This window comes from Paenibacillus maysiensis (assembly GCF_000520815.1).
GTDB classification, from domain to species: Bacteria; Bacillota; Bacilli; order Paenibacillales; family Paenibacillaceae; genus Paenibacillus; species Paenibacillus maysiensis.
Genome location: NZ_ASRY01000186.1, coordinates 1 through 57,671, shown reverse-complemented (window position 1 = coordinate 57,671; position 57,671 = coordinate 1). Strand labels below are relative to the sequence as shown.

The window sequence follows — 57,671 nt, the reverse complement described above, 5'->3', positions numbered from 1 at the left end:
ACATTCAGCTCTCCGCTATAACGCACAATCACTTCCGCCGCCTCACGCGGCAGCTCTAGAAGCATGAAGCGAAACACGCCGTCCGCCGATTCCAAACGGCAATTCAAAGTCTGCTTGCGGCTGTCAGCAAAGCTGCGACCCGTGACGGCATGCTTGATCAGCCATGTTTCCTGCTGCGCCATTGCGCCCACCTCCTTTTAGGGTAAATCAATCAGCATATAAAAGACAGGCTCCTGTGCCTCCAGCGACAGCTTCGGCTCCTGCTCAATGCGGGCCGAATCGCGCCCGTTCAGCATATGTTCACCGTTCACACGCAGCGAGCCTTCGATAACAAACAGGAACACGCGTCGCCCTTCGGACTGTGTGAATTCCACACGCTCTCCGGGCTGAAGCTTGCTTAAATAAATCGTCAAATCCTGATTAATCGCAGCTATTTCACCATCCGTACCCGGAACACGCTTCCCGGCAACAACAGGCAGAAGCTGACCATGCAAACGATCCGGGTTGAACGCAGTAGCTTCATACGACGGTTCCAGCCCTCTCGTAAGCGGGCCAAACCACAATTGAAGTAAACTGACATCGTTCGTTTTCGAAGCGTTGTGCTCCGTATGGATGATCCCGTGGCCCGCGGACATCCGCTGGATACCTCCAAAATTCGTTACCGCCACATGCCCACGGTTGTCCTCATGACGCAGCTCGCCGTACAGCACGATGGAGACAATCTCCATATCACTGTGCGGGTGCGCCCCAAAGCCTCTTCCCGGTGCGATCACGTCGTCATTAAAGACACGCATGGGACCAAACGCTGTATTGTTCTCATCCTGATATTCCGCGAATGAAAAGCTGTGACTGCCCCGCAGCCATCCCTTATCGAAGCTGAATCGGGAAGCAGCCGGATATATTGTGAACATAGTAGCCCTCCTTCAGGAAGAAAAATGAGATCAAATCTTTTTTTCATTGTACCCGAGCGCCAACGATAAAGCTATGCCTCTGTCTGAGCGATAATTTCATCCATAAAAGACTGCAAGGTACTGGTCACATAGGCTTCCTTACGACGGATAAATACCGTTGTCACTTCGTTGTACGGCTCAGGCATTGCATGACAATGCACCAGACCCTGGGCAGCCAGCCCGCTGATCGAGGATTCAGGAAAAACCGTCATTCCAATGCCAGCCGCCACACTGCCGATAATCGTCTCGAATGTTCCAAACTCCATAATCTGCTTGGGAATAATGCCCTCCATCTTGAGCCAAGTTTCCAGCCGCCCACGGTAGCCGCAGCCCTTTTTATATAAAAGGAGCGGACGGGTCGTTACATCCTCAACGGAAAAGTCATCTCCTTGGGAAACAAGGACCAGCTTTTCCTGAAACACATCCAACTGTTCAATGAGGGGGTGCTTCACCGGTCCGGTCACAAAGGCTCCATCCAGCCTCATCTCCGCAACCTCCTGTACCAGGTGCTCCGTAACCCCTGCCTTGAGGGACAACTCGACATCTGGGTACTTGCTATAGTAAGCATGTAAAATCGCCGGGAGAGCGATCACCGTCTCCACGATCCCTATCTCCAGCACCCCCGAAGGCGCTGAGGTACTCTGAAATGCATGTTTCATTTCCTCGAATTGCGACAAAATGCTTTTCGTATATTGCAGCAGACGCTTGCCCTCTGCGTTGAGGATCATGCCCCGCTTATGTCTATAAAATAAAGGCGTTTGCAGCTCCTTTTCCAGTAGCTTGATTCTGGCCGTTACATTGGACTGGACATAGCTAAGCTCGGCTGCCGCCTTGCTGACACTGCCATGAGCAGCCACTGTCTGGAAAATGTTTAAGTCGTTCAGATCCACTACCGCTCCCCCTTATCGTGAAGGGCAAGGCTATCAAAATTGACGTGCCTTGTCACTTATTATCATTTTAAATGATGATAACGTTTATTTTCAATCATTTTACCAACAGATCCCTATCCATTATGATTTGTCTATAAGATATGTCCGCTGAGGCCGGCAAGGAGGAGCTTTTTTTCACCATGAACAGACAAATCATGACCGGATCTTTATTATGCCTGATCGCCAGTATGTCCTGGGGAGCCATGTTTCCGGTTTCGCACATTGCATTGCAACAAGTTAATCCGCTGTACTTTTCATTTTTACGTTATTTCTCGGTTACGCTCATATTAATTGTCCTGCTGTGGCTCAAGGAGGGACGGGCTGCATTTCGCTTTGAGGGCAAGGGCAAGACGTTGCTGTTCTTCGGTACGATGGGATTTACCATCTACAACATGGCCGTTTTCCAGGGACAGCACGCGATGGGTGCAGCAGGTACCCTTGTAGCTTCTATTATGGAAGTGCTGATGCCGATGATTTCGATTGCGATGATATGGGTCATGACCCGTAAAATGCCGCCAAAATACACACTGATCAGTATGATGATTGCACTGGCTGGAGCTGTACTCGTGATTACGAACGGAAAATGGACCTTCTTCACACTCGCCGGACAGCATTTGCTGCCGCTGCTGCTCATTTTCGCAGGGGTGATTGGATGGGTCGTGTATTCCATGGGAGGCAGCCATTTTGCAGGATGGTCTACCCTTCGCTACTCTACCTTAACCTGCCTGCTCGGAACTCTGGTTTCCTTCGTAGTCGTTGCAACCGCCTCCGCCTTCAACTGGGTTGCGGTACCGGACTGGCAGCATGTATGGTCGGTCAAATACGAAATGAGCTTTATGATCCTGCTTCCCGGACTGGCAGCCTTGCTGAGCTGGAATGCCGGAATCCGAATGCTGTCACCACTAAACGGAATTTTATTTATTAACTTTGTACCGATTACCACGCTGGTGCTTATGTATTTCCAAGGCTATACCATCAGCCACTTTGAGCTGTACGGGACATTACTGGTTATTTTCGCGCTGCTGCTCAACAATATGTATCAGAGAAGTTCTCTACGCACTTCCGACAGCCCGCGCCGCATGCGTTTTCGGCTGGATCGTCGCAAGTCATTCCAAAGATAATTTTTATACCTTCAATAAGAAGTTGTGGCAAAAAGCATGCAAAAAAAGCGCCTGGACATGAGATAGACTCATGTATCCGGGCGCTTTTTTGGTTTTATTGATCTTTTCCTTCCACTTGGAAACGTCCGACCAGCTCGCGCAGTTCCTCTGCCATTTGGCTCAGGTCCGCTGAGGAAGAAGCAATTTCCTCAATAGAAGCGAGCTGCTGCTCAGCGGCGGCTGAGATCGACTCGGTGTTGCCCGCTGCCTCGTTCGAAATATGGGAAATGTCGCTCATAATGCCTACGACACCCGCTGCTCCCCGAGCCATCTCCTGTGTCACTCCGGTAATATCATTGATATGCTCCATTGCTCGTTCCACGGCACGGCTAATTTCTGCAAAGGATTGCTCCGACGTGCATACCGAATCAATTCCTTCCGTAACCCGTGTCCGTGCTTGATGCATAGCCGTCAAAGCATGGTTCATATCCACCTGCATCGCATCAATCCGCCGCGAAATCAAGGTAGCCGATTTGGCCGATTCCTCGGCCAGCTTACGTACCTCTGTCGCAACCACAGCAAACCCTTTCCCATGATCCCCGGCGCGTGCCGCCTCAATGGACGCGTTCAGTGCCAGCAGATTCGTCTGTTTGGCAATACCGGATATAACACTGATAATATTCACTATTTCACCGGAGCGCTCGCTAAGAGAATCCATCGCTTGTCCGAGATCATTAACCGTCTCGTCAATGTCATGCATCTTCTGTACAGCTTGCGTAGCTGCCTTGCTACCCTCTTGAGCTGACTTAGCATTTCGCTTCACATTCTCAGATACGCCCATCATACGCTCGGATACGTTCTCAGCCTGCCGGGCAAATTCTTCCATACGCCCGGAGCCATATTCTACACTCTGGACCTGGCGTTCGCTGCCTACGGCTACATCCTGAATAGCAATGGTGACATGCTCGATAGCTTTGGTCGTCTGATCTGCACCCGCAGCCAGCTCCTCCGCCGAGGAACTTACCCGATCTGTTGTTTCGTGTACGCTTCGAATCATCGTGCGTAAACTGTCCACCATCGTTTGAAAATGGGAAGATAACTCGCCAACCTCATCTGTTTTTCCGGTTTCCAGATCTCCGGTCAAATCCCCTTCACTGATCCGCTCTGCCGATTTTTGCAATCTGCGGATCGGTACCAGAACCGAACGGGTGATCAGGAAAATAGCAATAAGTGCAATCACCAACGAGGCTGCCAGCACGAAAATGGTTACATAACGCATGGCAGCGGTGGCATCGCTAATCTCGGATTGATAGAAGGTACCTGCAATTTTCCAGCCGGTATGCTCATTCGTTACATAGGTCAAATATTTTTCACGATCTTGATACATATAGTTAAAGTTCCCGCTCGGTGCAGTATACATTGTATTGATAAAACTTTCCTGAGAAGATGAACCCGGTTTAGCCGTAGGGTGGACTACAAATTTCTTCGTATGATCTAAAATGGTAATATACCCATGCTGACCCACTTTGATAGAGGCCAGTTTACGTACACTTTCCAGATTTAGAGAGATCCCGATAACCCCGGACTGGTCGGAAAGCGTCTGAGATACCACCACAACAGGAATACCCGATGAATTGATAATAACAGGGGTGATCGCTACCTTACCGGGTTGCTTCATCGCTTCGATGTACCATGGTCGTTTGCGAGGATCAAATGTCCCTTCGTCCTCCTTGGGCACCCCCCGGATCATCAGCCCCTGCGGTGTTCCAACAAAAATATCATTCGCATCTTCGTGCAAGCCTTTGTATTGGATCAGCTTGGGCTGAATCAAAGGGCTGTTTCGATCATCAATCATCGAGCCGTCCAGACGCTCCGCCAAATAACTCACATCTTTAATTTTACTGACGATTGCATATTCAATAATCGAGTTAGCCGTGGCTACCCCCTGATTTGCACTGCTGTGGAGCTGTTTTTCCATAGCATTATATGATGATTTATAGGCCGCAATGGAAATACTTAAGCTCGGAATTAGCAAAACAAGCAAAAAACCTAAACTTAGCTTGTTCCTGAGTGTCCATATAGTCTTTCTCTTTCGCGTTGTTTCCATGTGTTTTTCCCCTTTGCTCAAAAAGCGATATATTTGAATTACACTCAATGGAAACTATATCGGTTAAAGTAAGCAAATGATTTACAGGAAATTTTCACAAACAAGCAAAATAAAAACCGCACCCTATGCGACTAAGGGTGCGGTTGTATGATTATTTAGACCTGTACGCTACTACTTTCAGGCTTTTTACGGCTAAACAACTGATCTAGCGAAAGAAAACGTGCGCCGCCCAACGCTTGCTGAAGACTGGCGAACAGAACCAAAAGATCAAATTCAATAGAACCAAAAGGTTGTCCTTTTTTAGCAGTTAACAGAACACCAATCATGACGATCGTCAATGCTGCTCCGGCGATTCTTGTTCCGATACCCAGAACCAGTGCAATACCTCCAACCAGCTCAACTGTAGCGACCACAGGGGCCAACCAGCCGGGAAGCCCGATACTTTGGAAGAAACCCGAGGTTCCGTCTAATCCCTGAAATTTTTGTGACCCGTGAACAATGAAAATGACCCCTGTAAAAATGCGTACCAGCAACAATCCAACATTCGTAAGTGTTTGATTCATAAACTCATCTCCCTCTAAGGTTGTAGTATGATTATGCAATAAACTACACGCTGTAGTGTATTACATATGAAGAAACGGTAGCGCAGAGCGCGCCACCCGCCAGGACATATCTTGCCAGAACTAGACTATAGCCAGTCCAAACATAAGCGTCAGCATCACAAGTACATAACCGGAAAACATAATCGAACGCCAGGGCAGTTGGATTACCAGCTCTTGCTGAGGGTCCAGAATACGTGAGATCCGATAATTAATGGACGTTTCTGCAAAAGAGGAACAAGCGGCGGAATTCACCAGATGGGCATTGGCGGGGGTCATACTAAGAAGTTTGAGCAATGCACTTCCAATTCCCATCGGTGAACCTGTGCGGTTAATTGCTTCATTGTCAGCCAAAATTTCGCGAGCTGTCTTGTAAAGCTTTGTAATATGACGCAGCACAGGCAAGTAAAACAGCAATGTAGCACACATTTGCAGCAGCCAGGTCTTCAACGGATCATAATGCTTCATATGATACGCCTCATGATATACAACTGCCTCCTCCTCATTCCTGTCCAGTACAGACAGCAATGCGGAGGACAGCACAATGCGCGGCTTCCATAAGCCCATGGTGAATGCGGCAGGCTTCGCGTAACTAATGACCCAAATCCGGTCAGCTCCAAGATCACGATATCGTGCAACCAGAGCCTCCGTAAGCATGGAATCACGCATCCGGCGCAGTCTGCGGAAAGCCGCCCTTGTGGCCATACACTGTCGTATCGCTTCTACCCCGGCAATCCCGAACGTGAGAAAGACGAGTCCACTGAGCGCATCCACCATGTAGCCAATTCCGTAGTTCTGCAACAGACTTCTACAAATCTGAAACACGTTAAAATCCAATTTCCAGCCGAAAATATGCTGCCCGGCGTACATACCCATCTGTATAAGGGCGAAACCCGAAATAAAGGCGCCTGCTGTAAACAGTAATTTAGAACGTGTTTTCCACATCGTCTATATATCCTTTTTCCATTGTTTAATTTTTTGTTCCAGACGTTCGATCAGCATCGGATCGGCCACCTCCAGAGCATCAATCATATGATTTACAGCGAGTGGACCGAATTCATCCACCAGTTCGTGGCTTAACTCCTTGGACTGTTCATCCCTGAATTCTTCCCTGCTCAAAACCGGTCGATACAAAGACGTTCTCCCGCGTATACTCTTGCTCAGTATTCCCTTTTCCACCAGACGGTTCATCACGGTCATTACCGTATTGAAATTAAAGTCCCGATCCCCCTCCAACGCGGTCTGCACTTCTTTGATGCTCCGATCCGAAGTGGACCATAAAATATCCATAATTTTGGCTTCCAGAGGTCCGAAAAAACGGTTGAGTCCGGTTTCGCCAGTTTTAAAATTCAGTCGTTTCATAAGAAGCACCTCGCACTACCGATTGTAGTGTATATATCCTGATAAAGTCAACCGTCACACCTAATGTCAGTTTCTTCAAAGGGACTTATATACATCCGCCGAATGTCTCCATCCGGCGGCAATTCATAGCCTGATCAGCTTCCGTTCAATCCGCTAATCTGTAGCCTACACCTCTTACCGTTGCTATATATTCAGGCTCCGCAGGCCGGTCGCCCAGCTTCTTGCGCAAGCTTTTGACATGCACATCTACGACATTGCTGCCGCCTACAAAATCCGTCTCCCAGATATCATGCATCATCTGCTCACGAGAGATGACTTTGCCTTGAGCATCAAGCAGCTTCAACAGCAAATCATATTCCGTTTTGGTCAGATTCAATTGATTCTCTTCTTTATATACTAACATTTTATCACGGTCAATCCAGATGTCCTTGAACACCGTGCGACGGCTTCCTTGCGCTGCCTGACGGGAAGCTGCCGGATGTCGTACAATCATCCGTTCAATATCATGCACCATATGATTGGAAGCCAGCGGCCATACTAGAACTTCTTCCGAAGGAAGCAGCTCATGCGCACGTACAGCCATCCGATCCTGAATCACATATATGACGGGTATGTCTTTCATCTGTTCTGCCTCAAGACGATTGCGGATATCCAGTAATTCACTCCGTGTATCGGTAGCGGTCAAATCGTAAATCAGCAGATCGCTTCCCAGATGACGTTGTACTTCAGGCTCCCAGCGGTGGAACACCATCACATCAAAGCACGCGTCTGACAGCGTACGCACCAAGCCGTGAACTACACCTGGAACCGAGCTGATCAGAACGATGCGACGCGTCGTTGGACAGTACAACGGCTCATTGGAAGGAACCGCCTGGAACGCAGGGACAGAAGGAGCTGACAGCATGGAGGTCCAGATGCCCTTCACCCGTCTCGGCATATCTGCCGCTTTGAGCTGATTCGTTACCTGATTCGCTTGCTTTGGCATGCCTTACACACTCCTCCGAATACGACATGGGCATGGGCAATAGTGTACCCCGTTTCATGCGCAACCGTCTCAATCCAATCATGTGGAACCTCGCTCATCACTTCATCTACCTGTCCACACACCTGACAGATAATATGCTGGTGGTCGTCCATCCGTCCATCATAACGGCTGGCGGCCTCCCCCAGCTTTAATTCACGGATTAATTCCTTATCCGTCAAATAACGCAGTGAATTATAGACCGTTCCATAGGCAAGATTATATCCGCGCTCCATCAACCGGTTCATAACGTCAGCCGCAGTGGGATGATCGTGGGCCTCACGGACCACATCGTACACTGCTTGGCGCTGCGAAGTTAAATTCAAAGTTCTCATACCGCATCTCCCTTAACGAACGCAGATTATATTTATTCTCAACTTATAATCACAACAAAAATTAATTTAGAATAAGTATAAATCCTAATTCATTTCAAGTCAATGGAATCGGATAAATTGAGCCACTTTGCAACACAATGTATACAAGATATACGTTCAACTCATACACACGAGGGGGATATTTGATGAAAATACTCTGGATATTCACACTCTTTATGGTACTCATTCTCGGAACCAATCTGCTAGTGAATTGGCTATTCGGTATTCATAATCCATGGGAGCCTATGTTATTGGCTTTTCGCACCACACGACCATCCGAATATATCGTCTTGGCAGGAATGCTACTGCTGCTCTTGGTTACCGTAGGTAAAAAGCAAATTGGATACACATTTCGCTTTCTTTTCTCTCGATGGTCACGATTTCTGAGTGTTCCGGCCTCCACCTCTGCTTCCATACAAAAGAGCAACAAGGCCAAAGAGGTAACAACAAATAACGGGGCAAATAAATGATACTGACGTGTCGTTCAACATTAAAATAGTGTCTTATGAAGCATTCCCTTTTCCTTTACTGCTACCTTTTTTTCGGAATCCTGACACGATAAGCAGCAAAAGAGGAAATATCACTGAAAATGTCGGAAACATCCACTCAAGCACAAACTGACCTATGGCAATATGCTCTTGATAGCTTTGGGCCATTAGCAAGGAGGAGGTAAGCATAATCAGTCCAAATGGCAACAACAATCTGTCGGGAGGAATACGCAGTACATCGCTTCCTGCTTTAACCGCCGCATAAAAGAAAATAAAAATTTTAAAAAAGTCGACAATGATAACGGTCATAACGCCCATCACATCCAGCCTGTCGATAAAATCCGTTATTTCCACCTTGCCGATCATCGTGAGCAGCGGGTATGTTGCTCGCTGGAACAAATCTTCTCCTAGAACCAGCACATTTATCAACGCAATCAAGGAAAAGGCTATGCCTCCCAGCAGCACAGAAGTAATACCCACAACATTGGCACGATAATCTTTTTTTAACGAAGGAAGAATCATCGTAAACGTAACCATCTCGCCGAACGGGAGCATAATGCCTTCGGTATAAACCGCCTTCCATATTCCCCCCCAGCCATGCTGAGCTATGGGCATCATATTCTTCCAGTTTATAGAGTCGGATAACGAGAGCAAGATAGTTGTAGTCAAGCCCAGCAATAGTAGAAAGGACAACAGCCAAATCGCTGTCCGTCCAGCGGCCTCAATTCCCAAATACATTACGTACATCACTACCCCTATGATCAGGGCGCTTATTACAGCCAACGGTGTACGAAAAAGAGTCGTATCAGAAATCAGAATACCGGCATCTCTCAAATCACGCGTCCCGCCGTACAGAAAGAACAAAATATACAGGAAAGCAAGTACACTTCCTACTTTTCTACCCGTAATCACCTTGATGTACTGGGTCAGCAGCATGTCAGGGAAACGCCGATGAAGAGTGCCGTAGCAAAAGAAAAGAAGAGCACCGAAGCCCGTAGACAATAAGATAGCTAGCCATGCATCCTTACCCGCATCCCTCCCAGGAATAGAAATCACCGTGGTTCCTAATTCAAACAGTAACATTAAGGAGATCATCTCCATTGCATCTATCACTTGCTCCTTCTTCACAGTGTCCTCACCTTCCTTAATTCACTAATCCGTATCGCTCCTCGAATGGCGTTCTATCAGCGTCTGCGATTGCTTTATTACCGAAGTTACATGAACACGAACAGCACTCTCTGCAAAATGTCGGCTCCACTGAGAAGAAAGCTTCTCCCATTGTGTAGGGTGACTCATTTCCAGTTCATGCCCAAATCCGAGAACATCGCTGTGTATTCGCTGAACGTCCCTGATAACCGATTCCATAATCTTCCTGGTTTCCCTCGACCATTGATATTGCAAATATTTCATCACCTGTGGATTTTTCATGTCAATTGCACTCTCGACCTCGTCTATGGAACCCGTCTGTTCTAGATCAACTATAAATACAGGCTTACCTCGTTCCATCAGACTGTGTATTCGCGTCCGCGAAAATACAGTGGTGATACCGATAACTCCACTTTCCTTGCCGTAATCCAGCACCATTTCGGATCCTGTTATCTTGTTATTCACCATGGACAAACCAACGGCTTTAGCATCGTCCAACCAATAGATGAGACGATCCTTTCGAAACACTCCCATCCCCTTAATGTGAACCATAGCTTCTGGAATAATGGTCTCCAATTTAGACTTGCGGGCTTGTTCCAAATCACCATCTACTTCTACACCGGTAATGACAGGCCCTCCGCCCTTATTGGACATGCCGCGAATAACATCATCCAGATTCACTGAGTAATGACCTGCGTACATACGTTGGGATCTTTCTAATTTTCCTGAGATATCTCTAGCCGGAATGCGGCCCATCGCGGTCATGGATGCCAATACATCCTTTCCAGTTTTACCGCGGGCCACCATCATTTTCATCGTTGATCGGGTTTCTACATACCTCTCCATAAAATCAAGGGTACGCCCGATTCCATGGCGGGCCAGCTTCTCTCCAAGAACAACAAGCCTCACATGGGAGAGGGAAATATCCCGCGGGATCTTCTGCGACGCCCTGCGGATTGCTTGATATATGCTTTTTCCCTTCTGCTGGTATAACACGACAGGGCTATCTCCCCTTCCTTTATTTCCTAAGATTTCACTCGCCACGATAACCTGTAGAGAAACTTCATAACCGGATTCTCCATCCATATCAATGGCTATAGCCGCTACTATCGCTCTCTGATTTAGCTCCACTGAATCCCAGCAACCGGATATAAATGGAATCCATAACAGTCCTACCAAACTCAGAACCCGCATTCTCCACTTGAAGGTTGCTATGCTTCGTTCATTCCCCTTCCCCTGATGCACCCTGAGCGCCCCCCTCCTGCGGTGTAGTTTCATTGGAAGGGGAACTCGCACTTCCATCCTTCATTCGTTTCTGATTCGTAGATATAATACTTTTAGGACGTTCCTGCATCATCCAGAATGGGAGCCGCAATACAGCATCCTTTTGGTTCTCCAGTATAAAGGGACTGAAGGGAGCCATATAGGGCACACCGAAGGAGCGCAGGCTGTTCATGTGAGCAATCAGCGCAATCAGCCCCAATGTTATACCGAACAAGCCCATAAACGCAGCCAGCAACATAAAGGCAAACCGGAACAGTCTTCCGGCAGTCGCCATGTTATATGCCGGAATGGCGTAGCTGGCAATCCCCGTCAGCGCTACTACAATTGTGAGCAGCGGGGTGACGAGTCCAGCCTCCACAGCCGCTTGTCCCAATACAAGCGCACCGATAACGGATACGGTCTGCCCGCCCACACGCGGCATTCGAATACCAGCTTCACGCAAGATCTCAAAGGTGACCTCCAAAATAAACGCCTCCACAAATGCCGGAAAAGGAACAAACTCCCGCTGCGCCATTATGCTGATGAGCAGTGGAGTCGGTATCATTTCATAATGATACGTCGTTAAGGCAATGTAGAGAGATGGTCCCAGGATCAGAATAATAAAGCTGATATACCGGATGAGCCGCACGACGATTACCATGCTGAAACGTTCCGAATAATCTGCAGAGCTCTGAAAAAATTGAGCAAATACCGTAGGCATAACTAGCACAAACGGGGTTCCATCCACAATGAGCGCTACTCGCCCCTCCATAATGTTGCTGCTAATCGTATCGGGTCTTTCCGAGTTATAAATGGTCGGTAAAGGAGTTAGATAATGATCTTGTATCATCTCTTCTATCATGCCGGATTCAAATATCGCATCAATATTGATGGATTTTACCCGTCTGCGAACCTCATCTATGACACTTTGATCTGCAATAGTCTTCATATACAGCATGGCCACATTCGTGAAGGACGTATTTCCCACTTTGAACATCTCTATCGCAAGATCGGAGCTTTTAATCCGTCGGCGTATAAGAGAGATGTTTGTAAACAGTGATTCTACAAATCCTTCTTTCGGTCCGCTGACGACAGTATGTGTGGTGGGCTCAGCGACCGCCCGCGCCTCTCCTCCACGTGTACCGCATGCGATGGCTTTTTCACAGCCTTCCAGTAAAATAATCGTATATCCCGTCAATATTTGCTCCATCATGGAGTTCCAATCATCACATTCCTTCACTTCACCCAGTTCGAGCGCATGACTCTGTATCCGACTGAAAAGCTCTTCTGCACTTTTTGCCTCGGCAGCCACCTCGGCAGATGGACGGCTAAACAATGATTTCATGACGAGTTCATTCACCATATCCGTCTTGACCATACTACTCAAAAATACAATGGCCGCAGGGACGTCTGCCTTCAACCCCAGACTAAAGCGGCGAATCAGGAAGTCCGGGCTGTTGGACGTCAATTCCTTAAATTGCTGCAAGTTGGTTTCCAAATGAGCTTCGATCTTTAAATAACGCGAAGAATTTTTATTATTTTTGTCCGCCCGACTTTTTGTTATGTTTGCGATAGGGATAGCGAATCATGAGCAGACCTCATTTCCAGAGTGGTAGTCATATATTCCACCTATTTTTTCCTGATTATTTCACATTTGGAGTATGCTCAATCCATTCCCATTTATGCATTAAACGCAGGAACGAAACGTTATAAGCCCCGTCAGCGTAATAAATTTCAATAAAGTTCTTCATTTTCAAGCTTAATGACATTTTTTTTGATAAAATGAAGTAATATGCCTCTCGGGAGGGTTAGCATCTTGTTTAGTACGTTTTTTGTAAATACCTGCATCCTTGTCACCTTTCTGTACATAACCGGTCTCATATCGCAAAGATATAAAATATGTCTCCAAAATTCATCATGCAAGGCTCATTGGATCGGTGGCGCTCTATTTGGTGGCTACGGCATTGTAATCATGTACTACTCGATTCCAGTCGGATTTAATACCATTGCCGATCTTCGCCATCTGGCCATTGTAGCTACCGCAACATACATTGGCGGTCCGGCAGCGCTCATAGCTACCCTTTGTTTGTGTGTGGGCAGATTATTGCTGTTTGGTGTAACCAAGCAAGCCATCGTCAGCGCGATTTTCATGATACTTATCGGTCTGGGATGCGCTCTGCTGTCACGTCTGTCCTGGTCACGTTTATTGAAGCTTATAACCATGAATGTTTTTGCCTTGGGGATAATCTTCTGCTCTCTCCTGATCAATTTGGACGATATCTATGATGTTCTGCGCGTTTATCCGCTACAGTTCTTCATTTCCATGGTCGGCGGATGTCTCCTGTATCTCATTGCCGAGTCCATCAACACGTCCAATGAGCTGTTACTTCGTCTGGAGCATACCTCCTTTACAGACCATCTCACGAATCTAAGCAACAGGAGACAGCTTGAATTGTCGTTGGAAGAGAAGCTTCCCCAAGCTCGTCAGCGTCATGAGCATCTATCTGTACTTGTATTGGATATTGATCATTTTAAGGAAGTGAACGATACCTACGGTCATGCGGCCGGGGATGCGGTGCTGCGTCAGCTAGGTCAGATTTTGATGGACAAATGTCGCTCCTCTGATGTGGTAACCCGCAGCGGCGGGGAGGAATTCACCGTACTTCTGCCGAATTGTGCTTTCCAGCAAGCGTTACGCATAGCGAATCAGATCCTTGGCGCGGTAGATCAGTACGAGTTCGTTTTGTCGGACGGGCTTGTACTCAAAATCACGGTCTCTATCGGCGTAACGACCTTTCCCGATACCGGGGGGGATATGTCCGGGGCGGCTCTGCTGGAACAGGCGGATAAAGCACTATACGAAGCTAAAAATACAGGGCGTAATCGGGTCTGCTCCTATCAGGTATAACTCTACAGAAATAGCCGATACAACCCTCTCTCGGAAGAGTCGTATCGGCTATTATCCGTTTTGAAAAAAATGTGTTAATCCCCTTTGGAAGAAGCCTTGGCATCCTTGCCTTCACGATGGCAGCCGCCTACCACCAGCGTGGTACGCTTGGCAAGCGAAGCCAGGGTATGGGATTCCCATACTTCCAGCATCCGGCGTTCGCTTTCGGCTACAATTTCCGATACGGCTGTCGCCAAATCCTCGCAAAAAGGGCTGCTCTGCGGCTCATGCATCATGCCAGGAAAAATGGGATCGCATATTTCAATGGCGTGGTATATATCGGCGAGTGTAATATGATCTGCCGAGCGGGTAAGCACATAGCCCCCCTCGCGGCCTTCGCGTGCCGCAATTAAATCTGCCTGTACAAGTCGCGTCAGCACCCTGCGCACCAAGGTTACTTCGCAGTCAATGGAGCGGGCAATGGAACCGCTGGCACAGAGCTCTCCATGCTTTTCCAAATAGACAAGCGCCTTGACCGCGACTCCAAGCCATTTGGGCGTTGCGGTGCGTAGTCTTTTCTCACTATTCAAATGAAATGACACCCCTAAGCTGTAGAAACTTCGTTGAATGCATTGTACGTGAAGTCAGAAGCAAGTTCAAGCTTGAGGCCGGAATCCGCTGTAATAAAAGCGCCTGCCAGCAATGTATATTCGCCTGATTCAACACAATAGCGATCCCGCGTGACATCCCAAATTGCCCAGTCCTTTACCCGAACCGTAAATGTAATCGTTCGCGTCTCGCCCGGCTCCAGACAAATACGCTGAAATCCGCAAAGCGTCTTCAACGGTCGCTTGACCCGCGAGGCCCCGGACCGTACATATAATTGTACGACCTCTTCTCCGGCAAACCTGCTCTGATTCGTAATGTCCACCCACACATTCAGAGTATCCGTGGCATCAAGTGTAGCAAGAGAGTTGACAGTACCTCCAGTGACAGAGCTATCGTTCGTATCGGGCGCTATCCTTTACGATTCCCATCACATCACCGGCATCACTGACCACAAAGCCGTCCATTCCCCATTCGTCCCTGACAATATCGTTAACACCGTGATACAACGTAGCAGGTGTCCCATTAATCAGGTTGTAAGAGGTCATCATAGACTGGGCTTTGCCTTCTGTAAAAGGCTTTTCGGATGAATCTTCGGATTTTGAAAAAGATATTCTAAATCCATTGTTTCATGACTCATATCCGTCATCTCCTTATCCCAATCAAAATATGATGAAAAGGTGCATGAAAGCGTTTTAATATATCATAACGAAAAAAAGGAGTACCCCGACAATACGAGTGAAGGTATATGATAAATGCATAAAAAAATTGTATATTTTCTTCAATAAATAAAGCAAAAAATAATATTTTTTGGTATAATCAGGATATATATAATTGAAGGAGGAAGAACTTATGAAAAATACCGGAATGACACGGCCTCTGGATCAATTGGGGCGAATCGTGCTTCCCAAGGAAATGCGCACCACGATGGATATCAATATTGGTGATTCGCTCGAATTTTTCGTGAATGAAGAAGGCTTTGTATTAAGGAAATATACAGGTGTAGCCTGCAAATTTTGCGGCGCAGTTGATCATTTGACTTATTTTCGTGATAGCTTTATTTGCGCCGATTGCATTCAGGTATTAAAGACAGAGGAAAATGTACATCCCACCAGCACCGAAGCCATCCAGGCTCAAGAACATAGCAAGCCGGTTCATAACCATACAACCTGGCAGCCCAAACAATCCAGAGTGCAGCAAGGAGAAATGGTAAAAAAGCTCCGAAAGCTGATTCAGGAACATCCCAACCTGCCGCAAAAGATATATGCCGAAATGCTCAATATCTCACAAGGCCGGGTGTCCCAGTTGAAAAAGCTGCTTTAAATGATCCAGTAATTTATTACAACACATACTCAGATCCAATGGATCTGTCCTCATATTGTTTTCCGTCAAATATTCGATCGTCAGGTGTAGAGTAAGGAGCGTATTCGTTAATGTGTTCCTGACTTTCCACCTGGCTTTTTTGTGCTTTCTCCTCCCTATCGACGTGACAATAATCACATACGCTCTATTCATCCGCATATACAATATATAGACTGAAACAATTGGTTTGTACACGATATTGTCAATATATTGTTTTTGGGAGAAAAATATATATTTTACTATATGGAGGGTTTTGCGATGAAGGTGTTGGAGGAACATCAATTATACGACATCGGCGAGCGGGTCATTGGGGCACAAGATTTGGACACGCTACGGGAGAATGCAAATTTGAATGGAGAATCGTTCAGCGGCAAAATGAGCAAGCTCGGCTCCGAGTACGCTAAGTGGTATTCGCGACTGCGTGTGCTTCCGCCTGAACTGACAGACGCTATCGACCACGGATATGTGTATGTTCACGATTTGGACCAATATGCGCTCGGGACTACGAACTGTATCTTTATTCCTTTTGGTCGCTTGTTGCGAGATGGTTTTAATACAGGCAACGGCTCTGTGCGCACACCACAAACTATTATGTCTGCTATGGCACTGGTGGCTATCATATTTCAGTCTCAGCAAAACAGCCAATTTGGAGGCGTTTCTGCCAATAAAATAGACTGGGACCTTGCTCCTTTCGTGGCCCGGTCCTTCCGCAAGCATCTGCGCAAGGGACTCCGTCTGTTCGGAGAAGGAATAGAGCCTGCCCTGCCTGATGACGAATTACATATAGCCAACAGCCTATTACATGAGATCTGCCCTCGTTCATACGCATTCGCACGCGAAGAAACGGAGACGGAAACCCGGCAGGCCGCCGAATCACTTATTCACAACCTGAACACCATGAGCAGTCGGGCAGGCGGACAAATTCCGTTCACATCACTGAATTACGGCATGTGTACTTCTGCTGAGGGGCGGCTTGTTACGCAATCGTTGCTGGAGGCCACTATTCGTGGCTTGGGCAGCGGGGAAACCCCTGTTTTTCCACAGCATATTTTCCAATGCAAAAAAGGGATCAATCAGGCCGAAGGCGATATTAACTATGACTTGTTCCTGCGGGCAGTAGAATGCTCCAGCAAACGTATGTATCCCAATTTTGTCAATGTGGATGCTACCTTCAACCTGCCCTATTACCGCGCAGATGATCCGGATACCATTATTGCGACGATGGGCTGCCGTACCCGCACCATTGCTGACCGTTTTGGCAGAAACCGTCAGAGCGGAAAGGGTAACCTCTCATTCAATACAATTAATCTGGTGCGTCTTGGCATTGAGTACGGCATTTGCACAGGCAAGCGCAAGGCACCTGACCGGGACGGCTTTGATACCAGACTGGAAGAGGTTATGCGCATTGCCGTGGACGGACTGATCCATCGCTATCATATACAGACCAGCCAGCCGGCAAAAGCCTCAGACTTTATGATGCGCGAAGGAGTATGGGAAGGCGGAGAAGAGCTGGAGCCGGATGAAGAGGTGGGAAGCATACTAAAGCACGGTACGCTTTCCATCGGATTCATCGGGTTAGCTGAGTGCATGAAGGCACTGTACGGCAAACACCACGGGGAGGATGACGCTGTATACCGCGAGGCACAACGAGTCATAGCTTCCATGCGTGTCTACTGCGACCGGATGAGTGAATTGCATAACCTTAATATTACGCTGTTCGCTACGCCTGCCGAGGGTCTATCCGGCAAATTCACGTTGCTGGATCAGCGTGATTTCGGAGTCATTCCCGGTGTGAATGATCGTGAATATTACACGAATTCTTTTCACATTCCTGTGTATTACACGCTTCCGGCTGCCCGTAAAATCAGCCTCGAAGCCCCATTTCATAACCTGTGCAACGCTGGCGCGATTTCGTACATTGAGCTGGATGGCAATGCGCGGAATAACCCGGAGGCGTTTCTTAAAATTGTACAATATGCGCTTCATCAAAACATTGGGTACTTCTCCATTAATCATCCCGTAGATCGCTGTCCGGAATGCGGCTATGAGGGCATTATCGGGACAAGCTGTCCCCATTGCGGTGCTGATGAAGAACATACGCATTTTCAGCGCTTGCGCCGGGTAACCGGATATCTGACAGGTGATTATACCGTCCGCTTCAACGCTGCGAAACAGGCTGAGGTACGTGACCGGGTGAAGCATCGGTGAATTTATGCGGCTACATTCCGGAATCTCTGAACGAAGGACACGGCCTGCGCACCGTTGTGTTCATTAGCGGTTGCCGCCATGCCTGCCCCGGCTGCTTCAATCCGGCATCCTGGAGCTTCCGTACAGGCGAACCGTTCACACCGGAGCGGCAGCAGGAGGTTATCCGTGACATCGCCGATAATCCATTGCTGGACGGGTTAACCCTTTGCGGCGGAGACCCCTTTTTCTCGGCAGCGGAATGCTCGCAGTTTGTACGCGACTTCCGCGCAGCCTGCCCTGACCGAACCGTGTGGGCCTATACGGGCTTCGTCTACGAAGAACTGCTTACGGATCAGGCCCGGCGGGAGTTGGCACTGCTGTGCGATGTGATTGTGGACGGTCCTTTTGTAGAACAGCAAAAGGATCTGACCCTTCCCTTCCGAGGCAGCCGCAATCAGCGACTGGTTGATGTGCAGGCCAGCATTCTGGCAGGATCTACCGTTACATTAGCCTGAGGCGATGTTATACTCGCATGAGTTGTTATGCCCTAAGACGAGTCCTTTCCCTATGGGAGGGCTTGTCTTTTTTTGCATCCGTGATGTTCGGTCTGGTGCCGGAACGGTTCAACTATCGTCCTGATCGGTCCTTATTCGTTCGTTGCCCTGTCCAAAGGCTATGATCGTAAGGATTTGGACATTATTCAGGAGGCTTATGAAGCCTTGTCCAAGGCTGCTCCATCCTTAAATATCGTGCTGCAAACCTACTTTGGCAGTCTGGATCATTATGAGCACCTGTCCACGCTCCCGGTACAGGGATTAGGTTTGGATTTTGTACATGATGATGGCGAAAACCTTCAACATGTGCTCCGGCATGGCTTCCCTGCAGGCAAAACGCTGGCCGCTCAAGCTGCCAGAGATTCGTTGACTGTATCCAGCTAATTTCTATACCTATCCCCTTCCTGGACCCTTTTATCCCTGCAAGCCGGAAGGGGATTCTATTCCAAATCATATAATGTATAAGCTCCTTGAATATGCTCGGGTTGTCCCTGCTTCAGATGCACACCCAAGCCATGCTCTCTATCCCATGAACAGCTAAAATTCAAGTACAGCTCATCCTCTTCTATTGAGTCAGGAACCAGTATAGACACGAGCTGTAGCCATTCCAGTAATTGTGCCGAATCCTTCACGTAGGGCGCATATTCATCCGGATTTTCTCCCCACGTGATATAAGCATTCCGGTACTTTTCCACTATACCTGAATAGTAATGATGTATCGCTTCCAGCACATGAGGATGAATGTCGGACCCATGTGCCATATATTGCTCCCATGTCTTTTTTTGATCCTGCTTAGGTTCTCTTATGGCCTGAGCTTCTTCCTCGGAATCGGCGGACACCATAAACTCTATCTCCACCTCTGAGTCCTGTCCGCAAAAATGGAGCTGCATCGCGCCCCGAAGCACGATTTCCTCCGATACATCCCAAGTCTCATCATCCTGATCCAGCTCCATATACCAGCGTTCCCAATTCATTCTTCGCCCCATCCTTTTCATAAGAAATGATCTTCAACTCTATGGAACCTTTTATTTTACAATTTAACATCCTAATGAATGAAATTAAAGCGGGCCCCTTTCCGCAAATTCCCCAGGATTCGGCGTATTTCTAAATAAAAATACTTTTTTCAACAGCATTCCCTATCTTATGACTCTAAAAGCAAAAGAAAACTCCTAAAATGAGCCCGTAGATCTATTTTTAAATTTTTAGTACCTTGCATTAATCAGTACATGATGTTAAATTATACCTGACTACTGATTTATGATTAGTACCTGAACTAATTTATGCTCAAGCACACATTTCTCCCCCATACTCCAAACGACACCTATGAAGCAATGATAACATCCAGGAAGGGAGCACCGCTCATCATGAATGTGAACATCCAATTCAAAAAAGGGGTGCTGGAACTGTGCGTTCTTGTTTTAATTGGGCGCAGGGACCGTTACGGCTACGAACTGGCTCAGGCTGTCTCCCGTCATATCGAAGTAGCCGAAGGAGCTTTATATCCGCTGCTTCGCCGTCTGGTATCAGAGGGATACTGTACAACTTATTTACAGGAATCGACCGAGGGACCCCCGCGTAAATATTATCGGCTGACTGATGCAGGCAGCAATTACACAAGAATACTTACACGGGAATGGAATGAGTTTGTCCATCATGTCGCAAGCCTACTGGAGGAAGGAAATCCCGATGAATAGAAAACAGTTTCTTACAGAGGTGGAGCAACGTCTCTCCCCTCTCCCCGCAGAGGAACGTAATGAGCTGCTTGGTGATTTAAGTCAGCATTTTGACTATGGATTGGTGAATGGAAAAAGCGAAGTCGAAATTGCCAGCGAACTGGGCAACCCCGAGGATATCGCTCGCGAAGCGCTGGATGATCCTAACGCACTCTGGAATACCTCTCCTCCTCCGCTTCGCCAGGGAAGCTTCGCACGCAATCTATTTACTTTCTTGGGGCTGCTATTTCTTAATTTGTTAATTTCCATTCCTGTCTTAGCCTCTTTATGGGCAGTATGGGTTTCATTGGCCGTAGCAGCGGTCAGCTTCATAACGGCCCCCCTTCTAGCTGTCGCAGATTATGCGCTGAACGGCAACTTTTATCCCGCTAAATTCTTTTTTGCCATCACGTTGACCGGGATTGGCTTATTCCTGTTGCCTGGAGTACGCTACCTTCTGAATCTTCTGGTCAGAGGTACAGTTCGATACTCGAAATGGAATCAGACTACCCTGAGGGGAGCTAACGAGTAACATGAATAAAAAATGGTTTATTGCAGCGAGTCTATGTATCATCATCGGTGTGGTCGGGATGATAGCCTACGGTGCTCCATGGAATCAACAAGCGATGCGGGAAATAACAGCTATTGATAAAACATGGACGTTCACACGTGGACAGCTACAGGATCTTAAAGTGAATAGCTCCGATGATGTCTCTATTGTGTTTACTCCCGGTTCCGGCGAGCAGGGCACGATACGCATGAGTGGAGAAGTGCAGACGAAAGTAGCCGACCAGATTCATAATGCCCGAATTGAGAACAGTAAGCTTTTCATTCAATCTGAGCCACCCCTTTCCCTGGCATTCTTCTCTATCTCTCCTGAGCTGAAACAAATGATCACAGTAAAGATGCCCGCTGGTGAAACCCTGAAGGGGCTACAGGCAGATGTACATTCGGGGAACGTAAAACTACAGGATGCTTCCATTCAAAATACAAGCATCACGGCCACTTCAGGCAATGCCGAGATTTCAAATCTCCAAAGTACCCGCTTGGTCGCCAAGTTAACATCCGGCAATTTTACGGCTAGTCAGGTTACAGCAGATATGGAATTACACCTCACTTCAGGGGATGCCAAAATTTACGATTATAGCGGCAATGGTCAAGTTTCCCTGACCTCCGGTAGTACGAATATCGCACAACGTACCGCAGCCAACTTGAAAGTCGATTCACACTCCGGTGATGTGAGGATTAAGCAGGCTCCTGATTTTAAAGGTATTTATAATGTTCGCTCCGATTTCGGAAGCATAGATGCTCCCGAATCCGTTCCCGGTAGTGTCAACGTTATGAAGGTCGAAACGACTTCAGGCAATATTGCTATTTCCAAATAAGCCAACATGACCATGGCAAGAAGTTTTCCACTTCAGATCGCAGCAAAGCAACTTACGTGACCTGGTTGGAGTTGAAATTTGGTTCAGGGAAATTAAATTAGTATAATATAACCATGTGCCTAAGTGCACAACTATGATATGTAGCCATAAGGAGGAGACTGGATGGAACTTAAGAATAAAACAGCCATTATTACAGGCGCTACCAAAGGCATTGGTAAAGCCATTGCTGAGGCCTTGGCCAAGGAAGGCGTCAACCTGGGATTAATCTCACGCACACTACCTGACCTGCAAAAGCTGCAAGATTCGCTGGGGAGTACATACGGCGTGAAGGTGGTTAGCGCTATCGCGGATATATCCGATCGCGCACAAGCCGCTGCGGCTGTAGCCTCGCTGGAGCATGAGCTGGGCGCTGTCGATATTTTGATCAACAATGCAGGAATTGCTACATTCGGCACAGTCGCAGACATGGACCCCGAAGAGTGGGAACGCATGATCCGCGTGAATCTGCTGGGAACCTATTATGTCACACACGCAGTTCTTCCGAGCATGCTTGCTCAGCAGAGCGGCAACATTATTAATGTATCCTCCACAGCAGGGGAACGGGGCTTTGCGACAGGCTCGGCGTATTGCGCCTCGAAGTTTGCTTTGATGGGCTTCACGGAGGCACTGATGCAGGAGGTTCGCAAATCCAACATTCGCGTCACCGCGCTGACTCCAAGCACAGTCAATACGGAACTAGCGGCAAATGCAGGTTTGCCGATTGGCGACGAGGACCGCATGCTTCAGCCACAAGATATGGCCGATCTGACATTGGCGGCATTAAAGCTGCCTTCGCGGGTTCAATTAAAAGTAGCCGGTATTTGGACAACCAACCCACAATAGTTTAACTCGACATCTTAGATTCATTGGGCTGTACCACGCTCCGGCAGACGTCATTGTTCGTCATGCTGGAGCTTCTTTTTTGTTCATAGCTAATACAATTCAAACTGCAGTATACGCGCTTTGTACTTTACAACATACATAACCTACGATTTTTGCACCGATAAGCGCATTTATGAAAGGGGAAATGAATAATGAAAAATACAGGAATGACACGACCATTAGACCATCTGGGGCGCATCGTGCTACCCAAGGAGCTGCGCAATTCTATGAATATCAATATTGGAGATGCCCTTGATTTTTTTATTACACCCGAGGGCCTGATGATCCGTAAATATACAGGGGTATCTTGTTATTTTTGCGGTGCCGTAGATAACCTGAGCTACTTCAGAGATCATCTGATATGCAACGATTGCATTGAGAAACTAAAGAGCGATAATCCCTCCAGTCATTTAGGCGAAAAACGTTCTGCTCAGCCCAAGAAAAGAAGGAATTACAGAAATCAGACTGAACTCCTGCATAAACTAAAACAGCTCATGGAAGAACACCCTAATGTTTCACAAAAAGAATTGGCCGAGATGCTCGAATTGTCTCAGGGACGCGTGTCACAGCTTAAAAAACTTCTGCTTTGAATCGTTCCAATTACCCGCGTTTGATCTCGCCACACAAAAAACGAGCCTATCGGCTCTCGGATCATCATCCTTATGCAATGCCAGACTGCTTCATAACCGGGACCCGATAGGCCAACAAGGACTCGTCAATAACGGCGGAAATAAACGTTTCCTCAATCTCCGGCACCAATCTGAGCGCATAGTTCCATGCGTTTTCTTCAATTTGCAGCGCAAGCCGTTGTCGAGTCCCTAACCCGCTCTCCTGCTCCAAAGCATCGGAAAGATCAAGCAGCTCAGAATCAGCAGCGTGCCCAATCTCATGCGCTAGCACAACCGTAAAGTACTCCTCGACTCGTTCGGCGCTACCGAACATCTGTATACATTGTGTTTCAATCGTGTCCGTATACATCGTAATGGCGTGAGCATTTATGGCATATTTGCCCCCAATCAGCCGCCCGCCGGGAAACCGTTTCTCCAGCTTGACCGTCATACCATCTATATCAGCCCGTTGCAAAAGCTCAGCGACGATGCGCTCTGCCTGATTTCTTTCCAACTCCGTTTCGCTCCTCAAACTTATGATATGAAAAAGCTGAATATACTCTGATCATATAAAATAATGAATGTGTTTATGTATTGCAGAGTAAGATATTATACCTTTTAAAAAAGGAGGGCAACATGCAAGAACAATATTACGTAGGCTGGGGAACCCTTGCCCTGATTAACGCCGGTCTGGCACAGGCCAAAAACCGGAGCGGGCTAAACTGGTTTTTGCTCTCATTATTGATTGGGCCACTGGCTACCCTGTTTATCGTTGCATGGGATAAGCTGGAACCCGATTCCGATGCTTAAAGCTTTCCATGATCAAGAATGAAAAGGGCAGCCTTGGGGCTTCATCGGCATATACGGCTTCTCTTGTACTCCAAAATTGGGCTTTACAAGCCGATTATCGTAGGAACTGTGAAAAATATGCGTGGTCGCCGGAGATAACGGTGGGATCAGCCATGTCCAATCGCCTGTGAGCGCACGCCCCACCTGGGCTTCCCGTTCCTCAAACAGCCGGAATTGTGCAGCTGCCGTATGGTGATCGACAATGCTGACTCCCGCTTTTTTAAAAGAATAGAGCGCCGCACTGTTCAGCTCCACCAGCGCCCGATCACGCCATAATGTCGTTTCGCTGGTAGTATCCAGCCCCATCAGCTCAGCTACCTGCGGTAGCATATTATAACGGAAGGTATCGGCAAAATTACGCGCACCAATCTCTGTCCCCATATACCAGCCGTTAAAAGGAGCTGCCGTATAGATAATACCGCCAATTTCCAGCGTCATGTCCGAAATCATAGGCACGGCATACCAGCGCAAACCCAGCGAAGCCAACCCCGGAAGTTCCGGGTGTTCAATAGGTACCTCATATACCAGATATTTGGGAATATCAAACAGCTCGGGAGGCTGTCCACCTGCTTCCACAACCAGCGGCAATACATCAAAGGGAGTCATCGCTCCTTGCCAGCCCATGCGGCGGCACGCATTTGTGAATTCAACCGAGATCGGGTCCCCGATCACCCCTTCAGCGGTCTCATAGCCAGCATATCGAATCAATTGATGGTTCCAAATGCGAATATCCGGTTGGCCCGGCTTGGACGAGCGAAACACGGTAAGCGTCGGCTTGATTTTACCGCCATTTGTGCCTATGCGTATATGCTCACCTAACTCATGGACGACTTCTGCCATACTCGAAGCCTCGCGGGCATCCCTTACCAGAAGCTTGTCCCAAAACAAACGACCGATACAACGATTGCTGTTACGCCAAGCCATCTGTGCCCCATGCTCCAGCTCATCATAGGTATGATCATACGTTCCTGTAGTTTCAATGTCATGACGAATATCAAGAAGCCGGGCCTCCGCTTCTTCACAGCTTCGGCCCAGCTCCTCATAGCATGTATATATAAACTGTTCTGCTTCACGCAAAAGCTGTTGCTTTACTTCCATACGTATACCCCATCCCGGCAGCTCTCTATACTTATGAGCCCGTTTCTTTCACGCCTATCCGTCATTATACTCCAGTGGCGGTCTGGAACCAACGGGATGAGTGTCTTGTTCACCTGATCTTCATATCCGTGGGAATCCCTCCCAGAAGCTTATCCCAAATATGCGCTAAGCATCCAGATATGTTTATCCATCGTTTCTCTCAGACCATTAAGAAGATCCTCTGTCGCTTTGTCATGTGCCGCATCCGCTGCTTCCATGCCGTTAGTCAGCTCAGTCGTGATGGTTTTGAAATCCGCAACCACGGATTTCACCATATCGTCGGCTGTCTGCTCACCTGCGGATTCCTGAATGGCTGACAGTTGCAAGTGCTCCTTCAAGGTAGCAGCCGGACGGCCGCCAATAGCCAGCAAACGTTCAGCAATAGTGTCCAGATTAGCTGTCGCTTCATTATAAAGCTCCTCAAATTTAGCATGCAATGTGAAGAAGTGAGGTCCTTTTACGTACCAGTGGAAATAATGCAGCTTCGTGTACAACACCGACCAGGTAGCTACCTGACGGTTCAAAGCCTTATGCAATTCTTGAATAGCCTCTTGTGTAGGTTGAACGTTCGTGTGATTTAATGTACTCATGTGTAATTCCCCTCTCATGATCATCAATAGTATAGTTGGAGTGAAGCCTTGAATCCCGTTGACATTAGTGTTTGGTTAACCTGTACATCTCATGCGTGATTCCAATAAATACTTAGTAATTAATTTAGACTTAATCTAAATCCTGTTTTAATTATAACACTAGCTCAGTTATTTGCAAGAGCTTATTAGGCCTTAATCATGAAGATTACGTGAAGTATCAAATCCTTCAAAAAAGAGCCGACCCGCAAGAGGATCGGCTCTACTATTATTCTTTTATCTCCAAAGGGTCCACAATCAAGGGTACAATCTTGCCTGCGTTTACATCAATCAGGCCGTGATCCGTAATTTTCAAAGCCGGGCTGACAGGTAAAGAATGAGTGCTCAGCGACATGATTGGATTGTAATGGCGATAGCCAAGCGACAGCAAGGCAGAACGCAGCTCCTTCACATGGGCCGCTACCATTTCCAGCGGTCCTTCTGTTAAAATCCCGCCTACGGTTAACGGCAGATGGGACAGCACCTTTCCATTTTCAACCACACAAAATCCGCCTTGGCTAGAAAGAACCGTATTCGCGGCCAATACCATATCCCGCTTGTTATGCCCCACGACCAGCAAGTTATGATTATCGTGCGAATACGTGGTTGCTACCGCCCCGCGCTTAATCGTGTCTCCCCCGATCAAACCGTAGGCCCGGTTACCGTTCTTGCCATACCGCTCAAAAGTAGCGATAAGCCCGTGTTCACTCTGTTCCCACATCAGCTCACCATTCGCCACTTGCTCAGGTGCAATTCGTTCGCTCGTAAAGGTCGATCCGTCCTTGACCATCATAATACGACATTGATGTGTGCCATCCGCTACATCCAGCTCTACAGTAAAATCCTGCTCCGTGAGCGGATTGAGCTTCACACTTTGGTAAAAATGAGGTGGAAAACTGCAGCTTAACGACTCTTGATGATACTCCTCAAATTTATCGAATACCTTTTGCCCATCCTTGTACACCCGTTCTACTTCAAAATGGTTCAGGTCGGACAACAATACAAAATCAGCTATTTTCCCCGGCGCTATCGTGCCCCGGTCGTGCATACGCATCCGTGTCGCAGGCGTGAACGTAGCTGCATAGATCGCATCCTCAGGCTTCATGCCCATCCCGATTGCTTTGCTTACAATATGGTTCAGATGCCCACACTCTACGAAGGAATCCGGCATCACATCGTCCGTTACAAAGCAAAAATGCTGCGCCACGTCTTCCTGAATCAAATACTCCATCACTTCAGGGGTCATGGATTTTTCCTGAATCTCGATGAACATCCCCGCAGCCATACGCGCCTTCATGCCTTCAATGCTTTGGTGTGTATGATCCGAGCCAATTCCCGCGTAGACCAACTGATGCAGGTCCAGATCAAGCAACTGCGGCGTATGCCCTTCAATGATCAGCTCCGGGTAATGCTCACGAACATGGCGTAAAATGCGATTGGTCTTGCTCTCCGGGTCACGAATCACATCCACATAGTTCATAATTTCACCCAGGCAGATCATCTCACCGGTTTGCAACAGTGTTTCAATCTCAGGAATATCAATATCCCCACCCGAGGTCTCCAGGGGTGTTGCCGGGACCGAGCTTGGAATGCCATAGAACATATCAGCTACGCACCCCTTGCTGGCCGTCATCATTTCCTGAATGCCTTCCAATCCGAAAACATTCGCCATTTCGTGCGGTTCCGGTACAATCGTCGTTACCCCATTACGAATGAGCCCATAGGAAAAGGTTGCCGGTGTCACCATTGTACTCTCGATATGCAGATGAATGTCGATCAGGCCGGGAATCATATATTTCCCGTGTCCTTCCACAATTTCATTCACTTCAAACGACTCTAGGCCACGCTGACCGATATACATAAACTTGCCGTCAAGTATAGCAACATTGCCTTCCTCGAACGTCTTGTAATAGCTGTTATACACCTTAACTTGTAAAATCATTTTGTCTGCACGCATGATGTATCTCCTTCGTCGAACCCGCTGATTATTGGACCAGCACCATTTTATCTGTCGGAAAATGCAGGGTAACCCGTTGACCACTGAGGTAAGGCGTGTCCATCTCCTGATTGGCGGTGAAGCTTCCTTTCGCCGTTTCTATCACATACTGATAGCTACGTCCCAGGTAAGTGCTCACTTTAATGATGCCGGGAAGCTCATTTTCCCCAGTCTCATTGCCTGCTGTGCGGATAACCAAATCATCCGGACGAATAGCCCCTTGACGGGCACCCGGCTGGACTGTACCCTGATTACGGGCCACACTGAACGAAAGATCGCTTGTACTCAGACGAATTCGTTCCCCCTCCTCAGCACGCTCGTCAAAAGACAGGAAATTATTGAATCCAATAAAACGGGCGACAAATTCGGTAGTTGGATATTTAAAAATGGTCGATGGTGCATCTAATTGCTCTATGTTCCCCTTATTCATAATCGCAACCTGGTCAGAAATCGAAAAACATTCCTCCTGATCATGCGATACGTATACGGTGGTAATCCCCAATTCCTGTTGAATACGGCGAATTTCCACACGCATATTCACACGCAGGTTCGCATCCAAGTTGCTCAGCGGTTCATCAAATAACAGCAGGTCGGGTTCAATCACAAGTGCCCGCGCAATCGCGACACGCTGACGCTGACCACCTGACAGTTCGCCGGGGAAGCGCTTTTCAAAGCCCTCCAGACTGACCGTATCTAGCATAGCCATAACACGGCGTTTTACATCATCTTCCTTCACCTTGCGCAACCGCAGGCCAAAGGCAACATTATCAAAAACGGACAAATGCGGGAAAAGCGCATAGCTTTGGAATACAAAACCGAAATTCCGTTTGTTCACCGGAACCCGTGTGTAATCCTTATCGCCAAACAAAAACGTTCCTTGTTTAGCTTCGAGAAATCCTGCAATCAGACGAAGCGTGGTCGTTTTGCCACATCCACTCGGTCCGAGCAACGAGAGCAATTGTCCCCGTTCGAGCTGCAAATCGAAATCCTGCAAGATCAGTTGGTTGTCATAAGCGACCGATACGCGATCCAGAGTAAGCAGTGCCATATGGTTAAGCCTCCATTACCTTTTAGTGAAGTAAGACAATCCCATCAGTCGTTCAATCAAGAACATCAGAATACCGGTCAATATCATCAGCATTACCGAAATCGCTGCAATCGTCGGATCAAAATAATTTTCGACGTAGGTCAGCATTTGAATAGGCAGGGTACTGAATCCCGGTCCTGTCATAAAGACGGAAATGTCGACATTGTTGAATGATTCCAGAAAGGCAATCAGGATAGCCGCAATAATACCTGAACGGATGTTGGGCAGAACCACCTTGAAAAAGGTTTCCAGCCGTCCGGCTCCCAAGCTGAGCGCTGCTTCCTCAATCGCAAAATCAAAGTTGGACAAGCTGGACGCAATGACCCGGATAATGAACGGCAGCATAATCACCGTATGCCCGATCAACAGTCCTGCGTATACCGGTAAATGGTAAACAATGATCAGATATCGCAGCAGCGTAAAGCCTAGCACAATACCCGGTATGAGCAGCGGGGAAAGGAACAAAGCATTCAGCGCATCCTTCCCGTTGAACGAAAAACGACTAAGCGCATAAGCGGCAGGCATACCGATCAGCAGCGCCAAGATGTTACCCAGCAAAGAGACAACAATTGACGTTTTGAACGTGGACATAAATAGGTCCACTTCAAAAATATTTTGATACCAATGCAAGGAAAAGCCCTGCGGAGGGAATTTTAATACCGTGCCCGGCTCGAAAGAAGTGACCGATATGATCAACAGCGGACCGAGCAGAAAGATGAAGACCAGCAGGCTAAAGAAGCCTAGTCCGTAATGTTTCTCCCGCATATCCACCTACCCCTTCGGATTGAGTTTATGGGCCGCCTTATTTAAGAGACCGACCACGATAAATGTAATAACAATCATAATTGTTGCAATAACAGAAGCTAAAAACCAGTCGTTTAGCGTCATCGCATTTTGATACAAAAATGTAGCAATGACGCGCTGTTTCCCTCCAAGTAGTGCTGGTGTCGTATAAGCCGTCAGGCTACCCACGAAAACGAGAATGCTTCCGATAATCAGACCCGGTACAGACAGCGGAAACACAATTTTACGGAATGCACTGAAACGTGATGCACCGAGACTCTGAGCAGCATGAACAAGATCGCCGTCGATATTTTCGAGTACACCAATCAGTGAAATAATCATCAGCGGTAAAAACAAATGAACGAGACCAATAATCATCGCAGCCGGGGTGTACAAAATATTCAGCGGCTCATCCACGAGTCCTAAACCGATGAGCACGTTATTTAACAGCCCCTTGCGACCCAGAATGACCATCCAGCTAAATGACCGTACCACCGGACTGGTCAGCAAGGGAAAGATAGCCAAGGCCAGCAAAATCCCTTTACGTCGCGGGGCCTTTTGCGAAATATAATAAGCTGTCGGGAAGCCGAGCAGTACGCATACGAGCGTCGTAACGACACTGACTTCCAGCGTAGTCAGCAATATTTTCAGAAAATAAGGGTCCTTGAAGAAATGGAGATAGCCTTCTAGGGTGAATGAGCTGTTCTGTACGAAGGTCGAGCCGATCGTCAACACAATCGGAATGACCATGAACACCACCAGAAAGAGCAGACCTGGCAGCAGCAGCCAATACAAGTATGTTTTCTTCATGGGTAGCTCCTTGCGGTTATCAAAATGTTATTCCTTATTCAGCACCTGAATAAATAGCTCCAGAAATGCCTCGCTGTCCACCTGTTCACACACGTTCATGTTTGGACTATGATTGAGACGATTCTGCATATCGCCCACCGTTTGTCCGTCACATATCCGACTGGAGGTTTCCACATCGACATACATGGGCGAAGTTTCTACCAGCCTCGAATTCAGCGCCACGCCTACAGCAAGCGGATCATGAAGCGCACACGCTTTTACCCCGTTGCGTTCCTCATAGCGCTTGGTATAGATGGCGGTGCTGTCGGCCACATACCCGCGAATCGCCGGATCGGTGAGACGGGCAATATGGTCCGCTGTCAGTAGTGCCTTCCGTGTTACATCCAGTCCCACCTGTATCAAACGCCCAAATCCGGCATGAAATACGATCCGCGCCGCTTCCGGGTCAGCATACATGTTATATTCCGCTACAGGCGTAATATTGCCGCATCCGTGAATAACACCGCCCATAAAAATGACCTCATTGACGTATTGCGTCAGCTCCGGACATTTCAGAAGCGCCACCGCCAGATTCGTGAGCGGCCCGGTGCAAACCAGCGTCAGTTCTCCCGGATGAGCCATGACTGTATCAATGATGATGTCCGGCGCAAAGCCTTCAGACGCAGAAATAGCAGGGACAACCCCACTCAATGCGCCGCCAATGCCGTCTTCTCCATGAATACGATGCTCATGCAATCCTTTACGGATCAAGGGAGCATCGGCCCCCCGATAGACCGGAATATCCGGTCTATCCAAAAGGTCGAGGATTTTGCATGTGTTCAATGTAGCCTGTTTAAGCGATACATTACCGCACACGGTAGTAATGGCTGTAACATCCAACTGACCGCTTTTGGCCGCTAATAAAATACCCAAGGCATCATCAATACCTGTATCTACATCTAATATAACTTTTTTCATTATTGGGCAACTTCCCGGTTCCAGCGGTCCGTCCATTCCTTGATATGGTCATTGACGAATTTCATCTCCAGCTTGGTTAGCTTGTTTACCACATCTGCACCATACGTAATTCCTTCTGTGTCCGCACCGGATAGCACCACCTGCGTATTCACCGGAGAATCAACCTTTGCCTTGGCAGACTTTTCTTGAACTTCCTTGCTCAGCTGCCAGTTGATAAATTCCTCAGCCAGTTCTTTTTGGTCGGAGCCTTTAACCACGTTGATCGTGTTCATTACTGCATAAGTCCCTTCACTCGGCGCTACAAATTTGGCTCCAGGCACAGCCGCTTGCAAATCCTTGAAGTACATCTCCATAATCGGTCCGCCCGCGATCTCCTGCTGACTGAACATGTTGACGAACTCGGACGTTTTGCTATAAAACTTAACGATATTCGGACTCAGCTCCTTCAGTTTCCCGAAGGCCTGGTCTTCATTAAACTCTTTACTACCCGCTACCTTGGAGGCTGCATCTACCATCATCGGCCCGGCCGTAGCCGTAATATTCGGCAGAGTCACGTTTCCTTTGAACTCATTGCCCCACAGGTCAGCCCAAGAGGTCACATTCTTTTTCACCAGTTCCGGGTTGTAAGCAATACCGAGGCGCCCAATCGTATAAGCAGGGCCATATTCCTCACCCAGCGGTGCTTTGGCAATATCATAAATTTGATTCAGGTTTGGCACCTTGCTACGATCCAGCTTTTCAAACAAACCCTGTTGAATCCCCTGTTGGGCATAATAATCAGACAGATAAATCAGATCGACGTCCGTGCTTCCTTGACTAATTTTGTTCAACCGTTCTGCGTTATTCCCAATCTCTACTACAATATCAACGTTATGTTCCTTCTCAAAAGGCTCGTACACTTCTTTGTTCAAGAAGTCTTCGGAGAAGCCCCATGTGGAAATGATTAGCTTCTTCTTGCCATCAGCCGAGTTGCTTTTTCCATCTTCCTGACCTCCGGTAGCATTGCTGCCACAACCTGCAAGCACAACAGATGCCAAGGTCAAAACCATGAACCCTTTAAACCATTTTTTCATTTGAAGCTCCCCCTATTTATTCATTCTGCGAACCTGATGACACAAAAAAGAAAAGTACTCTTGTATAAACAAGAATACTTTTCTTCGTAAACAAAGAATAAGTTGATCCCGCTGTGTGTTACAACAGGTTCTCCCCTCAGATAGATCCGAAGCGAAAAGCCGAATATCCAATTGTATTAGGATTATTTCAGTATGATGTTCGTGATTGCCCACTGCGTTGCTGAATCATAGTCGCGCAGTAAAGCTTCAATATCGAGCCCCATATCCTCAATCAGCTTCTCGCGAAGTCTCTTCTTATACAGCATGGACATTCGGAAATCCACTTCCAGCTTCAAGCCGGGGGCTTCCACTTCCAATGCCGCCGAGCGTGGAGAACGCCGATGCTTCGCCACAAAGGTAACAATGTTGTTCTCAACGGTGGCCCGCAGTAGCGTGGTCCCGAAGCCGAACAGTTCCTTTGAAATTTCGTTGTAAATCTGACACATTCGCTTCTTGCCTTCATTACTGTCGAGCAGCGTCATGGACCCACCCTCATCAGCATATTACGTACAATCAATCTTTCAACATGTTAAATTATACATAAATATATGCTAAATAGCAAACAAAATCCCTCATTAAATAGAATATGGTGCGAAAAAGCGAACAATATGTCGAACTTTGTAGAGCTTTAGAATATTTTCACGGATTCTTCCGGCAAATCCCTTGTCGAAGGCTCCAAAGAGCTGGAAGAAAGCAGCAGACTACAAGGGCGTTATCGTCGCCATTCCGAGAGAATAATTTTTTCTTCTACTATATATGTAATTTAAATACGTCATTTGATTCAAGCACATTCAACCTTACCCCGCTGGATTCCCCCCACGGTGTACGGTTTTTTATATTTTTGCAACTAACTGCGGTAGATTGGAACTCCTTCTGAAAAAGAACGATTGAATCCATGCTGTTGGGTGCATCAAAGCAAAATGCAACCATGATTAGCACGACTGGATAGGCAAGTAACGTTAAGTCATAAAAAATATTAAATATAAGTAAAACTTTAGGAGCCCCATCCAGTCGTCGCTAGACCCGTTTACCGTTCTTCACTTTTGGTACTATGCTGAGTTACATGAATAAAAGGATATTCGCCCTTACTTATTTTACGTTTCCATTCTTGAATCATATCTTCTTGGGTAGGCGGTTTCTCATTCACGATTGCTCCTGTAGTTACTTTAGCCATGCGTTTACCCTCTCTTAGTGGTTTTAGTTATTGCGTCTTTATCTTTTCTCCAGTCATTTTGATGTTACCATCCATTTCTACCAAACTCGTTTTACATTTTAAACCGATGGCATCCTTCGCGGTGACCTGTATTGTGTTACCCGCATTGAATACCAAGTTTCCATCAGCCTTAACACGGATGTCCTTTTTACTCCGCAATTCAATTCCATGGTCATCCAGCAGTCGAATCACCACTTCATCGTCATTCCCCGTGATTAAAATTTCATTTTTCTCAAATATAATAGCTTTGCGGTACTTGGTCATAAATATCTTCGTCGACGGGTCCTTAATAAAGTCACCGCCCTTCGATCTCTTTCGGATTGAGTGGGTTACAATGGCGTCTTTTTCTTTAGAGGTCGGAAAGTAGATATCTACAAAATCAAACAGCTCTGGCATGCAGTACCATCCCGTATTCCCTTCCGATGTATAAAATGTAGCCGTTGGAAAAGCACAGGTTTCCTTGACGTTAGGCTTGACCTTATCCATTTCATAAAAGAAAACCTTCACATGATCCTGCTCGATTCCAATGACCTTGGACTTCAATGAGATGCCGCGAATATTCTCGTTTAAAATCAAATCCTGCTTCATTCCATCCGATGTAGTTAGCACATATTCATGCCACAAGGTACTGTGCCGTATAAACGCAACAGATTGCAGGACGTATAAGGTTTTCCCTTTGAATTTGACCTCTGCTCCAATGTGCAGCAGGGCATCTTTGGCCCCTGTCGTTTGCACTTTATAATACAAAAAATTGTCGTCCTTGCTGGCCCCTGGCTTGGTTTTTCTGGTCATCGAGTAGTTATACTGTTTTAGCTCACCTTGATTGACACCATCTGGTAATCCAAAATAAAACTGAGGTTTGTCTCCAATCGGATCAGGTATCAGTCCCCAACCAAGCCTAGACGCTATACGTTTCAGAAACGACCAGTCCGTTTCATCGAATTGCATCGTAAATTCCTGTAAAAGCTGATCTTTTAAGCGACTCGTACAATTGGCTTTAGGATATGATTGGAGTACATGTTCAAGTAATGCCTGTACCTTCATTTTCACATTTTGAAAAGATTGTCTATGAAGCACTTCATCCAGTTGGCTAGTATAGGATAGAGCTTCGACGACCAAATAGGCTACATTGGACACCAGCTTGATTCTGAACTGCGCGACTAATCCTCTAAATAATACAATCTGTTTCTGATCATCATTCAGATAAGAAACAACTAACTTAGCTCCTGCCTCCATATGATCTGTGTACTCTTCTATTTGAGTACCGGTTAGCACGCCCGTCAAAAAGACTTTCACATGCTCATTCATTTTCTGTACAACTTTAACTTTCGGATTTTTAAGAGATAAAACCGTTCCGTTATACTTTATAATTGGATATCCCATGTCTCTGCCCCTTTTTGTCGGTTAGTTTACGTTTATCCGTTGTTTGCTTACGTATTGAATGACATCTTTAATGGTTTGATTATGCCCCTGATCGTTGAGAGCCTGATCCAGTGCAGGCACGGCGGTAAAGGTTTTATTTTTTTTCTGAAAGTATATACCTGCAATGGGAAAAGGATCTGATATACTTGGCCCTGCTCCCGCGTCAACGTAAGCGATAATAATGACGTCTTTTAGCCCATCTTTATTCACGTCCTTAAAAGCTACTGCTGCTAGCCCATCCTCTCCAGACCAGTTATTTCCATAAAATTCAGGGAACGAGTACAGAATATAACCTTGCTCATCTAACAAAAAGAAATAATTCCCTCGGGCTTCCTCGATCATTCCAACAGTCGAAACAAACTTGACATGCCCCCATCCTTCAAAACTGGTTTCAAAGGACTGCTGCTCATCAATGTTAAATTGGTCGGTATCCAATTCCCCCCCGTTAACAACGGTAGCGGACTGATCAACAACAGGGTTTATTTCTTGCCATAATTCCTTATTTTGCTTAATGCCATCTGGAATTTGCGCAAAACGAATCTCATACTCTGCATGGTCCCCTACTGCATGAGCCACGGGTATACTCACTCCCAATGAATCACTTGTAAGATAACTAAACGTATCTAATTCTGACTCCTCGGCTGAACCTTCCGGTACATCTGCGCTTGTTAACCATTGATTTAACTCATCTTGAGTAAAATCACCGATTAAGCCTTTTTGTTCCGGTTGTACAGCTGTAATTTTCCCATTTTTTAAAAGCTCTATAAAAGGTTTCTCGATCTTTACTAGATCACTCAATCTTAATCTTAAAGCCTGCTTCATATCCAAGTTGGTCGTATAGAAAATATGATTAGGATAGGCTGCGTCCTTCACATAACGAACACCCGTATATTGAACACTCAAGAACCGTTCACTTTGTCGTTTAATCTCATAATCAATTTCGAGATGAACTCCAGAATCAGAATCTCCGTATTCATGTAATCCTTTTAAAGCTTCGTTCTTAAGAATTTGGTTTAAAGACTTTTGCTTTTCAGCATCCTTGAGTTTTGTAATTTGAGGATATTTAATAATGATCCCATTTTCCGAATATTTCTCTTGAATGAGTTCGTAGCTTTGCTGTTCAATAAGCGTATGATTTGTTTCTGTTGTTGAAGAATCATTCCCCTTCGTACATCCGTTCAGTACTACACAGGAAATTAGTAATAACAGAACGCAACAAATTCGCCCGTACTTCAAGTAATTCATGCTGGATATCACGCTTTCTACTATTTATCGTTCATCTCTATACTCATAATCTTCCACTTGCCTGACTGTTTTTCCAATGTAAATACAAGTCCTTGGTTTGATTCCTCTTCTTCTGAGCTACTCTTTACCAAAAACGACCGCTGATTACCCTCATAAGCAATCTCTTTTATATCTAGATCTAATCCCGTATAGTTCATAGCGGAGAAATCTATGATATTCTCAAAATCATATTTGGGGTTTGCTGACAAAACAGTGAATTCCTCCATCTCAGGCAAGGGTATGAAGAAGCGTTTCTTAAGATAATGATCCTCCAAATAATTTTGAATAATATCTTTAGGAATCAGGGGATATACAAATTTTTTGTTTTTATTCTCATATAGAACTTTTGATTTTTCTTGCCCAGTCTTATCGAATTTCTGATACGTCATTATTGTATGTTGTTGAGTATCCTGAAAATGGTAATAACTCACATCCTCAAAAACACCATCTTTATTAATATCCTCTAGCTTCCTGCTTCCTTGCCCTGTTGCTTCTGGATAATTGTAATTCAGGTTGTTAATTTGGTTATGGTTCAAAGCAAATATAGAGAATCCTTCGGCCTCATCCACTTCGCTAGTGGAATATACTACGATAAATTTTTGATCTGTTTGATCCAGCTTCATGATTCTCACATCTGTATTTAGATGTACAACTATAACGGGGTCCTCTAATTTATCAATGATGTGATAGCCAACATCCTCCCGGACTACAAATATGTTGTCAATTTCCTCTTTTTCTATTCCAAAAGCAAGCACGTATTCCGGCTTTCCATCACGATCCAAATCTTCTTTTAATATTTTTTGAAGATGCTCATCTTGTGGTTGGATTTTCTTGATAAACTGATCTAATGTGTTAGAATCTGTAGCGCGAGCACTACTTCTTTTATTTGGCTCTAAGCTTTTATTTACTGGAGTAACAATATTGCTATTTCGATCTTGATTTTGATTAGTAGACTCTGATTCCGTCACAGCTTTATGCTCCATCACTTGAACGCCAGGTTCCATAGGTTCAATTGTGTGTTGCTTTTCGTTCGTTTGTTTTTCCACACATCCATTCAATAACAGGCTAATTAACATTGCAAACAATATTATTGTATTCTGTTTTACAAAGTTGATTTCACAAAACTCCCTTCTTACATTACTTATTGCACGTTTATTCGTTGTTTGCTTACGTATTGAAGGACATTTTGAAGCGTTCGATTATGGCCTGTTTGATTAATATTCTTATCCAATTTAGGCAGGGTAGTGTACGTGTTGTCCTTTTTCTGAAAGTAAATCCCCGCGACAGGTAGAGTTTCTATTCCGTGTGCATTAACCCCTGTGATATAATCCGCAATTATGACAATATCCGTACGCCCGTCCTGATTTAAATCTTTAAAGCTTACTGCTTTGATCTTGTCAATCATCTTACCGTTGTTACCATAAAATTCGGGAAACTCGTATAAAATCTTCTTTTCCGCATACTTCTCGCTGTTAGCTTCCAAAAAAAACTTTGCTTGTATCAGATCATTTGTTTCCTCATCTTTTAATGTAGATACAAACCTTACTTTCCCCCACCCATTAAGAGAAGTGATAAAAGATTGTCCTTCTTGAATAGTATATGGTTCCAGATTAGGGTCGGGCTGAGCATCTTCTTCTACATAATCAGCGCTACGTTGCTGTCTTATGGATTTCTCCATGTTATATTCAATGAAAATATTGTCTACTTTCTCTGTTTTAACATCCCAATGAATGCTCAAATGTAGGCTATCTTTGGAGTAGATCAGATTACTATTTTTCACGATACTTGGTTGTCCGTAAAGTTGTAGTACTTTGCCAAGTGTATCACCGACCTTCAAGCCTCTTTTGGTTTTAAACTTGGGATTTTCCAAGCTCACGGCTACTAGATAGCTTTCACCATCCACCAGTTCCTCCCCTTCAAGTTCAATTTTAGATAAAACTACAAAATCAATTTGTGGGTCCACATAGTTAGGATAAGACAAGTTCCACCTTCTGTAAGTCCCGTTCCCACTAATATATCCTCGATTGGAACTATCATATCCCTCACCGTAACCCAACTTATGAATAAGTTCTTTAATGTCTGTTTTTTTATCAATCTTGTGTGACCGATATGAAATTTCAAAGTCCTCGTCCTGAAGGGGCTTCGGATCGGTAGATACAACATTTTTGGTTTCGTCTGTTCTTTTATCTGGATAGTAACCAGTGCTTTCTTGCTTAACTTTAGCAGTAGCTGTTTTCTCATTGTTATAAGTATTGATGTCTGAAAGACTACATGCGGTTACTCCTAAAACCAAAAAAAGCAACATAATGAAATAACCGTAACTTGGCTTGTACACTTCTTTTCCTCTTTTCGAATTTCAGTTTATCGTTTGCCCGTTACCGTCCACTTATAATTCGGATTACCATGACTATCTTGGGCATTTTGGAGTGCCTTGAAAGTAATAGCAGGAAGTTTTATACCTTCTGCGCTAGCTATATTTTGAGCTGTGCTTTTACTAATACTTGATAGATATAAGTCATAATTATCGGACTCTTTATTACTTAGTTTGTCATAAATGGATTTTACATCTTCACCCCATGTACCATGACCTGCATACGGCCCATAATCCACTCTTTTCGAATTCATTCTTACAATCGGAGTTATCCAATTGCAGTATTGATATATATCACCTTTACCTTTAATCCCCTCCAAGTTGTTGTTTTTAACTACAACTTGTCTAAATTCCTCGCCATAGTAAATGTATCCCAACATTTTACCAAATATTAAATTATGTGCCTTCACCAAATCCTTTGCATAATTAGTCTCGACACCATGCTGACCATCGGCTGCTCGATTTGTACTACTCGTATTAAAGCTTCCCGTCCCTTCCTGAATAATAATAGCTAACAAAAGGCGTGGATCAATCTGAATATGATACGTTTCTTGTATACTTTTTGTAGCTTCCCACAAACTGTGCAGCTTTTCCTGATTCCATTTCTGTTTAATAAATTTTTTTGAACGCTTTTTGAAATATTTCTCAGCTTCAGAACTACCGTTATATTGGAATTCAGCAGGTATCCATTTTCCAGCCGGAGTCTTTACGTTCGTTTTTGTAGGTTCATCTTTCGATTCGTTGGTAACGGGTACTTCTGGTGATGCCTTATCAGTGGTATCGATCAGCCCCAACTTCTCTCGTATGGCTCGTCCCGCCTTCTCAGCAGCTAACTTTTCCCTGATATTCCCGCTTGCCTCGGCAGTCATCCAGCGGACGGTTTCTTTTTGCATCTGCTCCTGAGCCCACTTGGGCATCGTTGCCATCTCACGAAGCTTGCTTCGAAGTCCTTCTGCCAGCTTTTGCGCTTTGCGCATACCGACCTCGTCGCCGTTTGCTTGAGCGATATACCAATCCTCTTTGTATTTACGCATCCATGTCTGGGCCCAGTCCGGATAATTCAGTTTTTGTTTTTTCTGTTCTGCCGCCAGATCAAAAGCCTTTGCTTTCCTGTGTGCATTAGCGGTTGTTAAAGCTTTCAACATAGGTGTTGCACCAAACGTTGGCTCTTTCCACTTCATAGGCTATCTCCTTTTTAAGAATGCTTAGAAGAATCGTATCTCCGACATACAGGTATCGTGATATTTGCTTCCTTTATCTACTGCTTCAATCGTTATTTTCACAAATGAAGTATGAACGGCGCCATCAGGAAATTCATTACTTAAAAAATCATTATCCACCATCATGGTCTGCCCATTCGAGAACTCTAGTTTCATTCGCTTAACTCTGTTATTTGCTTGGAAAGCATTAGATGACTTAGCTAAACCATTGATAAGCTCGAAACCCTTCAATTCTTGCACAGAACCAAAATCAATCTTAATCCACTCCCCAATCCCGTCTCCCTTAACCCCTTCACACCAAGCAGTACTTGTATCTCCATCCATGATGTTCCGGGCAGCATAGGAGTTCCCTGCTTGATCTGGAAGTGTAGATGAAGCAATAATTTTCTGTGCCGGGATGCTTTTTCGATATTTCATTAAATCCGTTGTAGTCTGCACCCATTGTGTAGGGGACACGTTATAGCCTATCCTGTGGAATAGATTGGAGTATTTTATAGGCAGACCTGTTTGGATGTCTCGTTGTTGCATTTCACCCTTGGAGTTTAGATAAGCAACTCTGTGGTTATCTAAGGTTAAAACAGGGTTCTCAGAGAATTCTGCCAACATCCTCTTCTTTCCGTCATTTAAATTCAGCACGTACCACTTTTCGTCATCATAGGAACGATAAACTATTTTATTATTATAAAGCCATTGATAAACCTGCATTGCCTTGGTCACTGTGATTCGTTGAACCTCTTTATTCACCATCAGATCAAAAATAAATAGAGTACCATTATCTTCAATACATAATTTTGAACTATCAGGAGAAAACACACTATATCCAATGGATTCTTCCGAACCAGTATAGTTGGAAATAGATAGTTTTTGAGTGACTTTTCCCTGAACATTATATTGAAAAAAATCTCCATTATTGGTGTACACGCATTTACTTAAATCCGGTGATATTACGACGTATTCCCTATCAGGTATATTAAATTCATACAACTTTTTATATGTGGATAAGTCATAAATAAAAATGGCACTGTAATCTATCATATGTGTATATCTGCTCAGAGCTATAGTCCTGCCGTCACTAGAAAATCGTATTATTTCCAGCTCACTTCTAGGGAAATCTTCTTTCTCACTTGCGTACAACCGATCAATAATGTCGTCTAAATCAATATAGTTATTGCCTGTAGGATCATCCATATCAGCGAGATATTCCATAGGCATGTTTCCATTTTCCGCTTCAAAAAGCAACCAATTTACAACCCTTTTTGTTAGGGGAAGCTTCTTGGACGGAGAGACAGAAGCATGAGTTTCATTCCGCTCCTGTACTTTTTGGCCCTCATTCGATTGTATACAGCCGCATAGCATGGAAAAGATTAAGACGAATAACGTAATTTTAGTTATCAACACCACAGTTTTTTTTCCTTTTCTACTGCTCATCACAATAACTTCAGCTCACCTATACAAGTATTTGGGAAGTCCGTGCCTTTTTTCACTTCTAGAATGGTAATTTTAATGAAAGATGTTCGTATGGGTTCATCTAATTTGAAGCGTGTGTCATTGTTCTCAAGCACTATAGATTGTCTATCCGAAAAATCAAGTTTCATTTTTTGGATTGTATTCACGTCTAAATACTTATTGTTAACTCGTATAATACCGTCAACCATCTCCATGCCCCTGACCTCTTGAATTGAGCCCAAATCTATAGTCATCGTTTCTCCTACTCCGCCTCCCTTCGTTCCTTCACACCAAGGGGTTAAATTATTATCGTCCGTTAAATTGTTCACATTAAAAGAATAGTTACTCTGATTAGGCAGTGTAGAAGAGGCCGTAATTTTTTTCACTTCGATCTTGTTGGCATACTTCATATAATTAGTTTTTGTTTCGATCCACTGTATTGGAACTACCCAGGTTCCTTCACCACTTACAATGGACGAAATATCTTCTTTTCTTCCACTAGCTACATCAATCATGAATATTTTTACAACCTCATCATCTGCTAGTACTAATTTTTTTTGATCTGGGGATAGAATAAAATCACCCTCATTTTTAGTTATAAACTTCACTTTTCCAGTGTGTATATCCAGTGAATAAATATCGTTCATGAAAGTATTATCGTTTTTAGAAGTGGTATAAATAAATTGGTTCCCCTGCCCCCATTCTATAATACCTGAGACATCAGTGCCTGCAAGCAGACGCTTTGTACCACTATCGCCAGATAGATCAAGCATTACGATCCCTGTCTGATCACCCACAAAACATAACTTGGTGTTATCCGGTGAAAACACTCCCTGAGCAATATTACTCACATCACCTTTGCTTTTTTTAGTATTCAATTCTGTAGTTCGTTTACTTATTGCATCATATACATATAAATGTCCGTCTATTACGTATAGATATTTACTTAAGTCGGAAGAGACAACAGGATATTGAGCAGTTGGCGGCAATTTAAACTCTCGTTCTTTTTCTCCCGCGTCCAGATCGTACACTTCAATAATGAATGGCTCCTCTGGTTGCTCCCCATAAACATCTCTTATAATCGCCATACGACTGCCGTCACTTGTTATTTTCCCAACATCTACTTGTGAGCCACGATATTTTATACGTTCTTCCCGAGTTTGCATGGTGTCAATTAGGTCGTCGATACGGATATTAGTCTTTCCAGTAGGATCATCTAAATTGGTTAAGAATTGAACTCGATCTTCTACACCTTCTTGACCATTCAAAAGCCAATTCACTTTTGTTTGAGTTGCCTTTCCAGCATTCTGATCTACCTTAATAACCTTGGTTGATGATGCATTTTGGGTTTGAGAAGAAGTGAAAATTCCCTCCCCGTTGGTTGCAGTACATGCAGATATCAGCACTGAAAATACAATAATCAAAGTTGCTTTTATATAACGCATGATTTCTCCTCTCTTTTAACACTCTTTATAAAATTTCCTGATTAATCGGGTTATCTCAATTTCTTTATGTGATTCTTCATCCCTACTTATTTTTAATGGATCCATCGTCTTGGATAATACGCTTAACTGCTATTACGTTTGTATATATACGACCGTAAGATCCCTTCCAATCTTTGCTTAATTTATCTATCGTTACATTATGAGAAGGCTTTTTATCTGAATCCATTTCACTAGGCTTAGTTGCGTTACCATGCTCGTGAATAAATTCCCCATCTCCGATATACATGCCTACATGATTCGGTTGTCTTCCCTCTCTTTTTTTCCAGTCAAATAATATTAAGTCACCTAACTTTAGGTTTTTATAATCCCCACTGGATCGTAAAGCTTTGTATTCAACCTCTGTCCCCCGATGGATTTGATCTCTTGTAGTACCGCCTATATGCACATTTAATATGGTCAAGTACACCGAGGAACTAAAATCAGAGCAGTCCATATATACAGGAGGATTGTTGGGATCTAGCTTCATTGTTGTAATTTTAGTATCCATACAGTAAGGAATCTTGCCTAAAAACTTCTTAGCGAATTCTACAATTGCTTTCCTTTTCTCCTCGGCAGAACTGGTGGATGGTGTAGGCTTTGCTTCCTCCTTTGGCGGCTTTTCAAGAGTAGCCGGAGTCTTCTTCTCCGTCTGCGTCTGCGTCTCCGTTTTCGTTGTCGGAACAGCTGGCGTTGCAGCCTTGCTAACCTTAGGCCATGGAAGAATGCCATTGGCTACTTGATGCAGGTATACGGCGAGCACATCACGACCATATCCTTTATTCTCCAGACCGTATTTTTTTGCAAAATCATGCAATGCGGCGTTAAGCTCCTGATCCCAATCGCCTGTAGTTGGCAGCTTGTATGAGAAGCTGTCTGGATACTTCTTGGCAAGCTTGTTCAAATTCTCTCTCGCAAGCAGGCTGTTCACGCCATACTTACTCCGCAGAGCAGCAGCTTCCTTGGCGATAGCCTTTTGATCAGCAACGGTCAGCTTATGAGCCGCATCGGCGTATTGTCCGGACAGCTCCTCTAACCGGTTCGCATCGAGATAGGAGCTGGCAGAATGCCCACGAATCAGTTCGTTGATTAGCACATTGTCACGCAGTTGGTTGGCGAAAAGATGCATCTGCTTTTGCTTGGCCTTGTCATTTGCGCCGTGCGCTTCCCACCACTGGGACGTGTATTCATGCATTTGCGCTCTTGCCCAGGCAGGCATACGATCTATGTCTGCCACCTGCTGACGCAATTGCTTGGCCTTGGCTGCTGCTTCCTTGGCCCCCTTTTTGTCCCCTGCTGCCACGGCTTTGTAGTAGTCCGATTTAAATTGAAGCAGCAAATCCTGTACCCATTGTGGATATCCCTTCCCCTTTAATTCTTGAATTAGGGATTTATAGGCTTTCAGTTCTGCATCAGGCACCTGATTTTTCATGAGCTTACTTGCCTTAATATGAAGCGTTCCATCGGTTCGGATATAGCTGGTTTTGCACGTAAGAGATATTTCGCGAGTAGCGTTCATCTGTACCTTTTTGCCGTGCAGCACCAAGTCTGTATCTGCTTGAAAGGTAATATCGTGATGACTATACACGTGAATACCGGAAGCAGGATTTAAGCGTACAAGTATCTTTTCTTTCTGGGTGGAGAGAGCTGCTTCTTTATCATCGAATCTCGCTATTTTTTGAGTTTTGGTATGGAACAACTTTCTTTCTGGCTTGCTGATTTCATCTCCTTTGTAATCCCTCTTTCGGAGAGATTGAACCACATGAGCTTCCTCTTCTTTGCTCGATGGAAAATACAAATGGACATGATCCCCAAGCTCAGGCATGCAATGCCAACCGATCCCATCCCCGGTATACATGGTCGGGTAAGAAAACCAGCACCCTTCTGCTTTGGATTGCAAAGCATCCACGGACAAGTGAAGTTTAACCGACTCTCCTTCACTGTCTAAATCAATGACTTTCCCTTCAATGGAGGCGCCTTGTATGAGTTGATTATGCATAACTTCCCTCGGAATGCCTGCTTCTGGAACAAGAATGTAGTCGTATGTCATGATACCTTGCTTCATCTCTGCATTCACCTGATCAATGATCCAATGTTTTCGTTGAAACACAACCACATCTCCAAGTTCAAAGCGTTTCGTATCTTCCACTTCAGCATATGTATATTTCGGGCCTGCCTTTATTTTTTGAAGCGAGAAGTTAATACTGCTCAATTCACCTTTCACCTGATCTTTCGATGCGCCTAACCATAGTCTCGGAAATACGGATGTAATCTCGGCAATCAGTCCAGTTTGCAGATGAGAGGCCATTCTTTTTAGAAACTCCCAATCACTCTCCTCATACTGAATAATAAAGCCGTCCAGCTTTTTATCGCTGTCCGTCAGGTCAATAAAATCCCCGTGTGGATAAGCATCTATGAGTTCGCGGAACAATTGGTAATACGTCAAGTTGCGGTTTTGAAACGAACGATTTTTCCGTTGTTGATCCAGCAAATATGTAAAAGAGGCAGCCTCTATGTACATGTGATATACGCCATTTTTGAATCCGATGCTAATATTGGTGACGATTCCCTTAAAAATACTAACTGTCCCTTGATCTCCATCCGTCTCATATACCTCCAGCACATCCTCATCATGCGCTAAACCGTCATACTTCGCATGATCCTCATCCGGTATGAGAGCAGTGATATACACCTTGCCATGCTCATTCACCTTCTGCGTCAATTCAAAATCCAGCAGCCGGACAATTTCATACGGTGCATTCACTCTAATATTTCCATATGTCAGCACAGTGCCTGCCAGTCCCATCTTACTCCCTCCGTTTGCTTTTCATGTGATGCAAATCCTACAATCTGTTAGCTATTCCTGCCCGTCTGTGGTGAACGAGATTTTTCCACACCACATGCATAAGTTCGTGGAGCAGCTCATAAGAGCTGGAGATTGATCTACGTAAACATCCTTCTTTCCATTCAACCAAGGCATAGAAACGCTCGGTTTGCAGGGCTGCGGAATGATTTTTCCGGAATTACCTTTGTTTGCAGAAGAAACTGTAGGATTATGCATACTGCGGCACATTCCGAAAGAAGGGATATGCGTCTGCGGGTGAAAATCCTGAATATTCCCTTGCAGTTTGTCACCAATACTAATCCCTCTGTTAGCTGAAACACTAAATCTTCCCGTATGACTTCCATAGCTGTAATGTATCTGTGCCCCATCCACTACATAGCTCTCACTCATTCTTGGACTCTCCTTTATATAGAAGGACTCGCTGTTTCGACCTTTCGTAATTTCAATCCTGTCAAATTAAACTTTAAAATACATTCAGCCACATCGAGGTCTACAATGATATGATGATTGGCATCCTGAACTCTGAATATTTTATGATTTTCCACTGTATATTCATCTAGAATGATTTTATTCAGTGTACCGTCCCTATGATATTCACTACGTGGTGATAAACACATCAGGCTAGGCGGATTTGCCAGCCAATACCTTGTTTGCTGCATTCGCAGCATATCGGCAAATACAACCAACTTCCAGCTTAATCCGGCTTGATATATATCAAAGATTTCCTTTAGCTGTTCAGAAACTATGGATACAGGATGCTCTATAAAATCAATATAATCGGCATCACCAGAAACATAAAATTGCAAAATAGACTCTTCATCAGCGACGGATAAGCTTTCCGCCCATTCCCATAGCTGCTTGCGATTTATCTCTACTGGATACATATAATCTGTAATACGATCATCCTGTTGAATCATGTAATATTCCATACGCTGCTGAATACACCGCCTCACTGATTCCTTTATATTCCCCTATTCTTACTTCCAAATCGTCCTCGTAGTTCAGCGCCTGGAATTCCGGTAATTGTATAGCCTGTGGAATAGCATCCTTAGCCAGCTTCACAATGTAAGCATAGAATTGTTCCGCAGCTTGAAGTACGAAACGCTCGACATCAGGCTCAATAATTTTATTCATATAGGGTTTTCGAAGTTGGTTCAATTCATCCTCCAGTTCTCCCAGAAAGCTAAAGGCCCATCCTGCATCATAGAATCCCTGACATGGCTGGGGATCGAAGAACCAGCTTTTATCGTAGGCTTCGATTACATATTTATAGTTTCGGTCCACCAGGTATGTACGCCTCATTGAATAGGTAATGTATCCGATCCTTGCTTTTGCCGCGTCTATATGACTGGCTTGCAAGCAAATCCGCTGAAAGGATTGAATGAAGGATAACATTAACTCTTGTTTTCTTTGCTCATACCAAGACGCTACTTGGTGTAATTTCTGGCTCAGCACATCTTTCGCATAGGTCTTATGGAAGTGTTCTAGGGCTTCAAGTCTATTCATAATCCCACCTCTGAACCTATTATATAGAATATTTACATGATATTACTGGTTCTATCCTCCTATTTTATTACACTATTTTCATATCGTGAGATTACATATGGATTTATGAAAATCACTGAAAATAATTATTTAATTTCATAAATGCGTAATAATTAGCCAAATACTTTCGAAGACACGACCGTATCAGACCTATTCAATGAAGGTTTGCGCAAGCGAATAGGTAAATTGAAGTAGGAAGCCCGGTAGCGGGACTGAGATTACGCTCCATCTGACATTGAAAATATATCAAGAATTTGCCTAAAGCAGAGACTGGATTTTGCTCATACATAGCCTAAAAGGGTAACAAAAACCCGTGACGGATATCGTCGCGGGTTTTCATGTCATGGATTTTTTGCTAATAGGTAGTCATGTCGCCTAATAACGCTTGGGAGCAGCCAGCTTTGCCAAATCCGCCATATACGTAAAAAAGGCTTCCGGGTCTGTGTCATATACCAGATTGACAGGGCGGCCTTCCGCCTGTTCCACGGTTCTGCCCTGACTTGGACCGTCTGCAATGACGCTGCAATGCACCGTCTTTTTCTTTACAATATCCGGACGTCCCACCGATGCGGTGGTCAGCACATCCCACAGGTAGTAGGTCGAGTTCGTCTCGCTATAGACGAGCGGCGGACATCCTGCGTAGCAGTTGCCCAGGAAATCCACGCCCTCATATCGGCGCTCGGCGGCCCAACGTTTGCGTACGGCTGGCGTTAATGGCACTTTGCTCGTGCTTTCCAGCGCTACCAGATCAATGGTAATGCCGCTTTGCCATACCCGATATGCCGCTTCGGGGTCCCAGAACACATTCCATTCTGCTGTGCCGTCATGCTCAGGCTCCTCTACATTACCTTTTTCAAAGGTACCGCCCATCCATACCAGTTTGTCAATTTTCGCTTCAATATCCGGTGCCTCATCCAGCGCGCGTGCCAGATCAGTCAGCGGTCCAGTGAACAGGAGCAGTGTTTTGCCTTCGGCTCCACGTACCTTTTCGATCAGATGCTGATGAGCCGGCAGATCGGAAAGCGGCGCTTCCATTTGTCCCGATTCATTCAGTACAGGTAATGCATCAACATAGAAGGAATGTAAACGCCAAGCAGCAGGAAATGGATTTTTACCGCGTGAATTAGACTTCGCGACTTCCACAGATCCTTTATTTTGTCCAAAACGATCAATAATTTTACGGCTGGCATCCGTCGCAGGCTCCAGGTAACCATCTGCTGGAATAACTGATACTCCGGTCAAATGAACTTGCTCCATCTGAAGCAGCATAAACAGGGATACCAGATCGTCCACTCCACCATCATGATTAAAATAAACGTTTGTCTGACTCATCTGTCTCTTCCTTCCTTTATCCCCGCGTAACAGGCATGTTCCCATCGGCAATCATCTTTAATTATGCATGATCGCTTCGCTGGAGTAAATGTGCTATACTACTTTACATCAAGATAAAAAGTCCTATATTTACCATTAATGTATAATTAAAACTTCACACAATTGCTTCTATACTCTTACGAGCAGCAGGGAGGAAGGTGCAGCTTATAGTATCCAATCTGAATGCATCCGGGGATGGTTTGCTTGCCATCATTGAAGAATTGCGCAGAGAGCTTATTACAAAAACACAACATGCGGCCTTTACCGACCCTTCCATTGTAGAGCTGAGTCAACGTCTGGATCATTATGTAGTCCTTGACCAGCAAAGAAAAAAGAGAAACTAATACCTCTTTTTGTCCCCACCATACATCCTTCCCCTCTCGGGTCAGTTCAACATATAAAGCACCCATTTCCCTGTCCGGTCCCGGTCCTGATCCTCAGGTTCTGCCGCTGGAGCAGGGATTTTTTTGTTTACTTCGTGCTTAAGAAAGGTACAAATGTGTGTAATAACAGAGTAGAAGCATGAGTCTCATTCGGAAGCGTACTAAGGAGAGATGCATATGACAGCCCGAACAATAGAAGAGTTGGAGCAAATCCGCAAGGAATGCAGATCCATGGTGACGAAAAGGGCTACGGCTTCGGGCGGAGCAGTATTGGTTCCAGTTCCAGGGGCTGACGTTCTGGCCGATGTTGGCATTCTGATGCAGTTGCTGCCTGCCATTAACGGGAAATTCGGATTATCCGAAAAACAGTTAAACGGTCTGGATGCGGAAACAAAATCCATGGTGTATGGCTTTATCACCTCGATCGGTAGCAAGCTGATCGGTCGAATCATTACTCGCGAGGTGATCGTGCAAATTTTGCAAAAGATGGGCGTTCGCATCGCCGCCAAGCAGGTCAGCAAATTTGTACCCTTACTGGGGCAAGGACTGGCTGCCGCGATTGGCTTTACCGCGATGCGCACCATTGGCAATCGGCATGTCGAACAGTGCTATGAAGTAGCCAAGCGTTTGCTAGAGCAGCAGGCTTCGGCGGATATTGCCCGCAATTGGACCGTACCGCAGCAGCCTTTGGACCCTGCGGGAATTGAACTATTGCCCGGCCGGAACCTGGAAGCAGCGATCCCACTGCTGCCCGCTCCCGATAAAGATCAGGTACCCAAATCCTAGTCCCGACAGCTACATCACTTTCAACCTAAACCAGCATGGGGATATCCCGGGGCAAGCCGCCAGCTCCTGCGAATCTTCGTGCTTTTTAGTCTCCCACCTTGGCTCCATAGGATCGGGCCACGGCTACCGCCTGCTGTATGTCGAGCCTAGCTCCGGTGATATTCAAATCTTTGAAATTCACGCCATCCATCTTCGCGCCGCGCAGATCCGTTCCTTGAAGCTGCGCCCGGTGCAGCCTTACCCGGGTAAGATCCGCTTCCCGCAAATCTGCCTTTTCCAGATTACATTCGGATAAGTCAGCTTCCTTGAATCGTATTTTTCGCAAATCCTGTTTTCTTAAATCTGCATGACGCAAATTCGTATAAGACCAATCTCTGCCTGTAATCGTGATACCATCCATATTCGCCCCTGCGAAATCTGAGCCTACCAGCTTGCAGTTATCAAACCGGGCCACAAACAGATTTGCACTGGTAAACAGGCAATTGGTAAAAGCAGACTCCTTGTAATGGGATGCATTCAGCGTGGCCCTCCTATCCCTTATCCCTAAAATCAGGAACTCAGCTTTTCGGCAAGGACCGCTCAAAACCGCTTTTCATTTTCCTTAGCAAGCCCTTCATCATCTCATGTTCCTGAGTCGTAAACTCGGCCATACATGCCTGGATCAGCTTCGTATAATAAGGAACCACTGTTACCAGCAGCTTCCGTCCGGCCTCCTTTAGTCCGACCGTGACCATTCGTCCATCGCTCTCGTGAGCCACCCGTTCAATCATGCCATCCCGCTCCAGACCGTCGATTAGCCCCGTCATGGTCCCCCTCGTTACATCGGCCTTTTCTGCCAGCTCTGATGGTGTCATCCGATGCGGCGCATGACAATGCAACAGGCTAAGTACAATAATCCGGCCCTGAGAGGCACCCAGCTTGGCCAAATCCGTATCCATTTCTCTGAAAATATCGTTAGCCAAACGCGCAAATGTCACAAAAGTCTCCATATTGTTTACTTCTGCTTCCTCTTGCCCAAAACTACGCAGCACCCCGCGTATAGAGTCATTATGAAAATTAAAATTCATAGCCTGTCCATTCCTTCCCTGATCCCGCTTGTTCTGTCAAACGATAGTTCTTCCATTCCTCCGGCAGCAAAGAAGCATACGGCTCCTTGGCAAACCGATCATCTACCAGTACCAGCAAGCCTTCATCATGCTCTGTGCGGATAAGCCTGCCCCCTGCCTGAAGAACCTTGTTCATCCCAGGATACACATACGCATAGTTGAATCCATTCCGTCCCTGTTCCGAAAAATAATCTCGCAGCACATCCCGTTCTGCACCAATTTGCGGCAATCCGACACCAACCACTACGACTCCATTCAAACGATCACCCGGCAGATCAACTCCTTCGGCAAACACGCCCCCCAGTACGGCAAAGCCGAGCAGGGTACGCTCTTGCCCCGGCTGAAAAGCCTCCAGAAAGTGATCCCGCTCCGGTTCGGTCATGCCTGGACTTTGTACCAGCGTATCCGCCGACACGCCCCGGGCCATAAATTCCTCATACACCTCTCGCAGATACGGATAGGAAGGGAAATACACGAGCATATTCCCTTTACGCTCCTCAGCCAATCCCGCCAGCATATCTGCAATCGCCCCCTTCGAGCGTTCACGATCCCGATAACGAATAGAGAGCGGCAACAGGCGTACATCCCATTGCTCCTGATGAAAAGGGGAAGGAACCTGCAACGTGTAATCTTCTTCCCTCGCTCCCAGCATGTCCCGGTAATACGCAAGCGGCGTCAACGTCGCAGAAAAATAAATCGCCGAGCGATAGCCCTTCACAGCCTGACCCAGCAAATGCGAAGGATTCAGGCAGAACAGCTTGACCCGCACTTCACTGCGTCCCGCCTCGATATAGGTAACGTAGCGTTCATCGTACAAAGCTGCAATCCGCAGCATATTTTGAGCGGCAAAATACGCATCCAACAGCAAGGTATAGGCTGCTCCTGAGCTGCTCGTACTACCAACGCCAATTAACAGCTCACGTTCGGCTGCCTCTACAAAAGGTGCCAGCAGCTCCAGCACCTCATGCGGCGCCTCCGTATTCACTGCTTTTCCCGTATCCGCGTACAGCTTGCGCAACGCAATCATATACGCGTTAACTGCACTAGCCGCCCCGGCAATCTCCGGGCTTAGCAGCTTGAATTCTTTTTTCAATTCCAAAAAAGACGATTTCAACACTTCCGCCGAAAACATATCTCGGCCGCGTTCCACCAGATTATGCGCTTCATCCACCAGCACAACACCTTTTCGCTTGTGCTCCTCCAAGAGTCTTTTCAGGGAAATACGCGGATCAAAAACATAATTATAGTCACTGATTATACCATCCGAGGCATACGCCACATCCAGCGAAAATTCAAAGGGACATACCCTGTGCTTGCGTGCATAATACTCGATCACCGCTCGGGTCATCAACGTCTCGTTCGCCAAAATATCGGACACCGCACCGTTGATCCGGTCGTAATATCCCTCGCACATGCTGCATGATCCGGCATCGCAATCATTTTCTTCCTTGAAGCAGATTTTATCCTTCGCCGTCAAGGTTACTACATGCATATGCAGCCCTTGGGCCTGCATTTTGGCATACGCTTCTTCTGCTGCTGCGCGGGTCGTGGTGCGGGCAGTCACATAATACACACGGCTAGCCAGCCCTTCACCGATGGCCTTGATCGCAGGAAACAGGGTGGATACCGTTTTACCGATACCCGTAGGCGCTTTGGCAAACAGATTGACCCCTTCTGCAATCGTCTTGTACACCGAACCCGTCAGAGGCCGCTGGCCTGAACGATATGTATCAAAGGGAAAGGCCAGTGTTGCAATGCTGGCATCCCGTTTCTCCGCATGTGCTCTTAACAGGAAAGCATACGGCGCATAACCCTCGACCATCCTCAGCGCAAAGGTCTCCAGCTCTGCAAAGGATAACTCTTGTCTGAACCGCCGAATTTCTCCGCTGTGTGCCTGTACATAAGTAAGCTGGGCCTGCATGGAATTGCGCTGCTCTTCGCGGGCAATCATATAGGCGTACAGAAACGCTTGTGCCCAATGCACAGGTTGACCATCCCCCGGTATATCTTCGAGAGGAATGGAGACCGATTTGATTTCATCAACCGTCCATATGCCGTCCAGCTCAATCAGTCCATCACAGCGGCCCTCAACGATAAATAGGGCATCCTCATATAGAATTTCTGTGCGCAGATGTACCTCTTTGCGGTCATGCTCCTTATAGCTTTTTTGGATAAGCTGGTGCACGCGTGTTCCTTCCAACATGCTGCTGTTCGAGCGGAAACCACCGTGAATGCTGCCGCTCCGATGCACATATTCCACAAGGGGTCGCACCGATATGTTAATTGGTTCCTTCATACGATCACCCGTTCCGGTCATAGTCCTTTCACTGTATCACGTAGACAGACGAAACGTAAGAGGCAAAAGGATTGTTTGTCATCTAACTGGTATTCACTCATGACCTCTTTTTTCCGAAATATAGAAATAGGGCTTTTAGCTCTAAATGAAGCAAAACATTCAGGACGCAATCGGGTAGAAATAGCAAAACGATAATTATAAGTCGCTAAATGTCAGGAAAGCTGGATTATTGTTAATAAAAAGTGGTAAAATGGAAATAAGAATCGTATTAGAAAACCTTCTGCCGCTAGAGGAGACATGCCTTACAATCTACATGGGGGGGTGGGCTTTTTGAACCTCGAACAATTGGAAAAACTCATGGAAAAAGAACGCCGCGAACTAAATCGTATGGCAACCTTACATGGATTAAGGGATGAACGTGTATTGGACAAATCCTCTAGGCTTGACCGAATTATGGACAAGTATCTCCACACCAAGCGTGCGATAAATGGTAGCAATCAGGCACATTAATAGAAGAAAGCTACACCGCTGCCCGTAAGGGCAGCTTTTTTTGTACATAGCATCGTATCCCACTCCCATACCTGTACACGTTAACTTTCCGGTAGGACACTACTTTCTTCCGTACTGCGTCCGCAGTAGCTCCTGCGTAAACGTAATCCATTCTCTGGCGGCAAAGGACAGATACCGATCCTTTCGCCAGATCATCCCTAGATGCCAGGGAATGACGGGATCAACGAGTGGAATAACACGTAATCGTTCGGAATCAAGGTCACGGCAAATCGCTTCCGGCAGCAGCGCTATCCCCAAGTTCGCAGCAACCATTTCGCTGATCAGATCCCATTGTGAGCTTTCATAGACGACTCGCGGCTGGAAGCCAGCCCGGACACACTCTGCAATAATACGGTCATGCAATGTAAAATCCTCGCGGAACAGCACAAACGATTCCTCCGCCAGCGCTGCCAGCGGTACCTCTGTACGCTCTGCCAGTGCATGCGTAGGGTGAACCAGCAAATTCAGCTTTTCCTCCACGAACAGAAACGTCTCGAATATGTCCCCACTCGGCGGCAACACAATTACGCCGATATCCAATGCACCCGCGCCTACGTCCTGCTCTACTTTTTTCGCCCCATCCTCAAATAGCTGAATGGTCACATCGGGATATGCCTTGTGAAATTCCCCAATGACACGCGGAAAAAAGCTCGATCCGACCATGGGGGGCAGGCCGATACGGATATGCCCTTTTTTCAGGTTCATCAAATCACTCAGCTCGGAGGACAAGCTCTGGAAGGATTTCACAATTGCTTGTGCCTGAAGCTCAATCACCTTCCCCGCGTCCGTCAGCTCGATTCTTTTGCCGATCCGGTCAAACAATGCGACACCCAATTCATCCTCCAGACTTTTAATCGTTTTGCTGATCGTCGGCTGTGTAATAAACATGCTCTGGGCCGCCTTCGTAAAGCTGCGCAAGCGCGCGACCTCCAAAAAATACTGCAAATGTCGAATATCCATCCTATCACCTTCTTCCATAGATAAACGGAATACATCACATTCTTTATATGCATTTTACTCATGAAAGCTTGTGATGTAAAATTTCATTACAGTTTGAAAATAACGAAACTCATAGATAGGAGCCATTATATATGAAAAGCTTCATACGCGGTGTCCTCCAGATCGCCGTCCTGATGGCCTTTTCGCTCATCCTGAACGCGATGGTCTCCTGGCTCCACCTGCCTGTACCTGGTAGCATTATCGGCATGCTGATTCTCTTTATTCTGCTGCAAACGGGCGTGATCCGCCTAAGCTGGATTGAGATCGGCGCAAACTGGCTGCTGGCCGAGCTGCTATTATTCTTTATTCCCTCCGCTGTCGGCGTTATGAATTATTGGCCGATGCTGGAGCACGATGGTATGAGCATTATGCTGGTCGTACTGCTCGGTACCTTTCTCGTGATGGCCTGCACGGGCATGATCGCCAGTCTGCTCGGCAAACGAAAGGAGCACAAATCCTCATGACCGGACTTCTATGTATTGTATTGACGCTCGCTATTTACTGGATGGCCAAACGCATGTACCGTACACTGCCCAAGGTATATATGTCTCCACTACTCATTACACCGATCATTATTATTTTAATTTTAACGCTTTCGGGTGTAAATTACCGTTCCTATAACTCGGGTGCCCATTTGCTCTCCACGCTGCTCCAACCAGCCACGATTGCATTTGCCGTCCCTTTATACCGATATTTCCCTGTGCTGAAAAAACATGCGGCCCAAATTGTACTTAGCGTGCTGTCTGGTTCAGTCGTAGCCGTAGTATCCTCCATGGTACTCGCCAAATGGATGCATCTGGATTCCTCGCTGATGAGCAGCCTGATTCCTCGCTCCATTACGACACCGATTGCCATGAATGTTTCACAAACGATTGGCGGTAATCCGACGGTCACGGCTGTGTTCGTTATATTGACCGGATTGAGCGGTCTCATTATCGGTCCGATGATCGTTAAGCTGTTCCGTATCGAAAATGAAGTTTCGCGCGGTGTACTGCTCGGTACCGGCGCTCATGGTACGGGTACTTCCAAAGCGTTCGAGTTCAGTTCGCTGACGGGCACTATTTCCAGCATCTCTATGGTGCTCGCCGCTCTCTTTACCTTGGCGGCTGCGCCGTTCCTGTTCCACTTGATGCTGTGAGTTCTTCATATACAAAACAAAGAACCTCCATTCCACTAGCTAGTGGAATGGAGGTTCTTCGCCTATTCGGGAGCAAGGCCCCCTCATCTCTCGCTGCCATCAGATCGCTTTAACAGCGCCGGATTTCTCATCTGCCTCAACAGGCGTCACAGCTTCACATAAATAAGCGTCCAGCTCTGCCGCATATTGGCGCTCTTGCGCGGCGCTCCAGCCTGCATGCTCAGACATCAGCGCAATGACGGGCTGCTTCCAGCGCTTCACCCCGTCAATCTGAAAGAACAACGCCCCGGTTCGGCGTATGAAAAAATCAGACGGTGTCACCGTCATTTCCTGCTCCATGGCATACAGGAGCGGGACACGCACTTCCACGGGCAGTGCGGCTTCCGTCTCGCTGGCCTCCTTCATGCTGCGAGCCGCAATGGCAAACAGCCGCTCCGCATTGGAGCCGTATCGGGTGACCCACGCCCTTGCGGTTTCTGGCGGCAACCCGAGCGCAGCACCCGCTACCGCTTGCCCGCTCACGAAGGCTTCCCAACCAGCGGAGCCGCCTACGCTGCCGCCCGAGATCGGGATGTGCCTGGTGCGGCATGCCCGGAAGCTCTGCCCATGCAAGCGGCCCAGCTCCCGTACCGCGCGGTCTACAACCAGCTCGGACATTTTCCGGTAGCCTGTCAGCTTACCGCCCGCAATCGTGATCAGGCCCGAGCGGGATTCCCAAATTTCATCCTTGCGTGAAATTTCCGAAGGGCTCTTGCCATCCTCATAAATGAGCGGCCGCACACCAGCCCAGCTCGATTCCACATCCTTGACGGACAGCTTCACCTCAGGGAACATGCCGTTGATCGCTTGAAGTACATAGGTCCGGTCTTCGGCGGTCATTCGGGGATGGGCTGTATCCCCTTCATATACCGTGTCGGTCGTACCTGCGTACGTCTTCCCGTCACGAGGAATGGCGAATACCATCCGTCCATCCGGTGTATCAAAATAAACGGCCTGTCTGAGCGGGAATCGCTTGGCATCGAACACCAGATGGACACCTTTGGTCAGGCGAAGCACCTTGCCTTCTTTGGACCGATCCATCTCCCGCAGCGTATCCACCCACGGTCCGGCGGCGTTAATAACCAGCGAAGCCCGGATTTCATGAGACTGCCCCGTTACCCGATCCGTTACGCTTGCGCCGCTGATTCGTCCGTCATCATACAGCAGCTTGTCGGCCTTGGCGTAGTTTACAGCCAAAGCTCCTCGCGCAACGGCCTCCTTCATGACCTCAATCGTCAGTCGGGCATCATCTGTACGGT

The 57,671-nt window shown here is 46.2% G+C and carries 58 protein-coding genes and 4 pseudogenes (1 of these 62 running past the window's edge); 18 read left to right on the top strand and 44 right to left on the bottom strand.

The window, feature by feature from the left end; all coding sequences use genetic code 11:
- The 3 genes from L696_RS0112770 to L696_RS0112760 all read right to left on the bottom strand — a co-directional run.
- Positions 1-182, bottom strand: partial view of a hypothetical protein gene (locus tag L696_RS0112770; RefSeq protein WP_025683977.1) — the 5' portion only. 154 nt of this gene lie to the left of the window's left edge; only the first 182 of its 336 coding nucleotides appear in the window; it begins with the start codon at positions 180-182; its stop codon lies off the left edge, out of view.
- A gap of 15 nt (positions 183-197) precedes the next feature.
- Complete coding sequence (locus L696_RS0112765) at positions 198-911, bottom strand: pirin family protein (protein WP_025683976.1); 714 nt, start codon at positions 909-911, stop codon at positions 198-200.
- 71 nt (positions 912-982) lie between these two features.
- Positions 983-1,840: a LysR family transcriptional regulator gene (locus L696_RS0112760; protein WP_025683975.1), complete on the bottom strand. Its 858-nt coding sequence runs from the start codon at positions 1,838-1,840 to the stop codon at positions 983-985.
- 179 nt (positions 1,841-2,019) lie between these two features.
- Between L696_RS0112760 and L696_RS0112755 the strand changes: the two genes are divergently transcribed.
- Positions 2,020-3,000 (top strand): DMT family transporter, encoded by a 981-nt coding sequence (locus tag L696_RS0112755; RefSeq protein WP_025683974.1) that lies wholly within the window; start codon positions 2,020-2,022, stop codon positions 2,998-3,000.
- A 94-nt stretch (positions 3,001-3,094) separates the two neighbouring features.
- Here L696_RS0112755 and L696_RS0112750 read toward each other — a convergent pair whose 3' ends face one another.
- The 6 genes from L696_RS0112750 to L696_RS0112725 form a co-directional block, all read right to left on the bottom strand.
- Positions 3,095-5,086 carry a methyl-accepting chemotaxis protein gene (locus L696_RS0112750; protein WP_025683973.1) on the bottom strand — a complete coding sequence of 664 codons (1,992 nt, stop codon included), beginning with the start codon at positions 5,084-5,086 and terminating at the stop codon, positions 3,095-3,097.
- A 155-nt stretch (positions 5,087-5,241) separates the two neighbouring features.
- Complete coding sequence (locus L696_RS0112745) at positions 5,242-5,649, bottom strand: DoxX family protein (RefSeq protein WP_025683972.1); 408 nt, start codon at positions 5,647-5,649, stop codon at positions 5,242-5,244.
- A gap of 120 nt (positions 5,650-5,769) precedes the next feature.
- On the bottom strand, positions 5,770-6,630 hold the full coding sequence (locus L696_RS0112740; RefSeq protein WP_025683971.1) for a M56 family metallopeptidase: 861 nt from the start codon (positions 6,628-6,630) through the stop codon (positions 5,770-5,772).
- 3 nt (positions 6,631-6,633) lie between these two features.
- A complete protein-coding gene (locus tag L696_RS0112735) occupies positions 6,634-7,047 on the bottom strand; it encodes a BlaI/MecI/CopY family transcriptional regulator (protein WP_014278583.1) in 414 nt (137 codons plus the stop codon).
- A 145-nt stretch (positions 7,048-7,192) separates the two neighbouring features.
- A complete protein-coding gene (locus tag L696_RS0112730; protein WP_025683970.1) occupies positions 7,193-8,032 on the bottom strand; it encodes a winged helix-turn-helix transcriptional regulator in 840 nt (279 codons plus the stop codon).
- Positions 8,008-8,403 carry a Fur family transcriptional regulator gene (locus L696_RS0112725; protein ID WP_025683969.1) on the bottom strand — a complete coding sequence of 132 codons (396 nt, stop codon included), beginning with the start codon at positions 8,401-8,403 and terminating at the stop codon, positions 8,008-8,010. The genes L696_RS0112730 and L696_RS0112725 overlap by 25 nt, the downstream gene beginning before the upstream one ends.
- 185 nt (positions 8,404-8,588) lie before the next feature.
- On the opposite strand from L696_RS0112725, the gene L696_RS0112720 reads away from it, so the two are divergent.
- Positions 8,589-8,912, top strand: a complete 324-nt coding sequence (locus L696_RS0112720) for a YczF family membrane protein (protein ID WP_025683968.1) — start codon at positions 8,589-8,591, stop codon at positions 8,910-8,912.
- A 33-nt stretch (positions 8,913-8,945) separates the two neighbouring features.
- Here L696_RS0112720 and L696_RS0112715 read toward each other — a convergent pair whose 3' ends face one another.
- From L696_RS0112715 to L696_RS0112705, 3 genes are read right to left on the bottom strand one after another with little or no spacing between them, the layout of a single operon-like run.
- Entirely contained in the window at positions 8,946-10,058 is a 1,113-nt protein-coding gene (locus L696_RS0112715; RefSeq protein ID WP_025683967.1) for a GerAB/ArcD/ProY family transporter, read from the bottom strand.
- Between the two features lie 24 nt (positions 10,059-10,082).
- Positions 10,083-11,321 (bottom strand): Ger(x)C family spore germination protein, encoded by a 1,239-nt coding sequence (locus tag L696_RS0112710; RefSeq protein WP_245233355.1) that lies wholly within the window; start codon positions 11,319-11,321, stop codon positions 10,083-10,085.
- A complete protein-coding gene (locus L696_RS0112705; protein WP_245233354.1) occupies positions 11,299-12,837 on the bottom strand; it encodes a spore germination protein in 1,539 nt (512 codons plus the stop codon). Before L696_RS0112705 ends, L696_RS0112710 begins: the two co-directional genes overlap by 23 nt.
- 318 nt (positions 12,838-13,155) lie before the next feature.
- Here L696_RS0112705 and L696_RS0112700 point away from each other — a divergent pair, with 318 nt between their 5' ends.
- Positions 13,156-14,247: a diguanylate cyclase gene (locus L696_RS0112700; protein WP_025683964.1), complete on the top strand. Its 1,092-nt coding sequence runs from the start codon at positions 13,156-13,158 to the stop codon at positions 14,245-14,247.
- Between the two features lie 74 nt (positions 14,248-14,321).
- On the opposite strand, the gene L696_RS0112695 is transcribed toward L696_RS0112700, so the two are convergent.
- The 3 genes and pseudogenes from L696_RS0112695 to L696_RS29540 form a co-directional block, all read right to left on the bottom strand.
- The gene (locus L696_RS0112695) at positions 14,322-14,816 is read right to left on the bottom strand and encodes an RrF2 family transcriptional regulator (RefSeq protein WP_025683963.1); all 495 of its coding nucleotides are present in this window, start codon (positions 14,814-14,816) and stop codon (positions 14,322-14,324) included.
- A gap of 98 nt (positions 14,817-14,914) precedes the next feature.
- Positions 14,915-15,205 (bottom strand): annotated as a pseudogene (locus L696_RS0112690) (fibronectin type III-like domain-contianing protein); the annotation flags it as partial.
- Between the two features lie 28 nt (positions 15,206-15,233).
- A pseudogene (locus L696_RS29540) lies at positions 15,234-15,416 on the bottom strand (glycoside hydrolase family 3 N-terminal domain-containing protein); the annotation flags it as partial.
- A 268-nt stretch (positions 15,417-15,684) separates the two neighbouring features.
- Between L696_RS29540 and L696_RS0112675 the strand changes: the two are divergent.
- The 4 genes and pseudogenes from L696_RS0112675 to L696_RS0112660 form a co-directional block, all read left to right on the top strand.
- Complete coding sequence (locus L696_RS0112675; RefSeq protein WP_025683961.1) at positions 15,685-16,155, top strand: AbrB/MazE/SpoVT family DNA-binding domain-containing protein; 471 nt, start codon at positions 15,685-15,687, stop codon at positions 16,153-16,155.
- A 297-nt stretch (positions 16,156-16,452) separates the two neighbouring features.
- On the top strand, positions 16,453-18,402 hold the full coding sequence (locus L696_RS0112670) for an anaerobic ribonucleoside triphosphate reductase (RefSeq protein ID WP_025683960.1): 1,950 nt from the start codon (positions 16,453-16,455) through the stop codon (positions 18,400-18,402).
- Complete coding sequence (gene nrdG, locus L696_RS0112665) at positions 18,399-18,896, top strand: anaerobic ribonucleoside-triphosphate reductase activating protein (protein ID WP_025683959.1); 498 nt, start codon at positions 18,399-18,401, stop codon at positions 18,894-18,896. Before L696_RS0112670 ends, nrdG begins: the two co-directional genes overlap by 4 nt.
- 117 nt (positions 18,897-19,013) lie before the next feature.
- Positions 19,014-19,283 (top strand): annotated as a pseudogene (locus L696_RS0112660) (5-methyltetrahydropteroyltriglutamate--homocysteine S-methyltransferase); the annotation flags it as partial.
- Between the two features lie 92 nt (positions 19,284-19,375).
- Here L696_RS0112660 and L696_RS0112655 read toward each other — a convergent pair.
- Entirely contained in the window at positions 19,376-19,909 is a 534-nt protein-coding gene (locus tag L696_RS0112655; protein ID WP_025683957.1) for a DUF6985 domain-containing protein, read from the bottom strand.
- Between the two features lie 390 nt (positions 19,910-20,299).
- Here L696_RS0112655 and L696_RS0112650 point away from each other — a divergent pair, with 390 nt between their 5' ends.
- The 5 genes from L696_RS0112650 to L696_RS0112630 all read left to right on the top strand — a co-directional run bounded on the left by L696_RS0112650 (position 20,300) and on the right by L696_RS0112630 (position 23,543).
- Positions 20,300-20,629 carry a PadR family transcriptional regulator gene (locus L696_RS0112650; protein WP_014278596.1) on the top strand — a complete coding sequence of 110 codons (330 nt, stop codon included), beginning with the start codon at positions 20,300-20,302 and terminating at the stop codon, positions 20,627-20,629.
- Positions 20,622-21,179: a DUF1700 domain-containing protein gene (locus L696_RS0112645; RefSeq protein ID WP_025683956.1), complete on the top strand. Its 558-nt coding sequence runs from the start codon at positions 20,622-20,624 to the stop codon at positions 21,177-21,179. The genes L696_RS0112650 and L696_RS0112645 overlap by 8 nt, the downstream gene beginning before the upstream one ends.
- Before the next feature lies 1 nt (position 21,180).
- Positions 21,181-22,032, top strand: a complete 852-nt coding sequence (locus tag L696_RS0112640; protein WP_025683955.1) for a DUF4097 family beta strand repeat-containing protein — start codon at positions 21,181-21,183, stop codon at positions 22,030-22,032.
- A 162-nt stretch (positions 22,033-22,194) separates the two neighbouring features.
- Positions 22,195-22,914 (top strand): 3-ketoacyl-ACP reductase, encoded by a 720-nt coding sequence (locus L696_RS0112635; RefSeq protein WP_025683954.1) that lies wholly within the window; start codon positions 22,195-22,197, stop codon positions 22,912-22,914.
- Positions 22,915-23,105: 191 nt separating this feature from the next.
- Positions 23,106-23,543, top strand: a complete 438-nt coding sequence (locus L696_RS0112630; RefSeq protein WP_025683953.1) for an AbrB/MazE/SpoVT family DNA-binding domain-containing protein — start codon at positions 23,106-23,108, stop codon at positions 23,541-23,543.
- 70 nt (positions 23,544-23,613) lie between these two features.
- Here L696_RS0112630 and L696_RS0112625 read toward each other — a convergent pair whose 3' ends face one another.
- Positions 23,614-24,075, bottom strand: coding sequence for a hypothetical protein (locus tag L696_RS0112625; protein ID WP_025683952.1), 462 nt, complete (start codon positions 24,073-24,075; stop codon positions 23,614-23,616).
- A gap of 122 nt (positions 24,076-24,197) precedes the next feature.
- Between L696_RS0112625 and L696_RS31200 the strand changes: the two genes are divergently transcribed.
- Positions 24,198-24,371: a hypothetical protein gene (locus tag L696_RS31200; RefSeq protein ID WP_162833914.1), complete on the top strand. Its 174-nt coding sequence runs from the start codon at positions 24,198-24,200 to the stop codon at positions 24,369-24,371.
- A gap of 12 nt (positions 24,372-24,383) precedes the next feature.
- On the opposite strand, the gene L696_RS0112615 is transcribed toward L696_RS31200, so the two are convergent.
- From L696_RS0112615 to L696_RS0112510, 22 genes are all read right to left on the bottom strand, one after another.
- Complete coding sequence (locus tag L696_RS0112615) at positions 24,384-25,508, bottom strand: nitric oxide synthase oxygenase (protein ID WP_025683951.1); 1,125 nt, start codon at positions 25,506-25,508, stop codon at positions 24,384-24,386.
- A gap of 149 nt (positions 25,509-25,657) precedes the next feature.
- Complete coding sequence (locus L696_RS0112610) at positions 25,658-26,137, bottom strand: Dps family protein (RefSeq protein ID WP_025683950.1); 480 nt, start codon at positions 26,135-26,137, stop codon at positions 25,658-25,660.
- 265 nt (positions 26,138-26,402) lie between these two features.
- Positions 26,403-28,130, bottom strand: a complete 1,728-nt coding sequence (locus tag L696_RS0112605) for an adenine deaminase C-terminal domain-containing protein (protein WP_025683949.1) — start codon at positions 28,128-28,130, stop codon at positions 26,403-26,405.
- A gap of 28 nt (positions 28,131-28,158) precedes the next feature.
- Complete coding sequence (locus L696_RS0112600; RefSeq protein ID WP_025683948.1) at positions 28,159-29,217, bottom strand: ABC transporter ATP-binding protein; 1,059 nt, start codon at positions 29,215-29,217, stop codon at positions 28,159-28,161.
- 15 nt (positions 29,218-29,232) lie between these two features.
- A complete protein-coding gene (locus L696_RS0112595; protein WP_025683947.1) occupies positions 29,233-30,021 on the bottom strand; it encodes an ABC transporter permease in 789 nt (262 codons plus the stop codon).
- A gap of 6 nt (positions 30,022-30,027) precedes the next feature.
- On the bottom strand, positions 30,028-30,849 hold the full coding sequence (locus L696_RS0112590) for an ABC transporter permease (RefSeq protein ID WP_025683946.1): 822 nt from the start codon (positions 30,847-30,849) through the stop codon (positions 30,028-30,030).
- Positions 30,850-30,876: 27 nt separating this feature from the next.
- A complete protein-coding gene (locus L696_RS0112585; protein ID WP_025683945.1) occupies positions 30,877-31,806 on the bottom strand; it encodes a nucleoside hydrolase in 930 nt (309 codons plus the stop codon).
- Positions 31,806-32,879, bottom strand: a complete 1,074-nt coding sequence (locus L696_RS0112580) for an ABC transporter substrate-binding protein (RefSeq protein ID WP_025683944.1) — start codon at positions 32,877-32,879, stop codon at positions 31,806-31,808. The genes L696_RS0112585 and L696_RS0112580 overlap by 1 nt, the downstream gene beginning before the upstream one ends.
- A gap of 182 nt (positions 32,880-33,061) precedes the next feature.
- Entirely contained in the window at positions 33,062-33,400 is a 339-nt protein-coding gene (locus L696_RS0112575) for a hypothetical protein (protein WP_049827368.1), read from the bottom strand.
- Positions 33,401-33,945: 545 nt separating this feature from the next.
- Positions 33,946-34,092: a hypothetical protein gene (locus L696_RS31195; protein ID WP_162833913.1), complete on the bottom strand. Its 147-nt coding sequence runs from the start codon at positions 34,090-34,092 to the stop codon at positions 33,946-33,948.
- Positions 34,093-34,119: 27 nt separating this feature from the next.
- Positions 34,120-35,514 (bottom strand): hypothetical protein, encoded by a 1,395-nt coding sequence (locus tag L696_RS0112565; protein ID WP_025683943.1) that lies wholly within the window; start codon positions 35,512-35,514, stop codon positions 34,120-34,122.
- A gap of 21 nt (positions 35,515-35,535) precedes the next feature.
- Positions 35,536-36,798, bottom strand: coding sequence for a polysaccharide deacetylase family protein (locus L696_RS0112560; RefSeq protein ID WP_025683942.1), 1,263 nt, complete (start codon positions 36,796-36,798; stop codon positions 35,536-35,538).
- A 20-nt stretch (positions 36,799-36,818) separates the two neighbouring features.
- The gene (locus L696_RS0112555) at positions 36,819-37,883 is read right to left on the bottom strand and encodes a hypothetical protein (RefSeq protein ID WP_245233353.1); all 1,065 of its coding nucleotides are present in this window, start codon (positions 37,881-37,883) and stop codon (positions 36,819-36,821) included.
- A gap of 95 nt (positions 37,884-37,978) precedes the next feature.
- Complete coding sequence (locus L696_RS0112550; RefSeq protein WP_025683940.1) at positions 37,979-39,172, bottom strand: hypothetical protein; 1,194 nt, start codon at positions 39,170-39,172, stop codon at positions 37,979-37,981.
- 26 nt (positions 39,173-39,198) lie between these two features.
- The gene (locus tag L696_RS0112545) at positions 39,199-40,389 is read right to left on the bottom strand and encodes a hypothetical protein (RefSeq protein ID WP_025683939.1); all 1,191 of its coding nucleotides are present in this window, start codon (positions 40,387-40,389) and stop codon (positions 39,199-39,201) included.
- Positions 40,390-40,413: 24 nt separating this feature from the next.
- A complete protein-coding gene (locus tag L696_RS0112540) occupies positions 40,414-41,856 on the bottom strand; it encodes an NADase-type glycan-binding domain-containing protein (RefSeq protein WP_049827367.1) in 1,443 nt (480 codons plus the stop codon).
- Positions 41,856-43,319, bottom strand: a complete 1,464-nt coding sequence (locus L696_RS0112535) for an NADase-type glycan-binding domain-containing protein (RefSeq protein ID WP_025683937.1) — start codon at positions 43,317-43,319, stop codon at positions 41,856-41,858. Before L696_RS0112535 ends, L696_RS0112540 begins: the two co-directional genes overlap by 1 nt.
- An 82-nt stretch (positions 43,320-43,401) precedes the next feature.
- The gene (locus L696_RS0112530; RefSeq protein ID WP_025683936.1) at positions 43,402-46,161 is read right to left on the bottom strand and encodes an NlpC/P60 family protein; all 2,760 of its coding nucleotides are present in this window, start codon (positions 46,159-46,161) and stop codon (positions 43,402-43,404) included.
- Between the two features lie 51 nt (positions 46,162-46,212).
- Positions 46,213-46,590, bottom strand: coding sequence for a DUF4280 domain-containing protein (locus L696_RS0112525; protein WP_025683935.1), 378 nt, complete (start codon positions 46,588-46,590; stop codon positions 46,213-46,215).
- A gap of 14 nt (positions 46,591-46,604) precedes the next feature.
- A complete protein-coding gene (locus tag L696_RS0112520) occupies positions 46,605-47,117 on the bottom strand; it encodes a hypothetical protein (protein WP_025683934.1) in 513 nt (170 codons plus the stop codon).
- Positions 47,101-47,484: a hypothetical protein gene (locus L696_RS31945; RefSeq protein ID WP_245233352.1), complete on the bottom strand. Its 384-nt coding sequence runs from the start codon at positions 47,482-47,484 to the stop codon at positions 47,101-47,103. The genes L696_RS0112520 and L696_RS31945 overlap by 17 nt, the downstream gene beginning before the upstream one ends.
- A gap of 636 nt (positions 47,485-48,120) precedes the next feature.
- Positions 48,121-49,077: a nucleoside hydrolase gene (locus tag L696_RS0112510; RefSeq protein WP_025683932.1), complete on the bottom strand. Its 957-nt coding sequence runs from the start codon at positions 49,075-49,077 to the stop codon at positions 48,121-48,123.
- A 197-nt stretch (positions 49,078-49,274) separates the two neighbouring features.
- Between L696_RS0112510 and L696_RS28600 the strand changes: the two genes are divergently transcribed.
- A complete protein-coding gene (locus L696_RS28600; protein ID WP_049827366.1) occupies positions 49,275-49,460 on the top strand; it encodes an aspartyl-phosphate phosphatase Spo0E family protein in 186 nt (61 codons plus the stop codon).
- 216 nt (positions 49,461-49,676) lie between these two features.
- Complete coding sequence (locus L696_RS0112500) at positions 49,677-50,285, top strand: hypothetical protein (RefSeq protein ID WP_025683931.1); 609 nt, start codon at positions 49,677-49,679, stop codon at positions 50,283-50,285.
- An 85-nt stretch (positions 50,286-50,370) separates the two neighbouring features.
- Here L696_RS0112500 and L696_RS0112495 read toward each other — a convergent pair.
- The 3 genes and pseudogenes from L696_RS0112495 to L696_RS0112485 all read right to left on the bottom strand — a co-directional run.
- Positions 50,371-50,811, bottom strand: a pseudogene (locus tag L696_RS0112495) (pentapeptide repeat-containing protein); the annotation flags it as partial.
- A gap of 31 nt (positions 50,812-50,842) precedes the next feature.
- A complete protein-coding gene (locus L696_RS0112490) occupies positions 50,843-51,352 on the bottom strand; it encodes a MarR family winged helix-turn-helix transcriptional regulator (RefSeq protein ID WP_025683929.1) in 510 nt (169 codons plus the stop codon).
- Entirely contained in the window at positions 51,342-53,708 is a 2,367-nt protein-coding gene (locus L696_RS0112485; protein ID WP_049827365.1) for an ATP-dependent DNA helicase, read from the bottom strand. Before L696_RS0112485 ends, L696_RS0112490 begins: the two co-directional genes overlap by 11 nt.
- A 309-nt stretch (positions 53,709-54,017) precedes the next feature.
- Here L696_RS0112485 and L696_RS0112480 point away from each other — a divergent pair, with 309 nt between their 5' ends.
- Positions 54,018-54,197 (top strand): Spo0E family sporulation regulatory protein-aspartic acid phosphatase, encoded by a 180-nt coding sequence (locus L696_RS0112480; protein ID WP_025683927.1) that lies wholly within the window; start codon positions 54,018-54,020, stop codon positions 54,195-54,197.
- A 99-nt stretch (positions 54,198-54,296) separates the two neighbouring features.
- On the opposite strand, the gene cidR is transcribed toward L696_RS0112480, so the two are convergent.
- On the bottom strand, positions 54,297-55,196 hold the full coding sequence (gene cidR / locus L696_RS0112475; protein WP_025683926.1) for a cidABC operon transcriptional activator CidR: 900 nt from the start codon (positions 55,194-55,196) through the stop codon (positions 54,297-54,299).
- Positions 55,197-55,327: 131 nt separating this feature from the next.
- On the opposite strand from cidR, the gene L696_RS0112470 reads away from it, so the two are divergent.
- A complete protein-coding gene (locus L696_RS0112470; protein ID WP_025683925.1) occupies positions 55,328-55,699 on the top strand; it encodes a CidA/LrgA family protein in 372 nt (123 codons plus the stop codon).
- Positions 55,696-56,373 carry a CidB/LrgB family autolysis modulator gene (locus L696_RS0112465; RefSeq protein ID WP_025683924.1) on the top strand — a complete coding sequence of 226 codons (678 nt, stop codon included), beginning with the start codon at positions 55,696-55,698 and terminating at the stop codon, positions 56,371-56,373. The genes L696_RS0112470 and L696_RS0112465 overlap by 4 nt, the downstream gene beginning before the upstream one ends.
- Positions 56,374-56,472: 99 nt before the next feature.
- On the opposite strand, the gene L696_RS0112460 is transcribed toward L696_RS0112465, so the two are convergent.
- On the bottom strand, positions 56,473-57,671 hold a 1,199-nt coding region (locus tag L696_RS0112460), incomplete at its 5' end, for a glycerol-3-phosphate dehydrogenase/oxidase (protein ID WP_025683923.1).

What these genes read in the sequence shown, in the direction of transcription:
- L696_RS0112605 (WP_025683949.1), bottom strand. Translation starts at nt 28,130, where the DNA reads ATGCGTGCAGACAAAATGATTTTACAAGTTAAGGTGTATAACAGCTAT.
- L696_RS0112765 (WP_025683976.1), bottom strand. Translation starts at nt 911, where the DNA reads ATGTTCACAATATATCCGGCTGCTTCCCGATTCAGCTTCGATAAGGGA.
- L696_RS0112575 (WP_049827368.1), bottom strand. Translation starts at nt 33,400, where the DNA reads ATGACGCTGCTCGACAGTAATGAAGGCAAGAAGCGAATGTGTCAGATT.
- L696_RS0112520 (WP_025683934.1), bottom strand. Translation starts at nt 47,117, where the DNA reads ATGATTCAACAGGATGATCGTATTACAGATTATATGTATCCAGTAGAG.
- L696_RS0112755 (WP_025683974.1), top strand. Translation starts at nt 2,020, where the DNA reads ATGAACAGACAAATCATGACCGGATCTTTATTATGCCTGATCGCCAGT.
- L696_RS0112730 (WP_025683970.1), bottom strand. Translation starts at nt 8,032, where the DNA reads ATGCCAAAGCAAGCGAATCAGGTAACGAATCAGCTCAAAGCGGCAGAT.
- L696_RS0112735 (WP_014278583.1), bottom strand. Translation starts at nt 7,047, where the DNA reads ATGAAACGACTGAATTTTAAAACTGGCGAAACCGGACTCAACCGTTTT.
- L696_RS0112590 (WP_025683946.1), bottom strand. Translation starts at nt 30,849, where the DNA reads ATGAAGAAAACATACTTGTATTGGCTGCTGCTGCCAGGTCTGCTCTTT.
- L696_RS0112720 (WP_025683968.1), top strand. Translation starts at nt 8,589, where the DNA reads ATGAAAATACTCTGGATATTCACACTCTTTATGGTACTCATTCTCGGA.
- L696_RS0112745 (WP_025683972.1), bottom strand. Translation starts at nt 5,649, where the DNA reads ATGAATCAAACACTTACGAATGTTGGATTGTTGCTGGTACGCATTTTT.
- L696_RS0112545 (WP_025683939.1), bottom strand. Translation starts at nt 40,389, where the DNA reads ATGAAGTGGAAAGAGCCAACGTTTGGTGCAACACCTATGTTGAAAGCT.
- L696_RS0112525 (WP_025683935.1), bottom strand. Translation starts at nt 46,590, where the DNA reads ATGAGTGAGAGCTATGTAGTGGATGGGGCACAGATACATTACAGCTAT.
- L696_RS0112610 (WP_025683950.1), bottom strand. Translation starts at nt 26,137, where the DNA reads ATGAGTACATTAAATCACACGAACGTTCAACCTACACAAGAGGCTATT.
- L696_RS0112560 (WP_025683942.1), bottom strand. Translation starts at nt 36,798, where the DNA reads ATGAATTACTTGAAGTACGGGCGAATTTGTTGCGTTCTGTTATTACTA.
- L696_RS0112750 (WP_025683973.1), bottom strand. Translation starts at nt 5,086, where the DNA reads ATGGAAACAACGCGAAAGAGAAAGACTATATGGACACTCAGGAACAAG.
- L696_RS0112645 (WP_025683956.1), top strand. Translation starts at nt 20,622, where the DNA reads ATGAATAGAAAACAGTTTCTTACAGAGGTGGAGCAACGTCTCTCCCCT.
- L696_RS0112470 (WP_025683925.1), top strand. Translation starts at nt 55,328, where the DNA reads ATGAAAAGCTTCATACGCGGTGTCCTCCAGATCGCCGTCCTGATGGCC.
- L696_RS31195 (WP_162833913.1), bottom strand. Translation starts at nt 34,092, where the DNA reads ATGGCTAAAGTAACTACAGGAGCAATCGTGAATGAGAAACCGCCTACC.
- L696_RS0112640 (WP_025683955.1), top strand. Translation starts at nt 21,181, where the DNA reads ATGAATAAAAAATGGTTTATTGCAGCGAGTCTATGTATCATCATCGGT.
- L696_RS0112675 (WP_025683961.1), top strand. Translation starts at nt 15,685, where the DNA reads ATGAAAAATACCGGAATGACACGGCCTCTGGATCAATTGGGGCGAATC.
- L696_RS0112500 (WP_025683931.1), top strand. Translation starts at nt 49,677, where the DNA reads ATGACAGCCCGAACAATAGAAGAGTTGGAGCAAATCCGCAAGGAATGC.
- L696_RS0112650 (WP_014278596.1), top strand. Translation starts at nt 20,300, where the DNA reads ATGAATGTGAACATCCAATTCAAAAAAGGGGTGCTGGAACTGTGCGTT.
- L696_RS0112630 (WP_025683953.1), top strand. Translation starts at nt 23,106, where the DNA reads ATGAAAAATACAGGAATGACACGACCATTAGACCATCTGGGGCGCATC.
- L696_RS0112740 (WP_025683971.1), bottom strand. Translation starts at nt 6,630, where the DNA reads ATGTGGAAAACACGTTCTAAATTACTGTTTACAGCAGGCGCCTTTATT.
- L696_RS0112565 (WP_025683943.1), bottom strand. Translation starts at nt 35,514, where the DNA reads ATGGGATATCCAATTATAAAGTATAACGGAACGGTTTTATCTCTTAAA.
- L696_RS0112595 (WP_025683947.1), bottom strand. Translation starts at nt 30,021, where the DNA reads ATGCGGGAGAAACATTACGGACTAGGCTTCTTTAGCCTGCTGGTCTTC.
- L696_RS0112490 (WP_025683929.1), bottom strand. Translation starts at nt 51,352, where the DNA reads ATGAATTTTAATTTTCATAATGACTCTATACGCGGGGTGCTGCGTAGT.
- L696_RS31200 (WP_162833914.1), top strand. Translation starts at nt 24,198, where the DNA reads ATGCAAGAACAATATTACGTAGGCTGGGGAACCCTTGCCCTGATTAAC.
- cidR (WP_025683926.1), bottom strand. Translation starts at nt 55,196, where the DNA reads ATGGATATTCGACATTTGCAGTATTTTTTGGAGGTCGCGCGCTTGCGC.
- L696_RS0112615 (WP_025683951.1), bottom strand. Translation starts at nt 25,508, where the DNA reads ATGGAAGTAAAGCAACAGCTTTTGCGTGAAGCAGAACAGTTTATATAT.
- L696_RS0112510 (WP_025683932.1), bottom strand. Translation starts at nt 49,077, where the DNA reads ATGAGTCAGACAAACGTTTATTTTAATCATGATGGTGGAGTGGACGAT.
- L696_RS0112655 (WP_025683957.1), bottom strand. Translation starts at nt 19,909, where the DNA reads ATGAATTGGGAACGCTGGTATATGGAGCTGGATCAGGATGATGAGACT.
- L696_RS0112535 (WP_025683937.1), bottom strand. Translation starts at nt 43,319, where the DNA reads ATGCGTTATATAAAAGCAACTTTGATTATTGTATTTTCAGTGCTGATA.
- L696_RS0112530 (WP_025683936.1), bottom strand. Translation starts at nt 46,161, where the DNA reads ATGGGACTGGCAGGCACTGTGCTGACATATGGAAATATTAGAGTGAAT.
- L696_RS0112725 (WP_025683969.1), bottom strand. Translation starts at nt 8,403, where the DNA reads ATGAGAACTTTGAATTTAACTTCGCAGCGCCAAGCAGTGTACGATGTG.
- L696_RS0112580 (WP_025683944.1), bottom strand. Translation starts at nt 32,879, where the DNA reads ATGAAAAAATGGTTTAAAGGGTTCATGGTTTTGACCTTGGCATCTGTT.
- L696_RS0112635 (WP_025683954.1), top strand. Translation starts at nt 22,195, where the DNA reads ATGGAACTTAAGAATAAAACAGCCATTATTACAGGCGCTACCAAAGGC.
- L696_RS0112600 (WP_025683948.1), bottom strand. Translation starts at nt 29,217, where the DNA reads ATGGCACTGCTTACTCTGGATCGCGTATCGGTCGCTTATGACAACCAA.
- L696_RS0112465 (WP_025683924.1), top strand. Translation starts at nt 55,696, where the DNA reads ATGACCGGACTTCTATGTATTGTATTGACGCTCGCTATTTACTGGATG.
- L696_RS0112670 (WP_025683960.1), top strand. Translation starts at nt 16,453, where the DNA reads ATGAAGGTGTTGGAGGAACATCAATTATACGACATCGGCGAGCGGGTC.
- L696_RS0112585 (WP_025683945.1), bottom strand. Translation starts at nt 31,806, where the DNA reads ATGAAAAAAGTTATATTAGATGTAGATACAGGTATTGATGATGCCTTG.
- L696_RS0112485 (WP_049827365.1), bottom strand. Translation starts at nt 53,708, where the DNA reads ATGACCGGAACGGGTGATCGTATGAAGGAACCAATTAACATATCGGTG.
- L696_RS0112540 (WP_049827367.1), bottom strand. Translation starts at nt 41,856, where the DNA reads ATGAGCAGTAGAAAAGGAAAAAAAACTGTGGTGTTGATAACTAAAATT.